Raw genomic sequence first — 50368 nt, 5'->3', positions numbered from 1 at the left:
GAACACCGCGTCCTACCGGATGAGCGTCGACAACCTCGCCGACTGGATCGCCACCCGCGGCTACACCTCCTGACCCGCTACTCGTCCTGACCTCGAACACCGACACGGGCCGCCCCCACCCAGGGGGCGGCCCGATCGTCGGTCACGGGGCGTGCGGCAGGATGGGCGTCATGGCCAAAGACGCATCCCGGCGGTCCTGCCCCTGCGGCACCGGGCTGCCGTACGACGACTGCTGCGGGCCGCTGCACCGGGGCGAGGGTACGGCCCCGACGGCGGAGGCGTTGATGCGGTCCAGGTTCAGCGCCTTCGCCGTCGGCGACCCCGCCTACCTGTTGCGCAGTTGGCACTCCCGCACCCGGCCGGGCGGGCTACGACTCGATCCCGCCCAGCGGTGGACCCGGTTGGAGATCGTGGAACGCACGCGCGGCGGCCTGCTCGACAGCACCGGCACTGTGGCGTTCCGCGCCCACTACCGCGACGCCGGGCAGCCGGGCACCGTGGACGAGCACAGCCGGTTCGTCCGGGAGGACGGCAACTGGGTCTACCTCGACGCGCTGCCGGGCTGATCCCGGCGACGCCGATCGCGCCCGGGCCCGGGAGCCCCGGCGGCGGGCGTCGGCCCCTCGGCAACGGCGCACGTCCGCCGCCGCCCGCTCACCGCCCCGGTGCCGGCTCACGAAACCACCTCCCCCGGCGGGCGGGGCCGCGGCACCGCACCGGACCGCCCCGACACCAGCAACGCGGCGGCGACCAGCAGGTAGGGCCCGGCCGCCGCCGCGAACGCCATCGCGTGCCCGCCCGTCGTGGCGACCAGCGCGTAACCGCCGTAGGCGACGATCATCGCCAGGTCGGTGCCCATCCCGGCGAGCGAGGTAACCGTCGCCCGCCCCGGGCCGGTGATCCGGGCCTGCAACCGGGCGTCGGCGAGCACCGTGGCCAGTTGCAGGGCGCAGAACGCCACGCCGAGCAGCACGAAGCCGCCCGGATGTCGTACGACGGCCCCGCCGGCCAGCGCGACCGCGGCCAGGGCGAGCAGCGCCGCGTACCCCCGGGTGGACAGGCGCTCCACCGTCGGGGCGAGCAGGCCGCCGACGGTCATCCCGAGCCAGACCGGCAGGAGCAGCAGTGGCACCGTGGACGTCGGGACACCGGTGTCCCGGGCCAGCAGCGGGGTGTACTCGTCGAGGATGCCCCAGAGTGCCGTCACCGCCGGGACGAGCAGCACGGCGGCACGTACCCGCCGGTCGGCGCGTGCCTCGGCGAGACCGGTGCGCAGGCTCGCCCACCAGCCCACTTCGGCCTCCGCGCCGTCCGGTGGCCCGGGGACCGGCACGGTCGACGAGCCGGCGGCCGGCGCGGCGGGACGGTGTTCCGGGAACCGGGTGGCCACGGTGGCGGCCAGCACACCGGACAGCACGCTCGCCGCGCCGACCACCGGCCACCCACCGACGGCGAGGACCGGGCCGGCCAGACCGAGCGAGGCGAGCACGCCGAGCACCCCGGCGGTCCGGGCCCGGCCCATCGTGCGGGCGTACCGTCCGGCAGCGCCGAGCCGGTCGAGTTCGGTGTAGACCAACGCCTCGAGGGCGCCGGAGCCGAACGCGCCGGCGGCACCCCAGAGCACGAAGCCGAGCGCGAACGCCCACCACGACGGCACCAGCACCCACAACGTGAAGCAGGCCCCGGTGAGCAGCGGCGCGAGGCAGAGCAGCAGGCGGCGGGAGACGGTGTCGGCCCAGGCCCCGGACGGGACCTCCAGCAGGACAGCCGTCATCGACCAGAGCACGAACAGCCCGGAGATCTGCCCGACGGTGAGGCCGGTGTCGCTGAACAGCAGGACGTACACCGGATAGAGCAGGACAAGGTCGTCGAGGAACAGGTAGCAGTAGAGCGTGGTCGACAGTCGGCGGACACGGGTGTCGGGCACCCGTGTGCAGGTGAGGGTCATCAGGGCCTTTCCACGGGACGGAACGGACGCGGGAGGTACGGCGTCCGCGGCGGCCCGCGGCTTCGGCCTTCAGGGCCGGATCAACATCGCCAGGTCATCCGCCGATGCTAGCCCGTCCCGGCCCTGGGGTGCGGCCCTGCGGGGTGCACACGGCGGCGGGGCGGGACCCTGGTCCGGTCCCGCCCCGCCGCCTGCGCTGTTCAGCCTCGGGGCGTGCCCGGGTCCAGCGGGGGAATGACCATGGTGGCCTCACTGTCGGTGGTGGAGCCGTCCACCGGCCCGGCCTGGCGCGGCACCGCGACGCCTGACGTGTCGGTGACGTCCCGGTCCGCGCCCGGCGCTGCCGGTGGGGTCGGTTCCGGGTCGGCAGGACGGGACACGACCTGGGTCTGCTCCGCCTCGTCGGACCGTGGCAGGACCTGGGTCGCCTCGGCGTCGTCGGGGCGGGTCACCACCTGGGTGCGCTCGGCGTCGTCGTCCAGCGACGTCGGTGGGGTGGGTGTGGCGGCGGTGGGCACCGGCGGGGTGCGCTCGGCCTGCGCGTACGGGCCCAACCGGGCAGCGACGTCCTGCCGGCCCGCCTGGTAGGCACGGGCGTGGGTGGCGATGGTGCGGGACTCCTGCTCGGCACGGGTCAGCCAGGACTCCCAGCGGGCCTGCATGGGACGGATCAGTCCGCCGCCGACCCCGACGACGAGGATTCCGCCGACGGTGGCGAGGACGGCGATCAGCACCGGCGTGGTGACCGCGGTGGCGACACCGATCTGGTTGAGGGCGGCGATCACCCCGAGCCCGAGGATGAACACCGAGGCGATGTTGGCCAGCACCCGGCCGTAGGACAGGCCGCCGAGCGCGCTGCTGATGATGTCCTTGACCGCGTTGGCGATCGCGGCGGCGACCACCACGATGACGATGGCGACGAACGCCCGGGGCAGCCAGGCGATCACCCCGGCGATCAGGTCGGAGATCGGGTTGGGCCCCCAGATGCCGAAGGCGAGTTGGAGGGTCACCAGCAGCACCCCGTAGTAGGCGAGCTTGGCGACGATGTCGCTGGCGTCGTAGCGGGAGCGGGCCAGGGCGGTCTTGATGCCGCCACGCTCGACGGCCCGGTCGAAGTGCACCCGCTCCAGCACCTTGTCGACGATCCTGCGGACGGCCTTCGCGATCAGCCAGCCGGCCACCAGGATCGCCACGAAGGCGACCGCCTTGGGCAGGAACAGCAGCACCGCGCGGAGGGCGTCACCCGCCGCGTCGCCGAAGTTGTCTGTCATCCGTGGTCCTCCACCGTCAGCTCGGTCGACCCCCGAAGCTACCCCCGGCCGGTGCGTTGGAAACTCCGGTCGGACCGGACGGTCAGCCCGACGTGCAGGTGGGCAGCAGTGACACCACCACCGGGCCGGTGGGGGCGGAGGCGTTGCCGGCGTCGTCGACGGCGATCACCTGGACCGGGATCCTGGTGGTCGCCGGGGGCGTCGGCAGGTCGCCGAGGGTGCCCGCGAAGGTGTCCGGGCCGGTCTGGGTCATGGCGACCGTGCGGGTGGCCCCGTCGAGGGTGTAGCGCAACGACACCCGCAGCAGGTCGCCGGCAGCCCCGTCGTCGAGGACCCGGGCGGTGACCGTGGTCGAGGTGGCCACGTCGGGGCAGCCCTTCGGCTCCACCGTGGCCGGGCTGGCGTCCACGGCCGACACCGTCGGCGGGAACACGTCGGGGGGCAGCAGCGGGCTGATCGGCGTGGCCGGTGGTGTGGGACTCGGGGTGCGTACCCGGGTGGTGGCGGCGGTGGCCGACCGGGCCGGGCTGGTGGGCGGTGGGTCCGTCGTGGTCGCCGCCGGGGTGGGGCTGCGGCTCGGCTCCGGCGGCACGACGCTGATGGCCGGGGCGGCGGCGAGCGGCGCGGGGCTGCGGGTGGTGGCGGCGGTCGCTCCCGGCCCGACGGCACCGTCGGCGAGGGTGAACGCCCCGGGCCCGCGGGCGACGTAGCCCAGCCCGACGACGCCGACCAGCAGTGCCGCGGTCAGCCCGACACCGACCAGGGCGTTGCGGGTGCCGCCGCGCCGGGGGCCCGGGTGGGGCCCGGCGGGGTCGACGGCGGCCGGGTCGACGTGCCCGGGGGCACCCTCGGGGAAGGGGAGGCAGGCGGCGAGCAGCGCGACCCGTTGGGCCAGCTGACGCCGCCCCCGTTCCTCCCACTCCCCGCCGTACGAGCGGGCGGCGGTGTGTTCCAGCTCGGTGAGGAAGATCTCGGCGGGCTGGGTCCGGTCGGCGGGGCACCAGGCCAGGCCGTGGCGGAGCAGATCGTGCACCGGGGCGGGGGTCGGGGTGCCGGGGATCGGGGTGGCGCTGTGCTGCGCGCGCAGGGTGGCCAGGTCCCGTCCGTCGTAGGGAGGTCGGCCGGTGAGGCACTCGAAGAAGGTCGCGGTGGCGGCGTAGATGTCACCGGCCGGCTCGGCGGGGGCCCCGGTCCACTGCTCGGGGGCCTGGTAGTGCCGGTTGCCGGTGGGCGGGGTGATGCCGACGTCGGTGAGCGTGGGCCACCCGTCGCGGGTGACGAGCACGTTGTCGGGGCGGTGGTCACCGTGCACCACACCGCGGGCGTGTACAGCGGCGAGCCCGGCGAGGGAGCCCTTGAGGACGCAGAGCGCGGCCTCCGGACCGATGGGGCCGCGCGTGCGCAGCAGCTGACGCAGCGGCACGCCGTTGACCAGCTCCACCACGATCGCCGCGGCGGCGTGCGTCTCGGCGTACTCGAAGAGGCGGCAGACGTGCGGGTCGTCCACCTCGACCAGCAGTCGCGCCTGCTCGCGCAGGGCCATCCGGAAGGCCGGATCGCCGCCGAGGGCCGGGGTCAGGTAGCGGATGGCGACCGGGGTGCCGGTGGCGTCGTGGGTGGCGAGCAGCACCGGGCCGGACGTGCCCGCGCCGAGCTGCCGTACCGGGGTGTAGCCGGACAACCGCCAGTCGCCGGTCACCCGCCGGCCTTTCCGGTCCGCCGGGACTGGTCACAGGTCAGGGCCACACTGATCATTCTTACCCGGCGGGAGCTGCGGTGAATCGGCGCAACGGTTGTTTCCTCGCCTCCGGTCGTCCGGCTGCGAAGATTACTTTCGGTCACCGGGGTGGGGTCGGGGGCTGTCCGCCCGTCGCGGGCGGACGGGCGAACTGCGGGGCGATGTCGGCGATGCGTTGCCGCATCGGCCGCTGCCGCAGCGCGGCCAGCGCCTCGTCGACGAGGCGGCTCAGCGGGTACGCCAGCTCCGCCTCGAACCGGCGGGCGGCGGTGGCGGTGGCGGCGTACTCGGCGTGCAGGACGGGCAGCAGGTGCCGGGCCCGGTCGGTGGGGGTGACGACGCGTTGCCGGGCGTCGACGCCGGGGGTGAGGGTGACCAGCCCGTCGGCCGCCATCCGGGCGACGGTCTGGCTGGCGGCGGAGTGGGTCACCCCGGTCGCCCCGGCCAGGGTACGGATCGACGCCGGCCCGAGGCGGTCCAGCGCGATCAGCACCGGGGTGTAGCGGGGTCGGAAGCCGGGCAGCCCGAGGTCGGCGTAGACGGCGGCGACGTCACCGTCGAGCAGGTCGAGCAGGTGCCGCAGTCGGGTGCCGAGCAGTGCGGGGTCGGACGGTTCGTCGGGCATGCCGTAATGTAACAGCGCTGTTGTATCTCGCGCTCCCGGGGAGGCCACCGATGGACGAGCGGTACCCACCGATCGAGCCCTACGACCAGGGCATGCTCGACGTCGGCGATGGCAACGCGGTCTACTGGGAGGTGTGCGGCAACCCGGCCGGGCGGCCCGCGCTGGTCGTCCACGGTGGACCGGGCTCGGGCTGCGGCCCGTGGGCCCGGCGGTACTTCGACCCCGACCGCTACCGGGTGGTCCTGTTCGACCAGCGCAACTGCGGACGCAGCACCCCGCACGCCGCCGACCCGGCCACCGACCTGCGGCACAACACCACCGCGCACCTGGTCGCCGACATGGAACGGCTGCGCGGGCACCTGGGCGTCGACAGGTGGCTGCTCTACGGCGGCTCGTGGGGCTCGACGCTGCTGCTGGCGTACGCGCAGCGGCACCCGCAGCGGGTGTCGGCGATCGTGATCGGGGCGGTCACCACCACCCGCCGGTCGGAGATCGACTGGCTCTACCGGGGTGTCGGCCGGTACTTCCCCCGCGAGTGGGAACGGTTCCTCGCCGGCGGCGGCGTCGGCCCCGACGACGACGTGGTCGGCGCGTACGCCCGGCTGGTGCAGGACCCGGACCCGGCGGTCCGCGAGCGGGCGGTGCGCGACTGGTGCGCCTGGGAGGACGCGGTGGTCTCCGCCGAGGGGGTGGGCAACCCGTACGGTGACCGCCCGTCGGCCGAGCGGACCGCGATGGTGCGGATCTGCGCGCACTACTTCTCCCAGGGGGCCTGGTTGGCCGAGGGTGAGCTGATCCGGCACGCCGACCGGCTCGCCGGCATCCCGGGGGTGCTGATCCACGGCCGGGTCGACCTGGGCAGCCCGCTGGCGACCGCCTGGGAGCTGCACCGGGCCTGGCCGGGCTCGCGCCTGCACGTGGTCGAGGGGGCGGGGCACTTCGGCACGGCGCAGACCCGGCGGCACCTGCTGGCCGCCCTGGACGACTTCGCCGTCGCCGACTGAGCGGTCGCCCCGGGTCCATCCCCCGACGGCAGGACATTCGGACAGTTCTGCCCGGCACGGCTCGAAGACGGGCAGAATCGATCGATGTCGCCCTCTAGCGCCGACCGCCGGAGTGGCAATATCCTCCATCACACGCGGAGTCACTGGAGCTAGTTTTCGTCGTCAGCGCCGCCGTCGCTCGCCGAGGAGATGCCATGTCCGTCGTACGCCCCGCACTCGACCGTCGTACGCTGCTGCGGGCCGGTCTCGGCGCGGCCACCGTCACGGTCGTCGGGTCCGACCTGGCCCTGCCGGGCGTCGCCGAGGCCGCCCCGGGCGCGGACCTGGACTGGATCATCGACTGCGACGAGTGGGACGCCCGCCCGCCCGCCGACCCGCTGTCGGTCAGCACGATCCCCACCAACAAGATCATCGTGCACCACATGGCCTTCCCGAACGTCACCGACCACTCCCGCGAGCAGGCGGTCACCCTGGCCCACGACTGCCAGGACCTGCACATGGACGGCAACGGCTGGTCCGACACCGGCCAGCACTTCACCGTCAGCCGGGGCGGGTACGTCCTGGAGGGACGGCACGGCAGCCTGGAGCGGCTACGGGCCGGTGACCGGCAGATGGTCTCGGCGCACTGCCCCGGCGAGAACGGCCGGGCCATCGGCATCGAGAACGAGGGCACCTACGTCACCGACACGCCGCCGCAGGCGTTGCTCGACTCCCTGGTCCGGCTCTGCACCACCGTCTGCCGGCAGTACGGCCTGCACGCCCACGACATCTTCGGCCACTGGGACTTCCGCGCCACGCTCTGCCCCGGCGCGCAGTTCTACCGCCTCTTCCCCGGCATCCGCCGGCAGGTCGCGCACCGGCTCGGCACCCGGGCGGGCGAGGCACCGGCCCGCCGCTGGCCCGACCTGTGGCGCTTCGTCAACGCCCCCGGTGTCCAGGTCGCCCAGTACCTGCTGGCCCACCGCGGCTACCCGGTCACCCCGAGCGGCACGTTCGACGCCGCCACCGTCGCCGCGGTCGGCGACTGGCAGGCCCGCAACGGCATCCCGGTCGACGTCGACGCCACCCTGACCGCCCCCACCTGGGAAACCCTCGCGCCCGAACTCGACCGCGACGCCACCGGCCTGCCCGTGCAGGCGGTGCAGTTCATCCTGAACTGGAAGGGCTACGCCGAGGTCACCGTCACCGGCGGTTACGACCCGGCCACCCGCCGCGCCGTGCAGGACCTCCAGGCGCTGCATGGCCTGCCCCGCACCGGCACGGTCTCCACCGAAACCTGGTGCGCCCTGGTCGGCGGCATCGTGCGGCAGTCGCTGCGGCACTGACCACACGCCACACCGGCAGGCTGTTTGGGCGACGGCGGCAGCGGGGAGTGTGGCCGGCATGACGTGGGCCCGCCGCACCGTACCCGTGATCGCCGCCGCCGTAGCCGGCCTCGCCGCCCGGGACGTCCTCCAACGTGACCATGCGCTGCTGCGCAACTTCCCGCTGGTCGGGCGGGCCCGCTACCTGCTGGAGGCGATCGGCCCGGAGCTGCGGCAGTACATCGTCGCCGGCAACGACGAGGAACGCCCGTTCACCCGGGACCAACGGCGGTGGGTCTACGCCTCGGCCAAGCAGGAGAACAACTACTTCGGCTTCGGCACCGACAACGACATCGAACGCAGCCCCGGCTACCCGATCATCAAACACCGCACGTTCGCCCGGACCGTCCCGTCGTCGGTGCCGACCGCCGGGCACGACGTACGGCTGCCGGCGGCCAAGGTGCTCGGCGGGCCACGCGGCCGGGCGAAGGCGTTCCGCCCCGGGTCGGTGGTCAACATCTCCGGGATGAGCTTCGGCTCGCTGTCCGGCAACGCGGTGTCCGCCCTCAACCAGGGGGCGGCGCTGGCCGGCTGCCTGCAGAACACCGGCGAGGGTGGGCTGTCGCCGTACCACCGCCACGGCGGCGAGCTGGTCTTCCAGCTCGGGACGGCGTACTTCGGCTGCCGGGACGCCCGGGGCCGGTTCGACCTCGCCCGGCTGCGCGACCTGGTCGCCGGCGCTCCGGTGCGGGCCCTGGAGATCAAGCTCAGCCAGGGCGCGAAACCCAGCCTGGGCGGGCTGCTGCCCGGGGCGAAGGTGTCCGCCGAGATCGCCGCCACCCGGGGCATCACCCCCGGGCAGGACTGCGTGAGCCCGTCGCGGCACGCCGAGTTCTCCGACTGCGACAGCCTGCTGGACTGGGTGGAGCTGCTGGCCGCCGAGACCGGACTGCCGGTCGGCATCAAGTCCGCCGTCGGCGACCTGGGGTTCTGGGAGGAGCTGACCACGCTGATGCGCGACACCGGGCGGGGCGTCGACTTCGTCACCGTCGACGGCGGCGAGGGCGGCACCGGCGCCGCGCCGCTGATCTTCACCGACTCGGTGTCGCTGCCGTTCCAGCAGGGCTTCGCCCGGGTCTACCGCACCTTCGCCGAGCGGGGACTGCACGAGCAGACCGTCTTCGTCGGCGCGGGCAAGCTCGGCCTGCCGGACAACGCCGTGGTGGCCTTCGCACTCGGCTGCGACCTGGTCAACGTGGGCCGGGAGGCGATGCTGGCGATCGGCTGCATCCAGGCCCAGAAGTGCCACACCGACACCTGTCCCACCGGCGTCGCCACCCAGAACGCCTGGCTGGCCCGAGGGCTGGACCCGGCCCGCAAGTCGGTGCGGGCGGCGAACTACATCGGCACCCTGCGCCGGGATCTGGTCAAGGTCGCCGAGGCGTGCGGGGTGGAGCATCCGGGGCTGATCGACACCGACGCGGTCGAGATCCTCGACGGCCGGACCTCGGCCCGCCCCCTGCGGGAGGTCTACGGCTACCAGCCGCAGTGGGGGTTGCCGTCGGCGGCCGACCGGGCGGAGATCGCCCGGCTGATGGCCGGCGAGGCACCCCGGGGTGGCAGCGCCCTCCCCTCGGCCACCGCCCAGCGCTGACCCGCGACCCGAACCGGGCAGCTCAGCACCATTTTTCGAACATGTGTGCGAACATGGTTCGGTGTCGACCGGAGCCCGCATCCTGCACGCCGACCTGGACGCGTTCTACGCCTCGGTCGAGCAGCGGGACGACCCCCGGCTGCGCGGCCGGCCGGTGATCGTCGGCGGCGGGGTGGTCCTCGCGGCCAGCTACGAGGCGAAGGCGTACGGCGTGCAGAGCGCGATGGGCGGCCGGCAGGCCCGGCGGCTCTGCCCCGGGGCGGTCGTGGTGCCGCCGAGGATGGCCGCGTACACGGCGGCGAGCCGGGCGGTGTTCGCCATCTTCCGGGACACCACCCCCTGGGTGGAGGGGCTCTCCATCGACGAGGCGTTCCTCGACGTGGGGGGCCTGCGCCGGCTCGCCGGATCGCCGGTGCAGATCGCGACCCGGCTGCGTCGGGTGGTGCGCGAGCAGGTCGGGCTGCCCATCACGGTCGGGGTGGCCCGGACGAAGTTCCTCGCCAAGGTCGCCAGCGGGGTGGCCAAGCCGGACGGCCTGTTGGAGGTGCCGCCCGACGGCGAGCTGGCATTCCTGCACCCGCTGCCGGTGGAACGGCTCTGGGGTGTCGGCCCGGTCAGCGCGGCGAAGCTGCGCGCCCGGGGCATCCGGACCGTCGGCCAGGTCGCCCGCCTCGACGTTCCCGCCCTCGAGTCGCTGCTCGGCGTCGGCGCGGGCGGGCACCTGCACGCGCTGGCCCACAACCGCGACCCACGGCCGGTGCAGGTGGGCCGGCGCAGGTCGTCGATGGGCGCGCAGCACGCCCTGGGGGCCGGGCCGCACTCCCCCGCCGACGTCGATGCGACGCTGGCGGGGCTGGTCGACCGGGTGGCCCGCCGGATGCGGGCCGCCGGCCGCACCGGCCGGACGGTGACCCTGCGGCTGCGGTTCGCCGACTACACCTCGGCCACCCGGTCCCGGACGCTGCGCCGGGCCACCGACCGGACGACACCGCTGCTGAACACCGCCCGGTCGCTGCTGCGCGCCGCCCAGCCCGAACTCACCCGACGCGGGGTCACTCTGATCGGGGTGGCGGTGGGCAACCTCGACGACGCCCCGGTGCAGCCCGAACTGCCGTTCGACGCTGACCGGGACATCGAGCTGGACAGCGCCGTCGACGCCGTTCGGGACCGGTTCGGGGCGGCGGCGCTGACCCGGGCCACCCTGCTCGGCCGTCGCCCCGGCCTGGAGATGCCCCGATTGCCCGACTGATCCGTCGGGGCTTCCCCGGCGCCGCCGGCTCGGGCATGCTGGATCGATGGGAGAGGTACTGCCGATGCCCAGCTTCGGTGACCTGTTCACCGACGTACGGAGCGACGAACGGACGATGCGGGTCAGCTACCACCCGGAACGCGGAGCAGTGGTGCTGTCCCTGTGGAGCGGCGTGACGTGTCGGGGTTCGTTCCGGATGGCCCTCGACGACGTGTCCCGGCTGCACGGCCTGCTGGCCGAGATCGGGGCCTCGCTCGCCCCGACCACGGTGCTGCCGGCCGTCCCGCCCGCCGGTGGGCCACCCGGCCCGGTCGACGCCGCCGCCCGGGTCGCACCGAGGTCACCGGTCGTCGACCAGACCGGCGACATCTCGGGCACCACCCACCGGGGCGTGCTGCCGGTCCCCCGGGTCGCCTGACCCCGGAGGCGGCCGTCCCGGGCGCGACCACGGCCCGGCTGCGGGTCGGTCCGCCCACCGCGACCGCCGCTCACCAGGCGCAGGGCGCGTAGTCCTTGAGGAAGCAACCGTAGAGTTCCTCGCCCCGCTCGCCCCGGACGATCGGGTCGTACACCCGGGCGGCCCCGTCGACCAGGTCCAGCGGGGCGTGGAAGCCCTCGTCGGCAAGGCGCATCTTCGTCGGGTGGGGACGCTCGTCGGTGATCCAGCCGGTGTCGACGCTGGTCATCAGGATGCCGTCGGCGCGCATGTCCTCGGCGCTGGTGCGGGTGAGCATGTTCAGCGCCGCCTTGGCCATGTTGGTGTGCGGGTGCCCCGCCCCCTTGTAACCCCGGGCGAACTGCCCCTCCATCGCCGACACGTTCACCACGTACGACCGCCCGGCCGGTGCGGCGGCCAACGCCGGCCGCAGCCGACTGACCAGCACGAACGGGGCCGTGACGTTGCACAGCTGCACCTCGAGCAGCTCGACCGGGTCGACCTCGTGCACCCGCTGCACCCAACTGTTGGTGTCCCCGAGGTCGGGGGCGAGCCCACCGGCGTCGATGGCGGTGGCGGCGGCGATCCGCTCCGGCGTGGCGGACCGGCCGGTCAGCGCCAGCGCGGTGAGGGCATGCGGGGCGATGGCGGCCGCCGGCACGGTCCCGTCCGGCAGCGCCAGGGTGACGCCCCGGCCACCGGTGAAGGTGAGCAGCTCCGGCAGCGGCCCCTCGGGCAGCGCCGCCGACTCGGCGGCGACCAGGTGGGCGTACGCGCCGGGGGTGCGGCGTACCGTCTGCGCGGCGTTGTTGATCAGGATGTCCAGCGGGCCCTGCGCGGCGACCGAGTCGGCCAGCGCCACCACCTGGGCGGGGTCGCGCAGGTCGATGCCGACCACCCGCAGCCGGTGCAGCCAGTCGGCGCTGTCCGGCATGGCGGTGAAGCGGCGGACCGCGTCGTGCGGGAACCGGGTGGTGATCGTGGTGTGCGCGCCGTCGCGCAGCAGGCGCAGCGCGATGTACATGCCGATCTTGGCACGTCCCCCGGTGAGCAGCGCCCGCCGCCCGGTCAGGTCGCACCGTGCGTCGCGGCGCTCCCGGTTGAGGGTGGCGCAGTCGGGGCAGAGCTGGTGGTAGAACGCGTCGACCTGGCGGTAGCGGGTCTTGCAGATGTAGCAGCCGCGCGGGTTGATCAGGGTGCCGGCGGAGTCACCGGCGGTCGGTGAGGCGAGCGGGATGCCCTTGGTCTCGTCGTCGATCCGGCCCGGTGCACCCGTGGCGGTGGCGGCGGTGACCGCGCGGTCGTGGGCCAGGACGCTCTCCCGCCGCTCCTCGCGTCGCCGCTGCTTCACCATCTTGAACAGCCGGGCGGTGGCCCGCTGCACCCGTACCACGTCCGGGTGGTCGCTGGGCAGCGCCTCCAGCGCCGCGAAGACCCGCAGCGCGACCGCCAACTCGTCCTGGTCGACACCCGGGGTGCCGGCGTCGCGCCCCCGGCTGCCGGCGTTGCCCGATTGTCCGACGTTGTCCACCGTCATGTCCGCTATCGTCCCGCCCTGCCATCCGGGGCCGACCGCCGGCCCGACCCGGGAACTCTACGCACCCGGGGCGGACCGGCGCGACGCGCGGGGCTCGGCGTCGGCGGCGAGCTGGGCCACGGCCCCCGTCCGGGGCCGCAGCCGGAGCCCGCCGGTCAGGGCAGCCTGATGCTCCTGGTGTTCGGGAAGCTGTAGGGGCAGGACGCCGAGGACCCGGTGCCGACCACGACATAGCCGGCCGGGATCGGCGAGGCCGAGCAGATGGTGGTGATGCCCGTGGTGGACGGGGTGGTGATGGTCCAGGTGTTGGGGAAGCTGTACGGGCAGGACGCCGACGACCCCTGCGCGATGATCACGAAACCGGACGGCAGGGTGGACGCCTTGCACATCACGCTCGCCGAGCCGGTCGGCGGGATCTTGATGGTCCAGGTGTTGGGGAAGCTGTACGGGCAGGACGCCGACGAGCCCTCGGCCAGGATCACGTAGCCGGTCGGCACGGCGGAGGCCTTGCACATCACGGTGGTCGAGGTGGTGGAGGGCGTGGTGATCGTCCACGTGTTGGGGAAGCTGTACGGGCAGGACGCCGACGAGCCCTCCGCGATGATCACGTAGCCGGCGGGGATCGGCGAGCTCTTGCAGATCGTGGTGGTCGCGGCGCTGGCCGGCGTCGCGACGGCGAGCGTGGCGGCGACCCCCGCGACCAGCACGGCGAGCAGGGCCAGGACGGCACGCAGCGGGGTGGTCGTCCCCGGGCCCCGCCGCCGCAGCAGTGGGCTGATCCGCTCGGTCCAGTTCATGCAGAGGTCCCTTCGTTCAGACGCGTGACTACCGAGGGCATCGTCTCCGGCACGCGCTGTGAGCATAATGGACGGTGTGGCACCCCCGGACAACCCCCGGATCGTCGCGCCCCAGTCGGGAAGCCGACTCGACACCCCGGGTCGCGGCCGTCCGCCGAGACCGGCTCCGACGGGACACTGCCTTGCGTAACCGGTTGGTACGGTATCGGTGACCACGGTCCGCCGTTGACCGAGGCGTCCCGGCCAGGCCGGGCCGGCGTCGGTGACTGTCCCCCGGGGAGGGTGGAATGTGGGCGGATGAGGCTGCCCTGGACGCGGCGACCCGCCGGCTCGACGGGTGGGAGGCATCGTTCACCGACCGGGCGGAGCGGGCGCAGCGCCTCGCCGCACAGGTGCAGACCCTGACCGGCACCGCCCGCAGCCCGGACCGGACCGTCGAGGTCACCGTCGACCCCACCGGTCTGCTGGTCGACCTGCGGCTCGACGAACAGACCCGGCGACACTCCGCAGCCCACACCGCCCGGCAGATCATGGCCACCGCCCACGCCGCGCGCACCGACCTGCTGCGGCAGCTCACCGAGGCCACCACCCGGGTCCTCGGTGCCGACGACCCGACCGCCCAGGCGATCATCGCGTCGCACCGGCAGCGGCTCGACCCCGGCCAGGACACCCCGGATGCTCACCGGTGACGGCATCCGGGTCGATCCGGACGACCTGACCACGCACGCCGCCCACCTCGACCGCTGCGCCGACAGCCTGGACACCGCCCGACAGGCCGGCGACCACGTCCGGCTCGACGCCGATGCGTACGGGCAGCTCTGCGCGATCATGCCGACGCTGCTCGGCGGCCTCCAACGGACCCTGGTCGACGGCGTCGACACCGCCGCCGGATCGGTCCGCGACACCGCCGGCAAGCTCCGCCGCAGCGCCGAGAGCTACCGGGCCGCCGACACCCGCGCCGCCCGACAACTCGACCAGATACGGAACCGTCGGTGACCGGCAACCCGCTGGTCGCCACCGCGTCGGACGCCGGCCCCAGCGCATGGGCCGGGATCTGGATCTGCGAGGACATCGAACTCATCGCCCAGGGCGTCCGCACCGGCAGCTGGATCGACGGCAGCCTCGGCGTGGTCAGCGCCGGCCTGGACGCCCTCGCCCTCGTCTCCGACCCGGTCGGCGCGCTGCTCCAGTACGGCATCGCCTGGCTCATCGAACACGTCAAACCCCTCAGCGAGGCCCTCGACTGGCTCGCCGGTGACCCCGCCCAGATCACCGCCCACGCCCAGACCTGGCGCAACGTCGCCGCCGCCCTACGCGCCGACGCCGTCGAGTTGACCCACGCGGTGCGTACCGAGGTCGCCGGCTGGGGCGGCGACGCCGGCACCGCCTACCGGGCCTGGGCCGCCGGGCAGCACCAGGCGATCACCGGCCTCGCCCGGGGCGCCGACACCCTCGCCGCCGCCACCGAGGGCGCCGCCGGCCTCGTCGCCGCCGTCCGGCTCCTCGTCCGCGACGCCATCGCCGCCTGCGTCTCCCGCCTCATCGTGTACGCGGGCGAACTACTCGCCACCGGCGGACTCGCCACGCCGTGGGTGGTGGAGCAGGTGACCACGCTGGTGGGCTCGTGGGCGGCGCGGATCGCCCGGCTGCTGCGCGGGTTGCTGGCGAGCCTGCGACGGTTGCTGCCGGAACTGCGCCGCCTCGGCGACCTCATCGAGAAACTCAAGCAGGCGCTGGGCCGGCTACGGAACGGCGGTTCCCGTGGGGAAGGGCCGTTGCCAGCAGAGAAGGGAGCAGCCTCTCCAGCACACGGGCATGGCCCTGACTTCGACCCGGGAACCCACAAGGGGCCCCTCGGAGCAGCCTTCCGCCCCGGTGTCGAGGATCCCCGTGGCCTGTTCGACCCGAAAGAACGAGATATCGCCGACCGGGTCGCCGAGCAGGGCGATATGGTGCACCCGAGGGAACGGATAGATGACATTCGTGGAAGCAAGAACCCTGATGCGATGATCCGGTCAAGCCCTACAGACCCCGGCGTGGTGACCGAGTTCAAGACCCTCGACAGGCCCAGCAGCGAGGCGGTCCGCCGCAACATCTTGGCCGCAGGTAAACAGGTCGCACAGACGGACGGAGGCGATCTGATCATTGACGGACGCGCAGTCGGGCTGACCGAGGAGGACGCGCGACGAGGTTTCGCACGAGCGCTCGGGCAGCATCGACAGCATGGAAGCGTCCTGCCTGATCAGGTTCGTATCGTTCTCGGTGACAATCGAATCCTCACCCTCCCTGAATAGCCATTGGTGCGAAAATGTCGACGCTGGAACATGTTTTCATCCACACCCAGGATCCCCCGGAGGTTGCCGCCGCCCGCATCTCGTCCGCAGTCGGCATGAAGATCTCGACCGGCCCCGACAACGGCATCTACCTCAGCCGCCCTGCTCGCGCCGATCCGACCAAGGAGGTGGGAGGTGAGGTCGCCCGCAACTTCCTCGCGTATCCGTCGGACATCCCGGAGGAGCAGTCCCTCCTGGACGGATATGAGATTCTCTGGGACTTCGCGTACACCGGGCGGAACCGCGATGTCCAACTGGAGGAGGCCCGCCGTGCCTTCGAGCAGCTCACCACCGCTCAGTTGTGGCCGGCGGCTCTGGTGGCGGGGCTCGACACCCTTGTCGCAGCCTGGAACCCTGTCCTCGGGCTCACGTGGTTTCCGCCCGACACCTCGCCCGACGCGGATGACTATGCCGCCTGGAGCGGCTACCTCACCCAGCTACGCGCCTGACTTCCGGGAGTTCAGTGGCGACACCCGGCGACCGGCTGAGGACGTCCGCCCCGCTTCCGCCGCCCCGGGTACCACGGCGCTGGGACGGGGGAAGGCGCGATCCCTCGACGCACTGGCGGGCAGCACCGCCGAGGCATCTCGGGTTGCCGATCGGCAATCAGGAGGCCGCCGATGAAGAGAGCGGGCTTCTTCCGAGAACTCGGCCCGGACCCGGTCGAGGTCTACACCGAGAGCATCCGCACCCACCTGGCGCATGAGCCGCTCCCCGACGCCGATCTCGTGATCCTGCGCGACGGACACGGCCTGATCGATGTGATGGGCGCCGAGTTGGACATCCTCGGCAGGGGCCGACACCTGGTCGGCGGTGCTGCCGTGTTGACGGACGGCGAGTGGCTCTGGCGCGACGACCTGCGGTTCTACGTGGCTACCTACCACGTGCGCCTTCCGGAGAGCTTCCTGGCGGCCATCCGGATGAACAGCCATCACGTTCCTGAACTACGGATCAAAGATCTTCAGACGGCAGGGAAGGAAGCGATGCGGATCCTCGGCTACCACCGACCTCTCACCCGTTCAGTCCACTGACCCCAAGATGGGCGACAGGGGACCGTGAGCCCTGTCAGGAACTCGGCCCGTGGACCGGTACGATGCGTTTCATGAGTTCGGAGGCGGTTGGCAGGTACATGCCCGCTGTCGTGACGCTTGACGATCTCACCGCGATGATGGCTGCGGACGAACACCACAGGTACGAGAGCACTCCCGAGGGTGCCCTCTCGATCATGCCGCCGCCGGGATACACCCATGCCGTCATCGCGACCCGCCTCATGGTGTGGCTCGCCCAGGGCGGCATCCCGGCGGACCGGCTTGCCCAGGCGGTGGGGCTACGCATCCCAGGACGGCACGGTGGGGTCGGCGGACGCATCCCGGACCTGGTGGTGTGGAGCAAGGAACAGTCCGATGGCGTCTGGTTGCCGGTGGCCGACGTGCTACTCGTCGTCGAGATCGTCTCACCCGGTTCCGAGGGCGTGGACACCGTCACGAAGCGCAGCGAGTACTCCGCCGCAGGAATCCCCCAGTACTGGATGGTCGACCAGGACCAGGCGCAGACGGTGACGATGCACCATCTGGACGGCGACCGCTACGCCGTGCGGGCCAGCATGCCGCTCGCCTGGGTGCTCAACACCGACCCGGCAGAGCACGACCTCGGCTGACCGCACCGCCCGCACCTCAGGATGGCGGGGCCTCCTCACGCCCTGCGCCAGCAGCGTTCGTGAACCGGCTGGTCACGTCGATTCCGTCACGCAGGTAGTCGCCGAGCCTGATCCGTACTCCGTTCCGGACCACTTCGGTGCCCGCGCCGAACGACTCCGGCATCCGCCGGGTACGCCACCAGCGCAACGACTCCCCCGCGGCCCGTTTCTGCCGCTTGAGGACCGCCTCCGCCTCGATGACGTCCGCGTGCCGACCCTCGACGACCTCCACCAGTTGGGCACCCGCCCGCAGGTGTTGACGTACCCGGCTCGCCCCGCCGACGCCGAACTTCAGCAAGCCGCGGTGCCGCACCAGATACAGCAGGTACGGCGTGTCCCGCAGCGCGGCGAAGGTCCGGTCGTCGGGCTCAGGTGGGCACTGGGCGCAGGTGCGGTCACGCAGCCGTTGCCACGAGTCGCAGCGCAGGTGCAGGCCCCAGATCCCGTGCGAGTAGGGTGCCTGCCGTTCGCCGTACCACGGTAGGCCGTGGACGTCGCCGGCCAGGTCGATCCAGCCGTCGCGGCGGTGCCGGTCGAGTTCCTCGCCGAGGGCGATCGCGGCCTGGAACTCGGCGGCGGCCCGGGTGGGGATGGTGTCGGTGTCGGCCAGGCCGGCGAAGTGGCGTACCTGGTCGGCGAGTCCGGGTTCGTCCGGTAGCCGGGCCAGCAGGCGGTTGCCGGCGGCCAGGCTCAGCCCGGCGGACCGCTCGTCCAGGCAGATGTGGCACCGGGTCCGCCAGCCGGTACGGCAGACCCGGAGGCTGCCGCAGCTGCGGCACTGATAGACGTCGACGCCCCCGCCCGGCAGCAGGCCGAGCGGTTGCATCTGGTCGGCGATCAGATCCGCGCAGGGTCGGCAGTGGGCGAACCAGGCGGTGTCCGGGCCGCGCTGACGGGTGTTCGCCCGCCCGTGCACCACCTCACCGCAGTTGACGCAGATGCACTCCGTGGGTCGGCTGGCCCTAGGCCGTCGCGTCGTCATCCGCCGGTGCCGGCGGAGCGCCGGTTGCGGGACCGATGGGCACGGGCCGCCTTGGCCTGTGGGGTCCCGCCCCGGCCGCCTTCTGTCCAGGACACCTTGCTGTAGTCGTCCCAGCGGGCGTCGAGTGCAGCCGCCTTCACATGCCCGTCCGGGGTGACGGTGAAGTCGCAGCCGACCGCCTGCATCTGCAACCACACCGCGTTGACGATGTCGGCGTACCGGCCCGGTCCCACGCCCCGGAGGCGTACGGTGAACTCCCGCTCGTCCTGGCTCATGGCCGGCGGATTCCCGCGCAGTGGTTGCTGCTGTGCTCGTGGCGGTGCCGCATCCAGAACACCACGTCGAGGACGCGGAGCATACTCACCGCCTCGGGCAGGACCGCCTTCTCGTGCAGTGCCCGAAGCCGCTGCCCCAATACGCCCTCCTCCTCACGGAGCATGCCGTGCAGCCACTCCCAGAAGCCGGTGCCGGTGCGGTAGGCGCAGGACACCACCGTGTCGTACACCGGCACCAGCTTCGGACGCTTGCGGGCGAGCACCTTGCCGGCGATGACCCATCCGATGCCGTTCGTGTCACGCAGCGCCCGCCACGCAGCGTCCGCGGCACCGCCCGCCACCACCAGTGGGTACGCCTCATCGGTGCCCAGCGCGACGTCGACCGGAATCCTTGCCAGGTCGGCGGCGATCCGTTCACCGGGCTGCCCCTGCAACAGGTCGAGTGCCTGCCGTGGGGGCACCCGTACACCGAGCAGTTCCACCGCGACGAGGTCTTCGGCGGTGATGGTGCCGGCCGTCTCGGGGCGGCTACCGCCACCACCGAGTTGGTCGAACTGTCCGCCGGTGAACGCCGCGTCGCCGGTGGCCAGGTAGTAACTGTGCAGGTCGGAGACCGACCGGGGATCGTCGAGCACGGCCAGCATCTCGGCGAGAGTCAGGGGTTGCGGCACGTTTCTCCTTCGAGGGCTCGTGCTCACCAGCAGCGAACGACAGGTACGAGAGTCGGCAACACAACCAGATCGACGACCGGTGGGGCAACACCACGGCAGGGCACCGCCCTCGCTCGTGAACGGCCGAGGAGAACGCCGCCGCAGTCCTCGCTCACCTGCGCTTTCGTACCGTCAGCGAGACCGGGGAGCGGGCGCACATCGCCATCCGCGTCGATGGCGACCGCCGCCGCGTCAGAAACACGACAACCAGCGGGGCGGGGATCACGCGGCTCGTTGCCACCTCCGGCGATGGTCGAGCAGCCCTACCGGATGCCCGCACGAACGGACGATGCAGGTCCGGCTCTCGTGGGCGTGCTCCCGGCGAGCGGTTCGACCTACCGGGCCCGACTCGGTTCGACCGACGTGAGCGAGCGGGACGGGCCGGAGCAGATCGGGGCTGACCGGGCGACGGGTGGTTTGAGGTACCTGGGCGGCCACGAACGATGCGACGATCAGCACGACCGCGCGGGGCTCGTCGCCGCCGTCAGCGGAGCCCTCCGGCGAACGGCATAGACCGCCACTGGTCGAGCATGCCGCCGAGGGCGTCCGCCAGCATCGGCAACTGGGGGGCCAGGGTGAGACAGGCGACGCCCCGCAGCATCCCCACCGCCGTCACGAGGCGCAGCACGCCCTCGTCGAGCTGCCGCATGTCCCGAAGCTGCGCCGCACTCCGGTAGGCGGCTTCCCCCTCCGGACCGACGCCGACGACGTCCCACTCGACGGGTCCCAGCGTCACCATCTCGAAGTCGGCGTAGCGGTACCCGTCCACCCCGGCGACCATGTTCACGACCGGGGAGTCCCCGTGGACGGGTTGGAGGTCGACCCCGGGAAAGGTCTTCTCGAACAGTTCGCGGGAGCGTACGAGTGGTGCCAGCACCTGCCATTCGCGGCGGGCGCGGTCCAGGTCGGCCGGGTCGATGAGCTCGGGCTGGCCGTCGAGCGCGACGAGGCCGTCCTCGACGAACTGCGGTTCGGCGGCGGACAGGAACGACAACTCACCCGGGTAGTGGCGCAGCGCGGCGTGCAGTTCGGGGACGAGGCCGCAGTTCGCCACGTAGTCGGGTTCCCCGGCCGGGGCCAGCTCGATCAGCTGCCAGAACGTCATCGAGAAACCGTCGTGTCGGACGGGTTCGCGGGGCACGAGGGGGCTGGGCGGGATGACCGGCACGCCCCGCTCGGTGAGCCATGCCGTCACGTCCAGTTCCGCCCGCTGCCGACCGGCCACACTGTCGAGGTCCGCATAAGCGGGCAGGACCGTGGGCACCCGGGCCACGACCGGCGACGGCGCGAGGTGCACGACCACGGAGAAGGCTTCGTAGAGCACGCGGGCGTCGGTCACGTCGAGCCCCCGGGCGCGTCCGGCGTGGACGGCCGCGTCGACCGCACGCCGGGTCCGCTGGGCGATCTGCTCCGGGGTCAGGAAGCTCTGCATACCCCCATCCTTCCTCACGCACCCGACGGGTCGGGGTCTCCGTCGGGTGCGCCGACGACACGAATGCCGGTGTGCCTCACCGGCACGATCCTCGTCAAGGCTCCACGGTCATCGGGGCCGGTCAGCCGGGGTGCAGCTCCTCGCCGATCTTGACGATCAGCCGGCGTGACTCCTCCTCGTCCAGGGCCACCCCGTCCAGGCCCGCCCAGACCTGCTCGTAGGCGGCCCACTCCGCCGGCCGGTCGAGGTAGAGCGCCCCGGTCAACGACTCCTGGTAGACCACCGGCGGGTCGGGGTCGGCGCGCAGGCCGAGCGGGAATTCCAGCAGGACGAACGAGCCGGTGAGCGCCCCGTCGTGCGCCCCGGCGGCCAGCGGCAGCACCCGGATCGACACCTGCGGCAACCGGCTCACCTTCGCCAGGTGCCGGAGCTGTCCGGCCATGGCCGCCGCGCCGCCCACCTCCCGCAACAGCACCGCCTCGCAGAGCAGCACCTCGTAGCGCGGCGGTCGGGGCAGTCGCCGTCGGAGCAGGTCCTGCCGCCGCAGCCGCGCCTCGACCGGCCGTTCCCGCTCGTCGTCGGTCGCGCCGGGCCGGTGCGGGCAGGTCGCGGCGGCGTACGCCCGGGTCTGCAACAGGGCGGGGACGAGCGCCCCGGCGTGCTCGCGGAGCCGGCACGCGGCGGACTCCAGGCCGCCGTAGAGGTCGAACCATTCGGGTACGGGGTCCCCGTACGCGTGCCACCAGCCCCTTCCCCGCGTCTCGCCGGCCAGCGCGACCAGTGCGGCGGTCAGCGCGCGCCGCGCCCCATACAGCTCGCACATGGCCCGCACGTCGACCCCGCGCACCATGCCGAGGCCGCTTTCGATGCGCCACATCTTGTGCCGGCTGCACTCCAGCGCCTCGGCCGCCGCGTCCAGCGTCATGCACGCCTCGGTGCGCAACTCCCGCAGCACCCGTCCGAGGTGCCGACGCGGCACCGACGAGCCCGTGACCTCAACCATCGGAACCCTCCCGACGCCGCTGGCGGGGCAACCGTGCCCGGTAGCGGTCCGCGCGCTGGTTGGGCACGTCCCCCGCCCGCCGCCGCGCCGGCCACTCGTAGACGGTCGCGCCATCGCACCGCGACGTCGCCACCCCATCGGGTACGACGCCCTCGACCGTCCTGCGCCGCCAGCGCCCCGGATCGTCCCCGTCGGGCACCACCTGCGCGGTCAGGTCCACCGCGACCGTCCCCGACCGCAGAAACCACTTCCACCGCCTACCCATGCCGCCTCCCCTTCATGACCCACGCAAGTTTACAACCAAACAAGCTATTCAAGCCATAGACTTTAAACAAGGCATAGGTTGCACCACGTCAAGTCGGCCGTGATGGAGTCGGCGCATGGTGCCGTACGTGCCGCTGTGGCGAAGGATCCGGCAGGACATCCTGGACCGGATCAGCGCCGGGATCCTCAAGCCCGGCGACAAGCTGCCGACGACCAGGGAGCTCGCCGACCAGTACGACACCTCGGGCGTGACCGTCCGGAAGGCGATCGACATCCTGATCGAGTCGGGCGTCTTAGAGGGCAGGCAGGGCATCGGTGTCTTCGTCGCCGGTTCGCCGCAGCAGACCTCGTAGCCCGCTGCGGCGCGAATCCGCATGTCAGGGGCTCGTGCTGCCGTCTCCGAGGCGGTCGAGGTTGGCGAGGAGCGCTTCGATCTCGGCGGCGGCCGGTGCCTGCGCGCCGTACCGCCCGCGCACGTCGCCGAGCAGGTCTTCGAGCTGCCGCCTGGCGTCGGCCACGGCACCGATGCCGGCGGCGAGCGCAGCGATCTGCTGACGGAGCTCGAACAGGTCCGCCGGGTCCGCCACCGCCTGCCGTTGCTCTGCGAGCAGGGAGCGCAACTCGGTCAGCGCCGCCGTAGCCTCGCCCAGCTCGACCTGACACACCGCCGCCTGTTGCCGGCATCCCCAGATCAGCTCCTGGTCCGGTACGGGACGCTGCCGTAGGTCGCCGACGAGCCGCTGGAACTCGGGCAACGCCTGGCGGTAGGCACCGGCGAGGACGTGGAGGTTGGCCAGGTTCAACCGCAGTTCGAGGATTCTCGGCAGCTTGACCTGCCCCTTCGGAACGTTCCGCAAGGCCGTTTCGAGCAGCTCGGCAGCCTGGGTGAAGCGCTCCTGCTCGGCCAGTTCCCAGGCCCGGTCCTGCGCCTCGGCAAGCTCCTCGAACGAGGGTGGCTGGACGCGGTCCACCGGCACCGGCCGGGGCACGACGTCCCGCCGGGCCGGCGGCAGCGGTTCCTGTTGCGGCACCGGGCCGAAGGGGTAGCGGTAGGGCAGGGTCGGGTCCACCACCTGCCCGTCGGCGACGGTGACTGCCAGGTCGGCCGCGATCTCCGGCGCGACGCTGCCGAAGGGCATCAGGATCTCGTACACCTCGGCGGCTGACGCCGGCCGGTGCTGTGGGTCCTTGGCCAGCAGGTGGGTCACGAGTCGCACCAGCCCGTCGGGCACGCCGGCCCGGTGCTCGGCGACCGACGGGACCGGGTCGTTCAGGTGCCGGTGCAGCATGCCGAGGGGACTGTCGGCCCGGTAGGGCGGGCTGCCGGTCAGCAGCTCGAAGAGCACGCAGCCGAGCGCGTACAGGTCGGCGCGCGGGCCGACCACGCTGCTCAGGGCCTGCTCGGGAGCCATGTAGGTGGGTGTGCCCAGGGTGTGCCCGGTGGCGGTGAGCCGGGGGCCGTCGGTGGGGCCGAGCAGCGCGGCCACCCCGAAGTCGAGCACCTTCACCGTGCCGGTCGGAGTGACCATCAGGTTCTGCGGCTTGAGATCCCGGTGCACGAGGGACGCCACGTGGGCGGCGGCCAGCACCGAGCAGATCTGGGCACCGATCGCGGCGGACCACGGCACCGACAGCGGGCCACGTTCGGCGATCAGGTCGGCCAGCACCATCCCCGGCACGAGTTGCATGACGAGGTAGATGTCGTCACCGTGGTAGCCGACGTCGTGGACGCTCGGCACCCCCGGATGGTCGAGCCGGGCGGTGACCCGGGCCTCCCGCATGAAGCGTTCGACCGCGTTCTCCCGCTCGCCTTCGGGGACGGTGAGCTGCCGGAGGAACTTGATCGCCACCGGCCGGTCAAGCTTCTCGTCGAACCCGGCCCACACCTCCCCCATGCCGCCGTGGCCTACCGGATAGGTCAGCTCGTACCGGTCCGCCACCCGCTCCTGCGCCCGCATCAGCATCCCACCGTCGTCACGGTCGCCGCTGCTCGTCGTCGGTGGGCTCGGCTCCGCCGTCGTACAGCTCGGCCAGTTCCCGGTACGCCTCCTGGCCCGCGACCAGGGCGTCCTGGTCGTGTTCGGCGTTCTCGCCGGCGACGGCCGCGAGTTCGAGGGCGGTCTGTAGCCGGCCCAGTTCGCTGCTGACCTGCGCCCATCGGCCCCTGGCCACCTCGCGCTGCGCGGACAGGGCGTCGGCGGCGCGGCCCGTCGCGGGTATCGGCTGCTGCTGGCTGCGGGGTGCCGGCGGTCGCAGGTGGTCCCGACGACTGAGCACGTCGGCCCCCACCCAGAGTGCTTCGGCGAGTGACTGGCCGCCTTCCACCGGATCGACCACGTCGGACAGTGCGGGCAGCGTACGCCCGGCACGTTCGGCCAGTTCGACGAGACCGAAGAACGCATGGCGCGACTCGATCGAGGCGATGGTCCGGTGGATCTGCGGGAACTTCGCGATCTCGGGTGCAACCACCCGGGCCGGTGCGGGTTTCGACAGCACCACGGTCAGCCCGATGCCCACCGTCAACGCGATCAGGAAGAAGATCACCATGAACGGTGCCTGCCACAGGCACAGCCCGAGGGTGAAGAGGAAGACCAGTGCGGCGAGCACCACGAGTCCGACGACGTTCGTGCCGGCGGATGCCACCGGCACGGCCCTCAGGTCGGTGACGTTCCCCCACTCGCGCCGCAGCGACGCGCCGGAGAGTTTGAGCGGGGCGAGAGCCACCACGGTCTGCGTGTCGTCCGTGGCGATCCAGACCTGGAAGGGGTGGTCGGACGGGGGCACCCGTCCTCCTTTCACAGACGCGGTCAGGCGATGCCCTTGCGGCGGCGGATCATCTGGTACGCCTGCCGGCGGGCGAACTGGTTGAGCTGGGAGCGCAGGCTCTCGTCGTCGAGGTAGCGCTGCATGAGCTTGCCGTTGTCGTCGTGCCGGGACAGGATCACGTCCTCGATCCGCCGGTCGCAGACCACGCCGAAGTTGCTCTCGTCGTTGACCATGGCGGCGGCTTCGAGGGTGCCGTCCTCGGCCAGGGCGACGATCTGCTGCTCGACCCAGACCTTGTCGGCCTCCCCCAGCCCGATGCCGAACCGGTCGTTGAACGCGTCGATCAGCTCGGAGAGTGCCACCCGGTCGGGGTCGTTCTGCGTGCCGACCGCCCCGCCGAGGAAGCCGGGCAGCATCTGCTCACCTTCCGGCGACAGGGACGCGTCGTGCTCACCGGTCTTGCTGACCCGCAGGTGGGTCAGCTGCACCTCACCGATGTCGACGGACGGGTCCTGCTGGCGGGGCAGCCGGTTGAGCAACGCCCGGCCGTACAGGTAGAGCCGTTCCAGGTCCTCGTCGTGGTAGGGCACGACCTGGCTGAGGAACGCGTACATCCGGGTGTAGTCGCGCAGCGCGGACCGGAAGCCGGTTGCGGCCTCCGGGTCCTGCTCGGCCAGGGCCTTGAAGCGGTCGACGGCCGGTTCGGTGAAGCGGTAGAGCGCGGCGTGTGCCCGTTGCAGGCCGGTGTCGGTGGTGGCCTTGGCCTCGGCGGCGAGCAGCGCCTCGGCGTACGCCTGCATCTCCGACTCGACGAGCACCGGGTATCCGGTCACCGCATGCTGCGCGGTGTAGAGCAGGTTGGGGTCGGTCGGGGTGGTGGCGGCGGTTTCGAAGTACGGCCGGAAGTGCGCGGCGACGTCGCCGGCCTCGTTGACGAAGTCGAGCACGAACACGTCGCCCTGGGTCTTGAGCGGGTGGATGCGGTTGAGCCGGGACAGGGTCTGCACGGCGGCCACGTTCTTGAGCAGCTTGTCGACGTACATCGTGGTCAGCAGCGGCTGATCGAAGCCGGTCTGGTATTTCTCGGCCACCACCAGGATCCGGTATTCCACCGCCTGCTTGGCCTTCGGCGTGCCGGCGTGCTTGTCGTCGGCGGCGGTGTAGGCGAAGCGGTCGGTCAGCTCGCCCTCGCCGAAGCCGTTGACCCGGGCCTCGGTGTATTCGACGCCGTCGACCTCCAGCTCACCGGAGAACGCGACGAGGGAGTCACAGCCGGGGTACCTGTGCAGGTCGACGTACTTCCTGATGGCGGTGTGCAGGCGGACGGCGCCCTCGCGGGAGGCGGTGACTACCATGGCCTTCGCGCGCCCGCCGAGGCGCGACGCGGTGTGCTTGCGGAAGTGCTCGACGATGATCTCGGCCTTCTGCGCCTGCATGGTGGGGTGCAGGCTGGCGAAGCGGGCGAGCTGCGCGCCGGCCTTCTTGGGGTCGACCTCCGGGTCGTCGGGGTTGGCGTTGGCCAGCTTCCAGTACGACTTGTAGGTCAGGTAGTTGCGCAGCACGTCGAGGATGAAGCCCTCCTCGATGGCCTGCCGCATCGAGTAGGTGTGGAACGGCTGCGCGTCCCCGGTGACCGGGTGCGGGGTGCCGAACAGCTCAAGCGTCTTCGCCTTGGGGGTGGCGGTGAACGCGAAGTACGACAGCGTCTGGTGCCGCCCCCGGGCCAACGCGGACGCGGTGAGCAGGTCGCCCGTCTCGTCCACGTCGTCGCTGCCGAGCCGGAGCAGCACCTTCTTCAACGCGGCGGCCGAGTCACCGGACTGCGACGAGTGCGCCTCGTCGACGATGACGGCGAACCGCTTGCCGCGCAGCCCCTGCACCTGGTTGAGGATGTAGGGGAACTTCTGCATGGTGGTGATGACGACCTTGGCGGTCTCGCCCTGGAGGGCGGCGGCGAGCTGGGCGGAGTCCTTGTCGATCCGCTGCACCACGCCCGGCACGTGCTCGAACTGGAACACCGTGTCCTGGAGCTGCCGGTCGAGCACCACCCGGTCGGTGATGATGATGACCTTGTCGAAGACCGGTTCGTCGGGGCGCAGCCCTGTGGCGCGGGTGCCCTCGTCGAGGGTGTGCGCGGTGTGCAGGCTGGACAGCCGGTGCGCCAGCCAGGCGATGGTGTTCGACTTGCCCGACCCGGCCGAGTGCATAACGAGATAGTTGTGGCCGGAGCCGTGCCGGGCCGCGTGCGCGGTCAGCCGGGTCACCGCGTCCCACTGGTGGTAACGCGGGAAGATCAGCGCCTGGGACTCGCGGTCGGTGTGCAGGAACCGGCGGATCAGGTCCAGCCAGGTGTCCGGGTGCCAGATCTGCTCCCACAGGTAGGAGCTGCGGTAGCCGCTCGCCCCGACGGGCGGGTTTCCGGCACCACCGGACGCCCCCGGCCCGTTGGACCCGGTGTTGAACGGCAGGAACCGCGTCTTCTCCCCCGCCAGCTTCGTCGTGACGAAGACCAGGTCGGGATCCACCGCAAAATGCACGAGGGTACGCCGGGCGAAGAGCAGTTCCTTCGGGTCGCGGGTCCTGCGGTACTGCTCCTTGGCGTCCTCGACGGTCTGCCCGGTCAGCGGGTTCTTCAGCTCGGCGGTCGCCAGCGGGATGCCGTTGACGAAGAGCACCAGGTCGAGGGTGTTGTTGTTGCTTGTCGAGTACGCGAGTTGCCGGGTGACGGTGAGCCGGTTCGCCCGGTAGAGGGTGAGCGCGTCGTCGGTGATGGCATGCGCCGGCTTGAAGTAGGCCAGCCGGATCAGCACGCCCTTGTCCTTGACGCCTCGGCGGAGGACGTCGAGCGGGCCACGCTCGTCGAGCTGCCTCGCGAGGTACTGCGCGAACTCCCGCCGCGCCACATCCGGATCGTTCCCGTGGTACGCCAGCAACCGCGCCCAATCCTCCGGCTGGGTCGCCCCGATGAAGGCGGATAGCTCGGCGGTGTCGAGGCCGAGTTGCCGGTCATAGTTGCTAGCCAACCCACGCAGCCAAGCCTTGGCAAGGAGATCACCCTCGATCGCCTCTTCAAATGTCTGCTCCTGATGCACAGGGCTCATGCGTCCATCCCCGAGGCTGTTGTCACGTCGATGGCACCAGTGACCGCAGCAGTGATGACGGCCTGCCTACGTTCAGTAAACAGATCGACCTGACCGGCAAGCGAACATGCCGTCTTCTTCGACCACTCTGCCGCCTCCTGCAATTGGAGCACTAGTCGGTCTTGCATCTTTCGCTCGGGGAAAGGGAAGCGATGTTCTCGTAATTGCTCGCCTGTGAGGTGACCAATGGTCGTACTGTTTCCCTCGGCCGAAAAAACGTCCACAGCAGTTGCAGCCCGAAGACAATAGAAGAGCCACCAAACGGAACTCCGACCACGGGACCGCGCCCGGTGTAGAGCCTTCTGGTAATAAATCTCCTTGACGGCACCATCCCATACAGCACAGCGACCAGGCTGACCTCCCTCGCAGATCAACAAATCCCCCGCCCTCACCTCATAGCGCGACCGCTCGTGAGGCGGGAAGTCCATGCATAGCAGATCTTCCGTTTCGATGTGATCCCACTGCACATTAGAATTTCGCAGATAAGGCCGCAGGTGCTTGCCTCGCACCCGATCTTGATTAAGCATTTTACCTAGCAAAACCTCATACTGACTCGAAACGGTCAGCACGGGCCAGTCAACTGGCACATCCTTTATCCATCTAAGTCCACTGATTTTCCTCGGCCCCGGTTCCTCCGAACCGGAAACGGCATTGAATACCCGACTTAGTTCACGCTCCTCAATAAGCTTCAATTGGCGCTTTCGCGCCCCAACGAGCCGTCCAATCCGGGCAGTCTCGACGTCAAGAAAATTAGCAATGCGACGCTGTTCATCGAGCGATGGGACAGGGAGAGCAAGCTCACCAATCAGCGAGGCGCTCAAATTTTGAAGACCAGTTGATGTAGAACTAAGCAGTTTGACCTGATTTTTGACCAGCGAGCTGTTCAGGAAATACCACACGAAACGAGATTCAAATGACGCACTAACGCGAAGCCTTTGCAGGAAGTTGGAATAGCCGAAGCCTCCCGCTGCGACCTCCGCCGTAACAAGCCCAGCCTTACCTAAATGCGCGTCACTTCCACTTGACTTGACTACAACGAGGTCACCAACCCTCAAGCGAGTAACAGCAAGATCTCTCGGCGCCAGGTCTCGCAGAGCGGCGTTTCGCGGGTCAATGACACCGTTAATATCGATATCAGTTGACCTTAAAATGGGTACGCCACGCTCGGGAGTGGGCTCGTCGCCCCATACCCCAGCAGCACTTGCAACAAGAGCTCTCTTTAATTTCATGCTCGCAAAAGTCACCGGGCGACCTCGGCAAGGAGCACCTGAATTTCCGCCTCAATTTTCTTGATCTCGGCGTCAATCGCTGGAAGCTGACGCAGCGGCGTGTAGAGGTGAAAATGCCGAGTGAACGGGATCTCGTAGCCGGTCTTGGTCTTTGACTCGTCGATCCAGGCATCCGGGACGTGGGGTAGGACCTCGCGTTTGAGGTAGGCGTGGATGTCCTCGTCGAGCGGCACGTTCTCGTTGTCGCGCAGGTCCGTGTCCGGCAGCGGCCTGCCCTTGCGGTCGGTCTGCACCTCCCCCTCTGGGTCGCTGACCGAGAACGCCTCCCACACCGCCTTCTCCACCGCCGCCGGCAGCTTCCCCAGCCCGTTCAGCCGCATCGCGAATTCGGCGCGCGTCGCGGACGACGTACCGATGAGGGACCTGGCCCCGGCGAGCAGCGACTCGCGGTCGGCGTACTTGAGGACGGCCCGCGCCTCGGCGAGCAGGGCGACCGTCTCGTCGGTGACCTCGAAGCGCAGCCGCAGCGGGCGTTCGACGGTGATCCGCTGGTAGCCGAAGTCGGTGGTGGCGAAGACCTTCACCTTGGCGTGCTGCGGGTGCTCCGGATCGTCGGCGATGGTCAGCGCGTCCACGTAGGCCCGGGTCAGCTCGGCGATGTGGTCGTCGGTAAGCATCTTGCGTTTGTCGCCGAGGCTCTTGCGCATCTTGGTCCAGTGGTCGCGGCCGTCGAGCAGCACCACCTTGCGGCGGCGGGACGCGTCCTTGCGGTTGGTGAGGATCCAGAAGTACGTGGAGATGCCGGTGTTGTAGAAGAGCTGGTCGGGCAGGGCCACGATGCCTTCGAGCAGGTCGTTCTCCAGGATCCAGCGGCGGATCTCCGACTCCCCCGACCCGGCCGCACCGGTGAACAACGGCGAACCGTTGAACACGATCGCCAGGCGGCTACCGCCGTCCTCGGGGCGCTTCATCTTCGAGATCATGTGCTGGAGGAACAGCAACGAACCGTCGTTGATCCGGGGCAGCCCGGCACCGAAGCGACCCGCGTGACCCCGGGCGTGCTCGGCCTTGACGTAGTTCTCGACCTTCTTCCACTCCACCCCGAACGGCGGGTTGGCCAGCATGTAGTCGAAGCGCTCGCCGTCGTGGCCGTCCTGGCTGAACGAGTTGCCGAACGCGATCTTCGTCGGGTCGCCACCCTTGAGCATCATGTCCGAACGGCAGATCGCGTACGTCTCCCCGTTCAGCTCCTGCCCGTACACCTCGACCGTGGCGTGCGCGTTGTGCGCCTCGATGTGCTCCTGCGCCTCGCTGAGCATCCCACCGGTGCCACACGCCGGGTCGTAGACCTTGCGGACGATGCCCGGGGTGACCAGGTCGTCCTCGTCGGGGGCCAGCAGCAGGTTCACCATCAACCGGATGACCTCGCGGGGGGTGAAGTGCTCACCGGCGGTCTCGTTGCTGATCTCGGAGAACCGGCGCACCAGCTCCTCGAAGACGTAACCCATCTGGTGGTTGGACACCACGTCCGGGTGCAGGTCGATGTCGGCGAACTTCGCCACCACCTGATAGAGCAGCCCCGCCTCGGCCAGCCGGCCGATCTGGGTGTCGAAGCCGTACTTCTCCAACACGTCCACCGCACCGGGCGAGAACCCACCGATGTAGGCGCGCAGGTTCAACGCCACATGGTCCTGGTCACCGAGCAACCGACGGAACGACATCTCACTGGTGTTGTAGAACGACAACCCCGCCGCCCGCCGCAACACCGGATCCACGTTCTGCACACCCGACGCCCTGAGCTGCCGGTGCCGGTCGAGCACCGCGTCCTTCGTCGGCGCCAACACGCAGTCGAGCCGACGCAGCACGGTCAACGGCAGGATCACCCGACCGTACTCGGACTGCTTGTAGTCGCCCCGCAGCAGATCCGCCACCGACCAGATGAAGTTCGCCAACTCTTGGTGCTTGGTGCTCACCAGGTTCCTTTCGATTGCTCTGAGTCAAGAATTATGGCTGTCGGGCTCACCCGACGTGCTCCCCCACCCGGTGACGATGATCAACCAGGCGTCATCGGGCGATGACCGACGGGTGGCCGACCTTCGTCCGGATCGTCGGGATGGGGTGGCGTGTGCCGATCTCCACCCCTGCTGAGGGGGTTGCCCGGTGCGATCCGCCTGATCTGCCAGGTTCGCGCCGGAGACCCCGACCCGCTGAACCGGGGTCGGATATCCGACGGCGCGTCGCCCGCAGCGGCGGCCGCCCCGCCCCGGGGAGCCTGGCCATCCTCGCTCCCCGTCACGATCCACATCCTCCGCACCCGCGCAGCGCTCAGCAGCCTTCGCGCATCGTAGCCGTTGACAGGGTTCACAGAGGATGCTGGCCACGGACGTCGCCCTCCCTCCGGTCGTGATGACGTATGCGCAGGTGAATGCCCTGATCAAATAGTCGGCTGTCCATGATTGGACAGCTTCAACCCTGGCCTGACCTGGTTCGGGCTGCCTACCGTTTAGCTCATAAAGGGGCATTGATCAGATTCAACCGGCAAGTTGCTTCTGATCACCAAATTTACCCCTTTACCACCACGCTGCCGCATCGCTGCGGCGCCACCCGAAGGAGGCACCATGTCCACCGAGTCCGCCAAGAAAGCCGACCAGCCCGCCCCGAGCGACAGTGACATCGCCGAGGCCGCCGCGCTCCTGGTCCCCGCCACCACAGCCGGCATGCCGCCGACCGCGCAGCTCTTCTGGGCTGTGGTCGCGGCCAACGGGGTCCTGAACCGTGGCTTCGGGGTGGTCTCGTCCACCCGCGTCGCCGTGGGGCAGTACCAGGTGGTCTTCAGCCACGACGTGACCCGCTCCGCGTACGTGGGGAGCATCGGCCTGACCGGTTCCGTCGGGGCCTCGCCCAGCGGCGAGATCGCGGTGGTCGGCCGGTTCGGCGTGCCGAACGGCGTGTTCGTCCAGACGTTCACCTCGGCGGGAGTGGCCGCCGACCGGGCGTTCCACCTGACGATCTCGTCGTGACGCCAGCGCAACCAGGTCCCCGTCACCTCCGGGTGGCGGGGACCGCTCACGTCGGTCGGATCGCACCCCGGGCCAGCCCGTCGGCGGTGAGCTGCACCAGTTCCGCCCCCAGCGTCGCCGCCAGCCGCAGCGCCCGCTCGAAGTCGTCCAGCCGCCGGGCCGCCTCGCCGTATGCCTGCTGCTCCGGCAGACCCAGCCGACGCACCGACGCCCGCCGGATGTCGAACCGCAGTGTCCCGGACAGGCTCGACGCCTGCTTCTCGTTGGCCGACGTGCGCAACTGCCCGGCCAGGAACCACGGGTCCAGCGCCCCCGGATCGGGCCGCAACAGATAGAGGTTGCGCCCCAGCAGCGTCCCCGTCGTGGTGATCACCCGCGCGGTGAGCTGCTGGGCGACCACCGGCACCACCACGTCCCCCACCTCGATGGGGATCTGCTGGCCGTACCGGTCGTCGATCCGGCCGGAGGCCTGCGCACCGGCGAGCACGTCCCCGACGGTGAGCACGGGCGGCCCGTCCGGGGCCGGCTCCGACACACCGGCCCGCACCGGTCCGAGCAGGTGCAGCGCGCCGGCCCGGAGCAGCTCCCCGACGGTGAGGAACTGCCCGGCCGTCCCGTCCGGTGCGGGGGTGGCCGGCGGCATCAGCGCCGGCAGTGCGGCGACGACGGCGGCCAGCCGCTCCCGGGTGCGTGTCAACTGCTCCCCCGAAACCTCGCTGCCGACGGCCGGTTGCCGGCGCGCGGGCGTCAGGTCCACCTCGTCGTCGAGCAGCTCGATCACCGGGATCGTGCGGGCGAAACCGGCCTGGTCGACCTCGGCGTCCGGCATGGCGTCGAAGGCCCGCCACACGCCCAGCACCCGGGGCGCGGTCCCGGCGAGGTCGCCGCCGGCCGCGTCAACCAGCAGCATCCGGGCCGGGGGTGGCGCGTCCGTCGCGGCCCGCCGCAGCACCCACAGGTGCAGCGGTACGCCGTGCGACCCGGCCGCCCCCGGCGGGAGCGCGATCACCGCACGTAGGTGGCCTCGGCGCAGGAGTTCGCTACGGATGCGTTTGCCGGCCCGGCGGCTGGCCACCGTGGGCGGCATCAACAGCACCGCGTGCCCGCCGACCCGCAGGTGCGCCAGGGCGTGCTGCACCCAGGCCAGCTCCGGTTCGGTACGCGGGGTAGTGCCGACGATCCAGCGAGGGTCGTGGCCCAGCTCGTCGTCGCCCCAGTTGGTGGCCCCGAACGGGGGGTGGCAGACGACGGCGTCGACCGGCTGGCCGGCGAACGCGTCGGCGCGCAGCGAGTCGCCGGTGCGCACCTCTCCGGGCACGTCCCGCAGGGCCAACCACAGTCCGGCGAGCGCGGCGAGGTCCGCGTCGATCTCCTGCCCGTAGGCGGCGGCACAGCCGGCACGGGCGGCGGCCCGCAGGGTGGCCCCGGAGCCGACGGCCGGGTCGAGGACACTGCCGCCACCCACGGCGGCGAGCCCGACCATCAGGTCGGCCAGGTCGTCCGGGGTGGCGAGGGGCCGGCCGGGGCCGGGGCCGGAGAACCGCTGCCACAGCTCGTCGAAGGCGTCCGGTGCGCCCCGGTCGTCAGCGAGGGCGTCGAGGTCGGCCAGCAGCGCGGCAGGAAGCGAGTCCGCGGACGGTAGGGCAGCGGACCAAGGGCCGGCGGGCGGCACCGCATCGGGCTGCGGGTCGATGGGAGGCGGGGTGGTCTCCCGGGGAGGGCGGTGGCGGGCGAGCAGTCTCGCGCCGACGGCGGCGAGGGCGGCGGCCGGGGAGTCGCCGGCCGCCGCGAGGTGTCGCCAGAGCCGCTCGGCGGTGTCGAGTTCGGGCAGCTTGCCCTGGCCGCGCAGCCACTGCTCGACCTCGATCAGGTCGAACTCGGGGCTGGCCGCGGAGCCACCCACCGGGGCGGGGAAGTCGGGGTGCCGCTTGCGCCAGTTGCTGACGGCGGCCCGGCCGACCCCGGCGAGCCGGGCGATCTCCGCTGCCGTCACGGTCGGTGTCTCTTGCATCTTCGCATGATGCCACAGCCGTCAAGCATCTTGTCCGTTGACAGTGTTCACGGATAATGTGAACATGTTCCCGCAACACCCCGCACCACGAGGAGGAGTTCGAAGATGCGTCACGCCCAGCACCACCGGATGACCGGACCGACCACCCGCCCCGGTGCCCGGGACGACTCCCGCCGACCCGGCAACACCCAGCCTCCCCTCTTCGCGCACCCGGTGCCCGCACCACCGCCGGGGACCTACCTGACGACCGTCTACCGACTCCGGGTCGACCCGACCGCCGCCGGCCTGACCCGGGCGCTCAACCGTCAGTACCTGGTGGACAGCGGCTTCCCGGTCAACACCCGGCAGGTCGCCGGAGCGCCCGCCCTGCTGGTGCACGGCACCGTGCCCCGACCCCGCGCCGACTGGTGCGACGTCCTCACCGCACTCACCGGCCGCGAGGTCGACCTCGGCCACAGCAGCGGGGGCGGGTTGCTCCTGCTGGCCGTCGACGACCGGGCGTACGCCCTCGCCTACGGCACGCTGGGCCGGCACATGATCGACCAGGGCGTGGTCGACCCGACGTTCGGCGTCTCCTTCGCCGTCCGGGCGCTGCTGCCCAGCGAGATCCGCCAGGTCCGGCGGCGGATGATCGGCACCAGCGGACGGGTGGACCGTAGCCTCGTCCCGGCCGGCCAGCCCATCCGCAAGTTCGGCATCGACAAGTGGGGCGAGATCGTCGGCCAGCTCAGCGGACCGGCCCACAACCCGAACCTGACCGTGTGCCGCCGCACCGGCCGGCCCACCCGGATCGAGGGCGGCGACGCGCTGCGCATCCACCTCGCCGTGCAGCCCACCCGGCTGCTCGCCGACCTGCGGGAGATCGACCGGGTCTGCCGGCAGGAGTTCCCGCTGGCCGACCTGGCCTTCGTCACCCAGATCCGGCCGGTCTCCTCCCGGGACCCCCGGCTGCCCGCGCTCGCCGCCGAGCTGGACGCGCGGCTCGGCCAGCCGGATCCGGCGCAGCTCGGGGTGGCCGTCCCCGGCGGTCTCGTCGACGACATCGAGGCGGTGCGGTCCTACCGGATCCAGGTCCCGAGGTCCGGCCGGCGGACCTCGCTCGTGGCCGAGCTGAACCTGCCGGCCCTGCTGGCCCACACCCGTCGGGTACCCGCCGGTGACCGGTGGTCCGGGCTCCAGCGGGGACGGATCACCCTGCACACCGACGCGGGCGGCGCCGGGGAACCGCTCTCCACGCCGGCCTCCCGCTGGATCACCGCCGAGGTGACGGTCGGCACGAGTCACCTGCTGCTGCACGAGGGCGGCTGGTACGAGATCGGCGACCGGCACCGCGAGTTCCTGCACCAGGAGATCGCCGAGATCCTGGCCCGCCCCTGCGGCATCGCCCTACCAGCGTGGACGCCTGACCTGCCCGACGAGGACGCCTACAACCGGGCCGCCGCCGACCGCGACCCCCGCCTGGTCCTGCTGGACAAGAAGCTGCTCCGCACGGCTCAGCACCGGCGCGGCATCGAGGCCTGCGACCTGCTCGGCCCGGACGGCGAGCTGATCCACGTCAAGCGCGCCTCCGGCAGCTCCCCGCTGAGCCACCTCTTCGCCCAGGGTGCCGCCTCGGTGGACGCCCTGCGTTACGAGACGGACGCCCGGGAGCGGCTGGCCGAGCTGGTCCGCCGGCAGCCCAACGGTCGGGAGATCGGCGGGGACTTCCGCCCCCGCAAAGTGATCTACGCGATCGCCCTGGGCAGCGGCCGGCCAGTCACCGTCGGAACGCTGTTCACCTTCGCCCAGGTGGCGCTCTACCGGGCGGTAAAGGCGCTGCGCACCGAGGACGTCGACGTCGAGGTCGTCGGCATCCCCGCCGCCTGATCCACCTCCCACCTCAAGCCGATCTCACTCAGGAGGCGCGTGATGGGTTCCGACGGCTCTCCCCCCGCTCCGCCGGGTCTCCCCCCGAAGATCATCGGGCCTGGTCCCGGCCTCACCCCGCCGACCGCCGACCCGGGCGAGCTCGACCTACGCGACCGGTGCAGGCGGGGGTCCACACCTACCGGCCGGCGGCACGCCACACGGTGCCGCGTCGCTCGTAGGCGAAGAGGGTCTCCACGGCGTGCGCGACCCGGGGGCCGAACTCCCGTTCCAGGATGTGCAGGCCGAGGTCCAGGCCGGAGCTGACGCCGCCCGAGGTGACGAGGTCGCCGTCGTCGACGACCCGCGCCGGCACCGCGTGCACGCCGGTGGCGTCGAGCGCGTCCATGCCGAGGTGGTGGGTCACCGCGTGGCGGCCCTCGATCAGGCCGGCCATGGCCAGGGCGAGCGACCCGCCGCAGACGGCCGCCACCGTCACGTCGGGGTTGTCGAGGGCGGCGCGCAGCGGTACGGCCGCCGAGTCGGCGAACCGGGACAGCAGCACGGGAATCGTCGCCACGCCCTCGTCGGGGTCGCCGGTGGTGGGTCCGCTGGCACCGGGCACCACGACGTAGCCGGGCCGGGCCGGGTCCAGCCGGGCGGTCGCTCGCAGCGTCAGGCCGCGGGTGCCACCGACCACCTCCCGGGGGCCCTCGACCGAGACGAGTTCCACCGTCAGGGCACTCCCGGCGGCATCGGCGCCGGCGGCCAGGACCTCGAAGGGCGCGATGACATCGAGCGGGTCGAACCCGTCGAACAACACGATCTGGATCGGCATGTCCACGATCCTCGGCCTCGCCGCAGCCGCCGGCCAGTGGCAGGATTGCCATTGCCCGACGGCTTCTTGCCATCCCGCACGTTGCGGGGTGCCCGCCGTCGATCCGAAGGAGGTGCCGCTGTGCACACCGTGCTGGTCCTGGCGCTCCCGGGCACCATCGCGTTCGACCTGGCCACCCCGATCGAGGTGCTGGGCCGGGTGCGGTTGCCGGGCGGCCGGGCCGGCTATCGGGTGCTGGTCTGCGGCAGCGAGCCGGTCGTCGACGCCGGCCCGCTGCGGCTGGCCGTCGACCACGGCCTCGACGCGCTCGCCGACGCCGACACCGTCATCGTGCCGGGCCGCTACGACCCGGCCGCGCCACTGCCCGCTGCGGTGCTGGACGCGCTGCGGGCGGCCGCTGCCGCCGGCGTCCGGATCGCCTCGATCTGCGTGGGCGCGTTCACCCTGGCCGCCGCCGGGTTGCTCGACGGTCGGCGGGCCACCACGCACTGGGCCGCCGCCGAGCGGTTCCAGGCGATGTTCCCGGCCGTCCGGGTGGACCCGGCGGTGCTGTACGTCGACACCGGCCAGTTCGTCACCTCCGCCGGGGCGACCGCAGGCGTGGACATGTGCCTGCACCTGGTCCGCCGTGACCACGGGGCGGCGGTCGCCGCCGACGCGTCCCGGCAGGCCGTGGCCCCGCTGCACCGCGACGGCGGACAGGCGCAGTTCATCGTGCGCCCCGGTGCGGACCCCGCCGGGGTGGGTCTCGGCCCGGTCCTGGAGTGGTTGGAGTCGCACGCGGACGAGCGGCTGACCCTGGCCGACGTGGCCGCCCGGGCCGGGCTCAGTGTGCGGACGCTCAACCGCCGTTTCCACGAGGAGACCGGCCTCACCCCGATGCAGTGGGTCGCGGCCGTGCGTGTCCGCCGGGCGCAGGAGTTGCTGGAACGCACCGACCACGGCGTCGACCGGATCGCCCACCTCGTCGGTTTCGCCTCACCGGCGCACTTCCGGGTCCAGTTCAAGCGGCGCAGTGGAGTGTCACCGCAGGCGTACCGCAGGACTTTCGTCGCCGGGTCGGTGCCCGGCTGAACGGGCGTTCCGCCGGGGACGGCAGGTGGTGCACCGTCGCCGCCGGGAGTGACCGGCCCCGGTACACCCGATGCTGTGCCAGCGGCTGGACGGCGGTTACGCCGTGTTCGTCGCCAGGCCGGACCGCCCACCAGTCCCGACCGGTACCACGACGCGCCCGCCCATCCTCGGGTCCGGTCAGTACAGCGCGGCGCCGGCGGCGGCCCGGACCGCCGCCGTCAGCGCTGTCAGCGCCGTGGATTCCAGCCGCCAGCACTGCCAGTAGAGCGGCACGTCGAGGTGCCGGCCGGCGGCCAGGTCGACGAGGCGACCGGCGGCGAGGTCAGGTCGGGCGACGGCCTCGGGGAGCAGTCCCCAGCCGAGGCCGAGCCGGATCGCCTCGGTGAAGGCGGCCGTCCCCGGCACGAAGTGTGTCGGCGGGTCGACGTCGCGGCGGGTGAGCGTACGGGCGAAGCGGTGTTGCAGGGTGTCCTTGCGGTCGAAGCGGATCATCGGCGCGGTCGGGAACGCGGTGGCGGGCTCACGGTCGGCGAAGTGCGCCGAGTGGGCGGCGGGTGTGGCGACGGCGAGGTAGCGCAGCGCGCCGAGGCGCAGGACCCGGCAGCCCTGCACGGCGGTGCGTTCGGTGGTGACGGCCGCCATCACGGTGCCGTCGCGCAGCAGTTGCGCGGTGTGCGCCTCGTCGTCGGTGCGCAGGTCGACCAGCACGTCGGGGACGGCGGTCAGGGCCGGTAGGAACCAGCCGGCGAGGGAGTCGGCGTTGACCACGACGGTGACCCGGGTGTGGTCGCGCAGGGCGCCGCGCGCGGCGTCGAGGGCTTCCTGTTCGAGCAGCGCCACCTGCCCGCCGAGGCGGATCAGGGGCGCTCCGGCCTCCGTCGGCACACACGGCCGGGTGCGGCGCACGAGGACCTGCCCGACGGCGCGTTCGAGGGCCTTGATGCGCTGGCTGACCGCTGAGGGGGTGACGCGCAGCGCCTGCGCGGCGGCGTCGAAGCTGCCGTGGGTGACGACCGCCCGGAAGGTCGTCAGCTGGACCGGGTCGAGTGACATGAGCAATTCTAATGCTACTGAAGAATCTTTAGCTGGAGTGTGGGAGTAGCCCGCCCTAGCCTGGCCGCCATGGGTTCCGTGCTCGCCGGTTTCGGCTTCTCCCTCGCGCTGATCGTCGCCATCGGGGCGCAGAACGCCTTCGTGCTGCGCCAGGGGCTGCGCCGGGAGCACGTACTCCCGGTGGTGGCGATCTGCGTGGCCGGCGACGCCACACTGATGGCCGCCGGCATCGCCGGCCTGGGGGCGTTGCTCACCGGGACGCCCGCCGTCCTGGCCGCGGTCCGGTGGGGCGGGGTCGCCTTCCTGCTCGGGTACGCGGTGCTGGCCGCCCGCCGCGCCCTGCGCCCGACCACTCTCACCCCGCTGGACCGTCCGCCGGCCACGCTGCGCGCGACACTGCTGGCCTGCCTCGCGTTCACCTTCCTCAACCCGCACGTCTACCTGGACACGGTGGTGCTGCTCGGCACGGTCGCCCATCAGGACCCGAACCGGTGGGCGTTCGGTGCCGGAGCGGTGACGGCGAGCCTGGCCTGGTTCGCCGGGTTGGGGCTCGGTGCCCGCCGGCTGGGTCCGGTGCTCGCCCATCCGGCGGCCTGGCGGGTCATCGACGGGGTGATCGCCGTGATCATGGTGGTCGTCGCCGTCTCGGTCGCCGTCGGCTGAGCGGCGCGGACCCTCCGGACGGGGTTCGGGACCGTAGGATCGACATCCTTCAACCCCACACTCCACTTTGGAGGGAACCGCGCATGACGGGTCCACTCACCCGACTCCTCGCCACCGCCCGGCTGACGCTCGCGACCGCCGGCGTCGCCGTGCTCGCGCTCGCGGGCACCGCCGCCGTCGTGACCACCCCGGCCCAGGCCGCCGGCCCCCGACCGAACTTCCAGATGCCGGTGCCCTGCGGCGAGACCTGGCGGATGGCCACCTACTACGGTCACGACGACTACGACATCGACCTGACCTTCACCGGCGGGGCCAGCAACGGCCGCCCGATCCTCGCCTCCGCCAGCGGCACGGTCTCCTTCGCCGGCTGGGGCAGCAGCGGCGGCTGGTACGTGGTCATCGAACACGGCGACGGCTGGCGGACGCTCTACCTGCACATGATCGAGACCCCGATGGTCGGCGCCGGGCAGTGGGTGTCGACCGGCCAGCAGCTCGGCCGGGTGGGTAGCACCGGCAACTCCACCGGCCCGCACCTGCACTACGAGCAGGTGCGCGACGGCGTCAAGACCGAGTCGTACTTCAACGGCGTGCCCTCCGGCATCACCTCCGACGGCAGCCCGTCCACCGGCCCGCTCTACGTCTCCGGCCCCACCTCGCCGGCCCGGAACATGACCAGCCAGAACTGCGGTCAGGCCGCCAACCGCCAGGTGTACGAGTCCGGCAGCCACAGCGGCTGGCAGATGCTGCCGGTCAACAGCATCACCGGCTCGGCCACCGCGGCCATGGTCATGGGCACCAACAAGCTGCTCTACACGGTCAACGACGGCCGGGTGTACGAGGCGTCCAGCGACACCGGCTGGCGCAACCTGTGGACCGGCATCTCCGGCGTCAGCAACAACGCCCTCGCCGTGATCAACGTGGGCGGCGTCAAGTACATCTACACCGTGGTCGGCGGCTGGGTGCACGAGGCGTCCAGCGCCAACGGCTGGAAGAACCTGAACACCGGCATCTCCGGGGTCAGCAACAACGCCCTCGCCGCCATCAACCACAACGGCGTGAAGATCATCTACACCGTGGTCGGTGGCCTGGTGCACGAGGCGGCCAGCAACAACGGCTGGCGCAACCTGTGGACCGGCATCTCCGGCGTCAGCAACAACGCCCTGGCCGTGATCAGTATGGACGGCGTCAAATACATCTACACGGTCGTCAACGGCCTGGTGCACGAGGCGAACAGCATCAACGGCTGGCGCAACCTGTGGACCGGCATCTCCGGGGTCAGCTCCGACGCCCTCGCCGCGATCAGCTTCAACGGCGTGAAGATCATCTACACCGTGGTCGGCGGCCTGGTGCACGAGGCCGCCAGCAACAACGGCTGGCGCAACCTCAACTCCAACGTCCGGGGCACCGCCGTCTCGGCGACCACCGTCAGCGGCGTGAAGGTCCTCTACACCGTCTGACGACACCTCGGCCCGCGACGCAGCCGGGCCACCGACGCCGACCGGGTCGTGGCACGGCCGGCGTACTCCCGCACGGCTCCGCGCGTCGCCCGACCGGCGACGCGCGGAGTCGGCGTGCCCGGGTGGTCAGCACCGACCACGTCGCCCGCAGGGGGCCGGGATCGGGGCAGCCACCCCGGCACGGCGCTGACCGCCCCGGAGGTGTCCACCTGCGCCGCCCCGCAGGTGATGCCGTATTCACGATTTCAAACTCCGCCATTGTCACGAGTTTCCGCCCGGAATCTCACCGCTGGTCGATGACGCATCGCACTGTGCCCGACGGCCCACTGATCGCAGGATTGACATCAACCGATCAGGGGATGGGAGGCAGCCGAGATGGACGACAGATACGACGCGTACTGCGCGGTCGACCCGCTCTTCTACGACTCGTTGTCCAGCGCGAGCGCCACCGCCACCGGCATCGGCTACGCCGCGGACCGCCCGCAGCCGGCGGGCTGGGAGTCCGAGGTCAAGGACGACTGGCTGATCCACGCGCCGGTCGGCGGCACCCTGCCCGCCCAGGGCTGGAAGATCCACGTCTCGGCCCGGTTGGACAACGCCGAGCGGGTGCTGACCCAGGTGATGGACTACTGCCAGCCGCGCGGCATCCCCTTCAAGCACCTGCGCGGCCCCCGGATGCTGCTGATGCGCAACAGCAAGTACGCCCGCCGCGGCGGCAGCGGCAAGTTCGTCACCGTCTACCCCCGCGACGACGCCGAGCTGGAGCTGACCGCCAAGGAGTTGTCGGCGCTGCTCGACGGCGAGCAGGGGCCCTACATCCTCAGCGACCTGCGCTACGGCGACGGCCCGGTCTACCTGCGCTACGGCGGTTTCGCCGCCCGCTACTGCCTCTCACCCGAGGGTCAGGTGGTGCCGGCGATCGCCGACGCCACGGGGACCCTGGTCCCCGACCGCCGCGACCCGGTGTTCCACCTGCCCGACTGGGTGACCCTGCCGGACTTCCTCGCCCCGCACCTGGCCGCCCGCAACGCCGCCAGCACCACCGAGCTGCCCTACCGGATCGAGAAGGTCGTCCACTTCTCCAACGGCGGCGGCCTGTACGAGGCCCGGGACACCCGGACCGACACCCGGGTGGTGCTGAAGGAGGCCCGCCCGCACGCCGGCCTCGACGCCACCGGGGCGGACGCGGTGACCCGGCTGCGCCGGGAGGCCGAGGTGCTGCGCCAACTCGCCGACGTCCCGCACCTGGTCCGGGTGCACGACGAGTTCAGCTTCGGCGGGCACGAGTTCCTGGCCCTGGAGTTCGTCGAGGGCCGCCCGCTCAACCAGGAGGTGGTGCAGCGCTACCCGCTGGTGCACCCCGACGCCGACCGGGCCGGCTACACCCGCTGGGCGCTGGACGTGCACCGGCAGGTCGCCGAGGCGGTCGAGGCCATCCACGCGCACGGCATCGTCTACGGCGACCTGCACATGTTCAACATCATGGTCGGCGACGACGGGGCGGTCACCCTGATCGACTTCGAGGTCGCCGCACCCGCCGCCGAGGCGAGCCGCCCGGCGCTGCGCAACCAGGCGTTCGCCGCGCCCCGCGACCGGGTCGGCCCCGACGTCGACCGGTACGCCCTGGCCTGCCTGCGGCTAGCCCTGTTCCTGCCGCTGACCGCGATGCTGCGGCTGGCCCCGACGAAGGCGGCGCACCTGGCCGACGTGGTGGCCGAGCACTTCCCGGTCGACCGGGCGGTGCTCGACGAAACCGTCGCGGTGATCGTCGGCGACCCACCGACCACCGGCACACCCGACGCGGCGACCCCTCCCGACACGGCCACCCGGGCCCGGCTGGACCCGGACGTGGTGCGCATCGACCCGGACGACTGGCCGGGCCTGCGCGACCGGCTGGTCCGGGCGATCACCGCCAGCGCCACGCCCCAGCGCGACGACCGGCTCTTCCCCGGCGACATCCGGCAGTTCAGCGGCAACGACGGCGGGCTGAACCTCGCCCACGGCGCGGCCGGGGTGCTCTGGGCGCTGCACGCCACCGGCGCCCCCGTCGACCCCCGCCACGTCCGGTGGCTGATCGACCGGGTCCGGGAACCCGCCTCCGGCAGCCGACTCGGCTTCTTCGACGGGCTGCACGGGGTGGCGTACGTGCTGGACCTGCTCGGGCACCGCGACGAGGCCCGCCGGCTGCTCGACCGCTGCCTCGACGAACCGTGGCCGGAACTCGGCAACGACCTGGTCGGTGGGCTGCCCGGCATCGCGCTGAACCTGACCCACTTCGCCGGCCTGACCGGGGAGGAACGCTACGAAGCCGCCGCCCGGCACGCCGTCGACCTGGTCGTCGACCGGCTCGGCGACGTCGACTCGGTGGCCGAGGTCAGCGGCGGCCGGCACCCGTACGCGGGACTGATGCGCGGCGGGGCGGGGGTGGCGCTGATGCTGCTGGGCCGGCACGAACGGGAACCCGACGAGCGGCTACTCGACCACGCCGCCACCGCGCTACGGCAGGACCTGCGCCGGTGCGTCCGCCGCGACGACGGGCACCTCGAGGTCAACGAGGGCTGGCGGACCATGCCGTACCTCGCCGAGGGCAGCGTCGGGGTGGGACTGGTGCTCGACCGCTACCTGCGTCACCGGCCCGACGAGGGCCTCGCCGAGCAGGCCGAGGCGATCCGCCGCTGCGCCGACTTCCCGTTCTACGCCCAGTCCGGACTGTTCGCCGGACGCGCCGGCATCGTGGCCTACCTGGCCGGCCGGGGCGAGCACGAGGTGGCCCACGCCCAAGCCCGGCTGCTGGGTTGGCACGCCCTGCCGTACGCCGACGGCACCGCCTTCCCCGGCGACCAGTTGCTGCGGCTCTCCATGGACCTGGCCACCGGCACCGCCGGCGTGCTGGCCGCCGTCGCGGCCAGCCGGCCCACCGACCCGGTGCGGTTGCCGCTGCTGGGCCCGACCGACACCACCCCGGCCGACTGACGGCCCACCCGCTCCCCGGGGGTCACCCCGGGGCCACCCGACCCGACACCTGTGGAAAGGAGGAAAGACATGGCCCTGCTCGACCTTCAGGGGATGGAGCTGCCGGCCGCCGAGCGTACCGGCGGCGGAAGCCGGGCGAGTCTGCTGCTCTGCGGCGACAGCTCGCTCAGCGTCACCACCTGCAACTGAGCCGACGGTCGTCGACCCAACGACCCGACGAGGCTCACCACCAGGCACGTCCAATGACGACAGAAAGAGGTAAGACCATGGCTCTGCTCGACCTCCAGGCGATGGAACTGCCGGCCACCGAGCGTACCGGCGGCGGCAGCCAGGCCAGCCTGCTGCTCTGCGGCGACAGCTCGCTCAGCGTCACCACCTGCAACTGATCGACCGGTATCGCATGGCCCCGGACCGGCACCTGCCGGTCCGGGGCCGCGCGGCGTGGGAAGGGGCGCGATGACACCGGACGACCGGCTCCTGCTGCGGGCCGTGCGCGCCGCCGGCTGGTGGACCCCGACGCTTGCCGTGGTCACCGTGGCCGGCACCGCAGCCGAACTGGCCCTGCCGGCCGTGCTGGGACGGGCCGTCGACGCCGCCGTCGGAGCCGCCCCGCAGTCCTCCCCCGGCCGTTGGCTGGCCGCCGTCGCCGCCCTGGTCGCCCTGCTGGTCGTCGTCGGCGTCATCCGCGACTACGGCACCGGCGCGGCCACCGCCCGGTCGGTGGCGCACCTGCGGCACACCCTGGTCCGGCACCTGTTCGCCCTCGACCCGCGCACCGCCGCCCGCCGCCCGGTGGGTGACCTGGCCGGCCGGGTGGTGGGGCAGGTGGCCGACGCCGGGCAGGCCGCGCCCACGGTCGTCACGGCCGCCACCGTGGCGTTGCCGCCGGTGGGCAGCCTGGTGGCGCTCACCCTGATCGACCCGTGGCTCGGCGTCACCTTCGTGCTGGGCCTGCTGCTGCTCGCCCTGCTGCTGCGCGGCTTCGTCGCCGACGCCTCCGCCGCCGTCGCCGGCTACCAGCAGGCCCAGGGCGACCTCGCCGGCCGGCTGGTGGAGACCCTCGCCGGGGCGCGCACCATCGCCGCCGCCGGCACCGGCGAACGGGAGGTCGACCGGGTGCTGACCCCCCTCGCCGCGCTGCACCGGCACGGCGCGCGCACCTGGACGGTGCTGGCCGGGGCGGCGACCCGGGGTGCCGTGCTCAACCCGCTGCTCCAGGTCGCGATCGTCGCCGTCGGCGGGTTGTCGCTGACCGCCGGCCGGCTGACACCCGGAGAACTGCTGGCCGCCATCCAGTACGCCGCGCTCGGTGCCGGCCTCGGCACCGTGGTCGCCGCCCTGAACACCGCCGTCCGGGTACGCGCCGGCTGCCGCCGGGCCGCCGAGGTGCTCGCCGAACCCGCCCGGCCGTACGGCACCCGGGCCCTGCCACCCGGGCCGGGCACCCTGGAACTGCGCGGTGTCACCGTGTGCGACGCCGAGGGCCGGGCCCTGCTCGACCGGGTGGACCTGCGGGTGCCCGGTGGCACCCTGCTGGCCGTCGTGGGTGCCTCGGGTGCGGGCAAGTCCCTGCTCGCCGCCGTCGCCGGCCGGCTGCGCGACCCCGACGACGGCGTGGTGCTCCTGGACGGCGTACCGCTGCCGGAGCTGGCCCCGGCAGCCCTGCACGCCGCGGTGGGTTACGGGTTCGAACGGCCGGTGCTGGTCGGCGACACGGTGGGCGCCGCCGTCGGGGTCGGCGTGGACCCGGTGCCGCTGGCCAGGGCCGCCGCCATCCACGACTTCGTCGAACGGCTGCCCGACCGGTACGGCACCCCGCTGGCCGAGGTCGCCATGTCCGGCGGTGAACGGCAGCGGCTCGGGCTGGCCCGCGCGTTGCGCGCCGAACGGCTGCTCATCCTCGACGACGCCACGTCCAGCCTGGACACCGCCACCGAATACCAGGTGACCCGGGCGCTGACCGGCCCCGGTGACCGGCGTACCCGGGTGGTGGTCAGTCACCGGCTCGGCATGGCCGCCCGCGCGGACCTGGTGGCGTGGGTGGCGGGCGGTCGGGTCCGGGCGGTCGGCCCGCACCCGACACTGTGGGCCGACCCCGACTACCGGGAGGTGTTCCGGTCGTGAGCACCGTCGTCGGGGTGACCCGGGCCGCGCTGCGGGCCCGCCGGGCGCAGCTGTGGCGGTTGGCCGGCTGGTCGGCGGCGGAGGTGCTCCCGGCGGCCCTGTCCGGGCTGCTGACCGCCCGTGCCGTCGACAGCGGCTTCCTGGCCGGCCGGCCGGAGGTCGGGCTGGCCTGGCTGGCCCTGCTGGGGCTGGCGGTGCTGGTCGGCGCGGCCGGCACCCACCGGTCGTACGCGCTGCTCGGGGCCGTGGTCGAGCCGTTCCGCGACGACCTGCTCCGCCGGGTGGTACGCGGCGCGGTCGCCGCTGCGGCCGGCGGCCGGGCCGACAACGCGGCGGTCGCCCGCCTCACCCACCAGGTGGAGCTGGTCCGGGACACCTACGCCGGTCTCCTGATGGTGGTACGCGGTTTCCTGTTCGCGCTCGGCGCCGCCGTGCTCGGTCTGTTCTCGCTGGCCGCCCCGGTGGCCCTGGTGGTGGCGGTGCCGGTGCTGGCCGGTCTCGTCCTGTTCGCCGTGGCACTGCCGGTGATGGTGACCCGGCAACGGGAGTACGTGCAGGCCGACGAGCAGTTGGGCCGGGCCGTGGTGACCGCGGTGACCGGCCACCGTGACGTCGCCGCCAGCGGCGCACGGGACCAGGTCACCGGCTGGGTCGGCGGGTCCGTCGACGCCCAGGCCCGGGTGGAGCGGCGGCTGGCCACCATGGCGGCGACGCGCGGTCTGAGCCTGGCACTGGGCGGCTGGCTGCCCGTTCCGGTGCTGCTGCTGGCCACGCCCTGGCTGGTCCGCCAGGGCCTGGGGCCGGGTGCCGTGCTCGGCGCGCTGGTCTACGTGACGCGCGGGGTGCAGCCGGCGCTGCACAGCCTGGTGCAGGGGGTGGCTGCCGGTGGCCTCCGGTTCGCGGTCACCCTGGACCGGCTGCTACGTACCGCCGCACCGGCGGACACCACACCCCCCGGCACCACCGGCGGCCGGCCCGCCGCGCCACGGCCCGCCGGCCCGGCCGCTGCCGCACCTGCTGTCCCCCCTGACGACTGCCGGCCCGCCGCCGGCCCGCCCGGATGGTCGCCCCCCGGAGCGCGGCGGGCCGCGACGGCGTTGTCGCTGCGTGCGGTGACCTTCCGGTACGGCCCCCACGCCGACCCGGTGCTCGACCACCTCGACCTCGACGTGCCCGTCGGGGACCACCTGGTGATCGTCGGGGCCAGCGGGATCGGCAAGTCGACCCTGGCGGGTCTGATCGCCGGGGTGCTGTATCCGCAGTCCGGCACCATCCACGTCGCAGGGTTGCCGGTGACCGGCGCGTCACCGGGAGAGCTGGCCGACCGGCGGGTGCTCATCCCCCAGGAGGCGTATGTCTTCACCGGCACGCTGCGCGACAACCTCGGCTACCTGGCGCCCGGCCTGCCGGACGAGGCGGTCGACCGGGCGGCGGCCCGGCTCGGCCTGACCGGGCTGCTGGCCCGGCTCGGCGGCCACGACGCGCTGCTGTGCCCGGGGAAACTGTCCGCAGGGGAACGCCAGCAGGTCGCGCTGCTGCGGGCCTGGCTCTCCCCCGCCCCGCTGATCATCCTCGACGAGGCCACCTGCCACCTCGACCCGGCGACCGAGGCCCGACTGGAGAGCGTCTTCGCCACCCGCCCGGGCACCCTGGTGGTCATCGCACACCGGGTCAGTTCGGCCCTGCGGGCCCGGCGGGTCCTGCTGCTGGACGGACGGACCGCGCTGCTGGACACCCACGAAGGGTTGCTCACCCGCTCGGCGGCCTACCGCGCCCTGGTCGGCTACGGCGAGACGCAGGACGAGCCGCCGGCGATCGCCACCTGCTGGACGACACCGGACGGCGAGGCGGGGACCGGCCCGGCGTCGAAGCCAGGGACGGAACCGGCCGTAGGGACGGACAGGACGCCCCGCACCGGGACGGTCCGGGGCGCGAGGGTGGCGACGGCTCGGGCCGGGTCGGATGCGACAGCCCGGACCGCAACGGGGTCGACGACCGGAGCGGGGGGTGCCGCGTAGGCCGCCGGTGCCGGGTCGTCACCGGGGGTTGCACCACGCGACGAGGCGGGGCGGGCAACGAGGTAGGGCGGACGGGTCACAGCCAGCCCGACTCGCGGGCGATACGCACCGCCTCCCAACGGGTCCGGGCCCCGGTCTTCGCCATGATCCGCGACAGGTGGTTGCGCACCGTCCCGGTCGACAGCACCAGTCGATCAGCGATCTCCTGGACCGGATGCCCCTCGGCGACCACGTCGAGCACCTCACGCTCCCGATTGGTCAACGGGCTGGCGGCGACCTCCAGGGCGGCGACCACCAGATCCGGATCGAGGACGACCCGGCCCTCGGCGAGCTGGCGCACCCCATCGACGATTCGCCCGGGTGGAACGTCCCGACTGAGGAAGCCGATCCGGTTCCCGTACTCGGCGAGCACCGACCCGAGCCGCCCGGCCCGCCGCTGCTCCACCAGGACCAGCAGGGACCCTACGGGGGTGACCGGAGAAGCAGTGCGTTGCCGCAGGGACGCAGCACCGGCGATGTCCGTGGCCACCGGACCACAACCCGCCGTCACGGTGTCGGCCCGGCCGATGGCCCCCGCTCCGGGACCGGCCATGGGGTCGGCACCGGGGTCGGCAGTCGCCAGGTGGATCAGTTCCGCCACGGTCAGCATGTCGAACTCGATCACGGCCACGTCGGGGCGTTCGGCCCGGACCGCAGCGCGTAGGTGGTGCGGGCTGTCCACCTCGCCGACGATCTGGATGTCGTGCTCGGCCGAGAGCACCTGAGCGAGGGCGCCACGAAGCAGCCCGCCCTGGAGAGCGAGCAGTGTGCGGACCATAAGCAACTCCCGAGATCAAGCAGGTGTTGACGAAATGTGCGCAACCCATGACGCACGGTTGGGAATCTTATTGAACTCGTAACTGAACCGACACCCCTTCTCACGGTTGGTCAGATCCAGCCTGCGTCCTGGGCGCGCAGGACAGCTTCCCAACGATTGCGGGCACCGGTCTTGCCCAGCACCGCCGACAGGTGATTGCGGACGGTGCCGGGGGCCAGATGCAGGTGGGCGGCGATCTCCTTGGTCGACAGACCGCGTGCAGCTGCGGCGGTCACCTGCCGTTCCCGCTCGTTCAACGGGTTGACCGCGGCGTCGAGCGCGGCCAGCGCGGTCACCGGGTCGATCATCCGGTTGCCCTCGGCGACCAGCCGCAGTTGAGCCAGTAGTTCCTGCGGCGGGACGTCCTTGGCGATGATGCCCCGCACCCGCGCCCCGAGCGCCCGCCGCAGCACCCGCGCGGTCCGCCGGGACGTCAACACCACCACGGCGCACTCCGGCACCCTGGCGTGCCACCGTCCGGTGAGGACGGCCGGGTCGTCGATCCCGTCCAGGTCGACCAGGACCACGTGCGGACGACGGGTGACGACCCGATCGGTGACCTGGTGGTCGGGGTCACTCTCCCCCGCCAGCTCGAACCCGGGGGCGGCGGCCAACACCGCTGCCAGCGCGGTACGCAACAGGCCCGGTGGACCCACCACGACGACCCGGATCGTCGACGATTCGGCTTCTGCTGGCCGGCCCGGACCCGACGACGACTGCTTCCGGTTGGTCAGTTCGTCCATCCACTACATCTTCCCGAGACAACGGAAAAAGAGTCATGAATGTCAGAATGACGACGCAATAAAGGTCAACAAAAATGGGGGCGATCTGCATTCGTCGATACGGTCGCAGTATCGTCGGGGCTGCGCAGGCCTGGGCGGATCGCAGAACGCCAGGAACCGCGACTGCTGTTGCCGACCGAAATCGGCAGCAGAGCGGACGGGGCGGCCCGGTGGCGTGTTCGGGGCGTGAAAACAGTTGAGGCCGACCCCGAAGGGTCGGCCTCAACCAAAGATTGTCCGGCGGTGTCCTACTCTCCCACA

At 72.0% G+C, this 50368-nt stretch carries 44 protein-coding genes and 1 pseudogene; 23 read left to right on the top strand and 22 right to left on the bottom strand.

Annotated elements, in window-relative coordinates:
* Positions 1–170 precede the first annotated feature (170 nt).
* Complete coding sequence (locus tag AB0C22_RS30485; RefSeq protein WP_208570799.1) at positions 171–566, top strand: YchJ family metal-binding protein; 396 nt, start codon at positions 171–173, stop codon at positions 564–566.
* Between the two features lie 107 nt (positions 567–673).
* Here the strand turns inward: AB0C22_RS30485 and AB0C22_RS30480 are convergent, their stop codons facing one another.
* From AB0C22_RS30480 to AB0C22_RS30465, 4 genes and pseudogenes are all read right to left on the bottom strand, one after another.
* Positions 674–1948 carry an MFS transporter gene (locus tag AB0C22_RS30480; protein ID WP_357538404.1) on the bottom strand — a complete coding sequence of 425 codons (1275 nt, stop codon included), beginning with the start codon at positions 1946–1948 and terminating at the stop codon, positions 674–676.
* 551 nt (positions 1949–2499) lie between these two features.
* A pseudogene (locus AB0C22_RS30475) lies at positions 2500–3219 on the bottom strand (hypothetical protein); the annotation flags it as partial.
* Positions 3220–3301: 82 nt separating this feature from the next.
* The gene (locus AB0C22_RS30470) at positions 3302–4918 is read right to left on the bottom strand and encodes a serine/threonine-protein kinase (RefSeq protein WP_219462135.1); all 1617 of its coding nucleotides are present in this window, start codon (positions 4916–4918) and stop codon (positions 3302–3304) included.
* A 139-nt stretch (positions 4919–5057) separates the two neighbouring features.
* Positions 5058–5582 carry a MarR family transcriptional regulator gene (locus AB0C22_RS30465; RefSeq protein WP_219462137.1) on the bottom strand — a complete coding sequence of 175 codons (525 nt, stop codon included), beginning with the start codon at positions 5580–5582 and terminating at the stop codon, positions 5058–5060.
* Between the two features lie 50 nt (positions 5583–5632).
* Here AB0C22_RS30465 and pip point away from each other — a divergent pair, with 50 nt between their 5' ends.
* From pip to AB0C22_RS30440, 5 genes are all read left to right on the top strand, one after another.
* The gene (gene pip, locus AB0C22_RS30460; protein ID WP_357538401.1) at positions 5633–6586 is read left to right on the top strand and encodes a prolyl aminopeptidase; all 954 of its coding nucleotides are present in this window, start codon (positions 5633–5635) and stop codon (positions 6584–6586) included.
* Positions 6587–6780: 194 nt separating this feature from the next.
* Positions 6781–7911: an N-acetylmuramoyl-L-alanine amidase gene (locus tag AB0C22_RS30455; protein ID WP_219462140.1), complete on the top strand. Its 1131-nt coding sequence runs from the start codon at positions 6781–6783 to the stop codon at positions 7909–7911.
* Between the two features lie 58 nt (positions 7912–7969).
* Positions 7970–9544 carry an FMN-binding glutamate synthase family protein gene (locus AB0C22_RS30450; protein ID WP_357538399.1) on the top strand — a complete coding sequence of 525 codons (1575 nt, stop codon included), beginning with the start codon at positions 7970–7972 and terminating at the stop codon, positions 9542–9544.
* A 61-nt stretch (positions 9545–9605) separates the two neighbouring features.
* On the top strand, positions 9606–10793 hold the full coding sequence (dinB, locus tag AB0C22_RS30445; protein WP_357538397.1) for a DNA polymerase IV: 1188 nt from the start codon (positions 9606–9608) through the stop codon (positions 10791–10793).
* Between the two features lie 46 nt (positions 10794–10839).
* Entirely contained in the window at positions 10840–11211 is a 372-nt protein-coding gene (locus AB0C22_RS30440; RefSeq protein WP_219462142.1) for a hypothetical protein, read from the top strand.
* A 70-nt stretch (positions 11212–11281) separates the two neighbouring features.
* On the opposite strand, the gene AB0C22_RS30435 is transcribed toward AB0C22_RS30440, so the two are convergent.
* The gene (locus AB0C22_RS30435) at positions 11282–12766 is read right to left on the bottom strand and encodes an SDR family NAD(P)-dependent oxidoreductase (RefSeq protein ID WP_357538395.1); all 1485 of its coding nucleotides are present in this window, start codon (positions 12764–12766) and stop codon (positions 11282–11284) included.
* A gap of 155 nt (positions 12767–12921) precedes the next feature.
* Positions 12922–13563 (bottom strand): hypothetical protein, encoded by a 642-nt coding sequence (locus AB0C22_RS30430; RefSeq protein ID WP_219462152.1) that lies wholly within the window; start codon positions 13561–13563, stop codon positions 12922–12924.
* Between the two features lie 287 nt (positions 13564–13850).
* Between AB0C22_RS30430 and AB0C22_RS30425 the strand changes: the two genes are divergently transcribed.
* The 6 genes from AB0C22_RS30425 (at position 13851) to AB0C22_RS30400 (ending at position 17553) form a co-directional block, all read left to right on the top strand.
* Positions 13851–14252 (top strand): YbaB/EbfC family nucleoid-associated protein, encoded by a 402-nt coding sequence (locus AB0C22_RS30425; protein ID WP_219462154.1) that lies wholly within the window; start codon positions 13851–13853, stop codon positions 14250–14252.
* Positions 14239–14559, top strand: a complete 321-nt coding sequence (locus AB0C22_RS30420; protein WP_357538392.1) for a type VII secretion target — start codon at positions 14239–14241, stop codon at positions 14557–14559. The genes AB0C22_RS30425 and AB0C22_RS30420 overlap by 14 nt, the downstream gene beginning before the upstream one ends.
* Positions 14556–15857, top strand: coding sequence for a WXG100 family type VII secretion target (locus tag AB0C22_RS30415; protein WP_357538390.1), 1302 nt, complete (start codon positions 14556–14558; stop codon positions 15855–15857). The genes AB0C22_RS30420 and AB0C22_RS30415 overlap by 4 nt, the downstream gene beginning before the upstream one ends.
* A 14-nt stretch (positions 15858–15871) precedes the next feature.
* A complete protein-coding gene (locus tag AB0C22_RS30410) occupies positions 15872–16345 on the top strand; it encodes a hypothetical protein (protein ID WP_357538389.1) in 474 nt (157 codons plus the stop codon).
* A 171-nt stretch (positions 16346–16516) separates the two neighbouring features.
* A complete protein-coding gene (locus AB0C22_RS30405) occupies positions 16517–16927 on the top strand; it encodes a hypothetical protein (protein WP_357538387.1) in 411 nt (136 codons plus the stop codon).
* A gap of 71 nt (positions 16928–16998) precedes the next feature.
* Complete coding sequence (locus AB0C22_RS30400; protein WP_357538385.1) at positions 16999–17553, top strand: Uma2 family endonuclease; 555 nt, start codon at positions 16999–17001, stop codon at positions 17551–17553.
* Between the two features lie 16 nt (positions 17554–17569).
* Here the strand turns inward: AB0C22_RS30400 and AB0C22_RS30395 are convergent, their stop codons facing one another.
* The 6 genes from AB0C22_RS30395 to AB0C22_RS30370 form a co-directional block, all read right to left on the bottom strand.
* Entirely contained in the window at positions 17570–18574 is a 1005-nt protein-coding gene (locus AB0C22_RS30395; protein WP_357538383.1) for a hypothetical protein, read from the bottom strand.
* Positions 18571–18849, bottom strand: coding sequence for a hypothetical protein (locus AB0C22_RS30390; RefSeq protein ID WP_357538381.1), 279 nt, complete (start codon positions 18847–18849; stop codon positions 18571–18573). Before AB0C22_RS30390 ends, AB0C22_RS30395 begins: the two co-directional genes overlap by 4 nt.
* A complete protein-coding gene (locus AB0C22_RS30385) occupies positions 18846–19520 on the bottom strand; it encodes a DUF6308 family protein (RefSeq protein WP_357538379.1) in 675 nt (224 codons plus the stop codon). The genes AB0C22_RS30390 and AB0C22_RS30385 overlap by 4 nt, the downstream gene beginning before the upstream one ends.
* 523 nt (positions 19521–20043) lie before the next feature.
* Entirely contained in the window at positions 20044–20991 is a 948-nt protein-coding gene (locus AB0C22_RS30380; protein ID WP_357538377.1) for a hypothetical protein, read from the bottom strand.
* 121 nt (positions 20992–21112) lie between these two features.
* Positions 21113–21994, bottom strand: coding sequence for a helix-turn-helix transcriptional regulator (locus AB0C22_RS30375; protein ID WP_219462166.1), 882 nt, complete (start codon positions 21992–21994; stop codon positions 21113–21115).
* On the bottom strand, positions 21987–22259 hold the full coding sequence (locus AB0C22_RS30370; RefSeq protein WP_357538374.1) for a hypothetical protein: 273 nt from the start codon (positions 22257–22259) through the stop codon (positions 21987–21989). The genes AB0C22_RS30375 and AB0C22_RS30370 overlap by 8 nt, the downstream gene beginning before the upstream one ends.
* Positions 22260–22374: 115 nt before the next feature.
* Between AB0C22_RS30370 and AB0C22_RS30365 the strand changes: the two genes are divergently transcribed.
* On the top strand, positions 22375–22611 hold the full coding sequence (locus AB0C22_RS30365) for a GntR family transcriptional regulator (RefSeq protein WP_357538372.1): 237 nt from the start codon (positions 22375–22377) through the stop codon (positions 22609–22611).
* A gap of 24 nt (positions 22612–22635) precedes the next feature.
* Here the strand turns inward: AB0C22_RS30365 and AB0C22_RS30360 are convergent, their stop codons facing one another.
* Genes AB0C22_RS30360 through AB0C22_RS30340 form a run of 5 tightly spaced genes read right to left on the bottom strand, consistent with a single transcriptional unit; the run spans position 22636 to position 31366 of the window.
* A complete protein-coding gene (locus AB0C22_RS30360; RefSeq protein ID WP_357538370.1) occupies positions 22636–24216 on the bottom strand; it encodes a serine/threonine-protein kinase in 1581 nt (526 codons plus the stop codon).
* Positions 24217–24232: 16 nt separating this feature from the next.
* A complete protein-coding gene (locus tag AB0C22_RS30355) occupies positions 24233–25042 on the bottom strand; it encodes a hypothetical protein (protein WP_357538368.1) in 810 nt (269 codons plus the stop codon).
* 23 nt (positions 25043–25065) lie between these two features.
* Positions 25066–28125: a type I restriction endonuclease gene (locus AB0C22_RS30350; RefSeq protein WP_357538366.1), complete on the bottom strand. Its 3060-nt coding sequence runs from the start codon at positions 28123–28125 to the stop codon at positions 25066–25068.
* Positions 28122–29408, bottom strand: a complete 1287-nt coding sequence (locus AB0C22_RS30345) for a restriction endonuclease subunit S (RefSeq protein ID WP_357538364.1) — start codon at positions 29406–29408, stop codon at positions 28122–28124. The genes AB0C22_RS30350 and AB0C22_RS30345 overlap by 4 nt, the downstream gene beginning before the upstream one ends.
* Positions 29405–31366 (bottom strand): class I SAM-dependent DNA methyltransferase, encoded by a 1962-nt coding sequence (locus AB0C22_RS30340; RefSeq protein WP_357538362.1) that lies wholly within the window; start codon positions 31364–31366, stop codon positions 29405–29407. Before AB0C22_RS30340 ends, AB0C22_RS30345 begins: the two co-directional genes overlap by 4 nt.
* 645 nt (positions 31367–32011) lie before the next feature.
* Between AB0C22_RS30340 and AB0C22_RS30335 the strand changes: the two genes are divergently transcribed.
* Complete coding sequence (locus AB0C22_RS30335; protein ID WP_219462177.1) at positions 32012–32413, top strand: hypothetical protein; 402 nt, start codon at positions 32012–32014, stop codon at positions 32411–32413.
* Positions 32414–32459: 46 nt separating this feature from the next.
* On the opposite strand, the gene AB0C22_RS30330 is transcribed toward AB0C22_RS30335, so the two are convergent.
* Positions 32460–34424 carry an N-6 DNA methylase gene (locus AB0C22_RS30330; RefSeq protein ID WP_357538360.1) on the bottom strand — a complete coding sequence of 655 codons (1965 nt, stop codon included), beginning with the start codon at positions 34422–34424 and terminating at the stop codon, positions 32460–32462.
* A 105-nt stretch (positions 34425–34529) separates the two neighbouring features.
* On the opposite strand from AB0C22_RS30330, the gene AB0C22_RS30325 reads away from it, so the two are divergent.
* Positions 34530–36290: a DUF6119 family protein gene (locus AB0C22_RS30325; protein ID WP_357538358.1), complete on the top strand. Its 1761-nt coding sequence runs from the start codon at positions 34530–34532 to the stop codon at positions 36288–36290.
* Between the two features lie 178 nt (positions 36291–36468).
* Here the strand turns inward: AB0C22_RS30325 and AB0C22_RS30320 are convergent, their stop codons facing one another.
* The gene (locus AB0C22_RS30320) at positions 36469–37107 is read right to left on the bottom strand and encodes a DJ-1/PfpI family protein (RefSeq protein ID WP_357538357.1); all 639 of its coding nucleotides are present in this window, start codon (positions 37105–37107) and stop codon (positions 36469–36471) included.
* 120 nt (positions 37108–37227) lie between these two features.
* Here AB0C22_RS30320 and AB0C22_RS30315 point away from each other — a divergent pair, with 120 nt between their 5' ends.
* Positions 37228–38181: a helix-turn-helix domain-containing protein gene (locus AB0C22_RS30315; protein ID WP_357538355.1), complete on the top strand. Its 954-nt coding sequence runs from the start codon at positions 37228–37230 to the stop codon at positions 38179–38181.
* 177 nt (positions 38182–38358) lie between these two features.
* On the opposite strand, the gene AB0C22_RS30310 is transcribed toward AB0C22_RS30315, so the two are convergent.
* On the bottom strand, positions 38359–39234 hold the full coding sequence (locus tag AB0C22_RS30310) for a LysR family transcriptional regulator ArgP (protein ID WP_357538353.1): 876 nt from the start codon (positions 39232–39234) through the stop codon (positions 38359–38361).
* Between the two features lie 69 nt (positions 39235–39303).
* On the opposite strand from AB0C22_RS30310, the gene AB0C22_RS30305 reads away from it, so the two are divergent.
* The 7 genes from AB0C22_RS30305 to AB0C22_RS30275 all read left to right on the top strand — a co-directional run bounded on the left by AB0C22_RS30305 (position 39304) and on the right by AB0C22_RS30275 (position 48469).
* Positions 39304–39897: a LysE/ArgO family amino acid transporter gene (locus AB0C22_RS30305; protein WP_357538351.1), complete on the top strand. Its 594-nt coding sequence runs from the start codon at positions 39304–39306 to the stop codon at positions 39895–39897.
* An 83-nt stretch (positions 39898–39980) separates the two neighbouring features.
* Positions 39981–41354: a M23 family metallopeptidase gene (locus AB0C22_RS30300; protein ID WP_357538349.1), complete on the top strand. Its 1374-nt coding sequence runs from the start codon at positions 39981–39983 to the stop codon at positions 41352–41354.
* 375 nt (positions 41355–41729) lie between these two features.
* The gene (gene lanKC, locus AB0C22_RS30295) at positions 41730–44327 is read left to right on the top strand and encodes a class III lanthionine synthetase LanKC (protein ID WP_357538347.1); all 2598 of its coding nucleotides are present in this window, start codon (positions 41730–41732) and stop codon (positions 44325–44327) included.
* A 69-nt stretch (positions 44328–44396) separates the two neighbouring features.
* Positions 44397–44516, top strand: a complete 120-nt coding sequence (locus AB0C22_RS30290) for a SapB/AmfS family lanthipeptide (protein ID WP_088647629.1) — start codon at positions 44397–44399, stop codon at positions 44514–44516.
* 77 nt (positions 44517–44593) lie between these two features.
* A complete protein-coding gene (locus AB0C22_RS30285; RefSeq protein WP_067312693.1) occupies positions 44594–44713 on the top strand; it encodes a SapB/AmfS family lanthipeptide in 120 nt (39 codons plus the stop codon).
* A gap of 70 nt (positions 44714–44783) precedes the next feature.
* Complete coding sequence (locus AB0C22_RS30280) at positions 44784–46451, top strand: ABC transporter ATP-binding protein (protein WP_357538345.1); 1668 nt, start codon at positions 44784–44786, stop codon at positions 46449–46451.
* Positions 46448–48469 (top strand): ABC transporter ATP-binding protein, encoded by a 2022-nt coding sequence (locus AB0C22_RS30275; protein WP_357538343.1) that lies wholly within the window; start codon positions 46448–46450, stop codon positions 48467–48469. The genes AB0C22_RS30280 and AB0C22_RS30275 overlap by 4 nt, the downstream gene beginning before the upstream one ends.
* A 76-nt stretch (positions 48470–48545) precedes the next feature.
* Here AB0C22_RS30275 and AB0C22_RS30270 read toward each other — a convergent pair whose 3' ends face one another.
* Positions 48546–49286, bottom strand: a complete 741-nt coding sequence (locus AB0C22_RS30270) for a response regulator transcription factor (protein WP_255597586.1) — start codon at positions 49284–49286, stop codon at positions 48546–48548.
* 110 nt (positions 49287–49396) lie between these two features.
* Positions 49397–50068 carry a response regulator transcription factor gene (locus tag AB0C22_RS30265; protein ID WP_357538340.1) on the bottom strand — a complete coding sequence of 224 codons (672 nt, stop codon included), beginning with the start codon at positions 50066–50068 and terminating at the stop codon, positions 49397–49399.
* Between the last annotated feature and the right edge of the window lie 300 nt (positions 50069–50368).

Source organism: Micromonospora sp. NPDC048894 (genome assembly GCF_040649765.1).
Classification (GTDB): domain Bacteria; phylum Actinomycetota; class Actinomycetes; order Mycobacteriales; family Micromonosporaceae; genus Micromonospora; species Micromonospora antibiotica.
This window is presented reverse-complemented; position numbering and strand designations above follow the sequence as displayed.

Excerpts from the sequence above, each read along its gene's own strand:
- AB0C22_RS30390 (WP_357538381.1), bottom strand. The coding sequence starts at position 18,849 with ATGAGCCAGGACGAGCGGGAGTTCACCGTACGCCTCCGGGGCGTGGGA.
- AB0C22_RS30455 (WP_219462140.1), top strand. The coding sequence starts at position 6,781 with ATGTCCGTCGTACGCCCCGCACTCGACCGTCGTACGCTGCTGCGGGCC.
- AB0C22_RS30325 (WP_357538358.1), top strand. The coding sequence starts at position 34,530 with ATGCGTCACGCCCAGCACCACCGGATGACCGGACCGACCACCCGCCCC.
- AB0C22_RS30370 (WP_357538374.1), bottom strand. The coding sequence starts at position 22,259 with ATGGGTAGGCGGTGGAAGTGGTTTCTGCGGTCGGGGACGGTCGCGGTG.
- AB0C22_RS30430 (WP_219462152.1), bottom strand. The coding sequence starts at position 13,563 with ATGAACTGGACCGAGCGGATCAGCCCACTGCTGCGGCGGCGGGGCCCG.
- AB0C22_RS30380 (WP_357538377.1), bottom strand. The coding sequence starts at position 20,991 with ATGCAGAGCTTCCTGACCCCGGAGCAGATCGCCCAGCGGACCCGGCGT.
- AB0C22_RS30300 (WP_357538349.1), top strand. The coding sequence starts at position 39,981 with ATGACGGGTCCACTCACCCGACTCCTCGCCACCGCCCGGCTGACGCTC.
- AB0C22_RS30365 (WP_357538372.1), top strand. The coding sequence starts at position 22,375 with ATGGTGCCGTACGTGCCGCTGTGGCGAAGGATCCGGCAGGACATCCTG.
- AB0C22_RS30395 (WP_357538383.1), bottom strand. The coding sequence starts at position 18,574 with ATGACGACGCGACGGCCTAGGGCCAGCCGACCCACGGAGTGCATCTGC.
- AB0C22_RS30485 (WP_208570799.1), top strand. The coding sequence starts at position 171 with ATGGCCAAAGACGCATCCCGGCGGTCCTGCCCCTGCGGCACCGGGCTG.
- AB0C22_RS30265 (WP_357538340.1), bottom strand. The coding sequence starts at position 50,068 with ATGGACGAACTGACCAACCGGAAGCAGTCGTCGTCGGGTCCGGGCCGG.
- AB0C22_RS30405 (WP_357538387.1), top strand. The coding sequence starts at position 16,517 with ATGAAGAGAGCGGGCTTCTTCCGAGAACTCGGCCCGGACCCGGTCGAG.
- AB0C22_RS30465 (WP_219462137.1), bottom strand. The coding sequence starts at position 5,582 with ATGCCCGACGAACCGTCCGACCCCGCACTGCTCGGCACCCGACTGCGG.
- AB0C22_RS30330 (WP_357538360.1), bottom strand. The coding sequence starts at position 34,424 with ATGCAAGAGACACCGACCGTGACGGCAGCGGAGATCGCCCGGCTCGCC.
- AB0C22_RS30450 (WP_357538399.1), top strand. The coding sequence starts at position 7,970 with ATGACGTGGGCCCGCCGCACCGTACCCGTGATCGCCGCCGCCGTAGCC.
- AB0C22_RS30375 (WP_219462166.1), bottom strand. The coding sequence starts at position 21,994 with ATGGTTGAGGTCACGGGCTCGTCGGTGCCGCGTCGGCACCTCGGACGG.
- AB0C22_RS30360 (WP_357538370.1), bottom strand. The coding sequence starts at position 24,216 with ATGCGGGCGCAGGAGCGGGTGGCGGACCGGTACGAGCTGACCTATCCG.
- AB0C22_RS30350 (WP_357538366.1), bottom strand. The coding sequence starts at position 28,125 with ATGAGCCCTGTGCATCAGGAGCAGACATTTGAAGAGGCGATCGAGGGT.
- AB0C22_RS30410 (WP_357538389.1), top strand. The coding sequence starts at position 15,872 with ATGTCGACGCTGGAACATGTTTTCATCCACACCCAGGATCCCCCGGAG.
- AB0C22_RS30420 (WP_357538392.1), top strand. The coding sequence starts at position 14,239 with ATGCTCACCGGTGACGGCATCCGGGTCGATCCGGACGACCTGACCACG.
- AB0C22_RS30480 (WP_357538404.1), bottom strand. The coding sequence starts at position 1,948 with ATGACCCTCACCTGCACACGGGTGCCCGACACCCGTGTCCGCCGACTG.
- lanKC (WP_357538347.1), top strand. The coding sequence starts at position 41,730 with ATGGACGACAGATACGACGCGTACTGCGCGGTCGACCCGCTCTTCTAC.
- AB0C22_RS30435 (WP_357538395.1), bottom strand. The coding sequence starts at position 12,766 with ATGACGGTGGACAACGTCGGACAATCGGGCAACGCCGGCAGCCGGGGG.
- pip (WP_357538401.1), top strand. The coding sequence starts at position 5,633 with ATGGACGAGCGGTACCCACCGATCGAGCCCTACGACCAGGGCATGCTC.
- AB0C22_RS30290 (WP_088647629.1), top strand. The coding sequence starts at position 44,397 with ATGGCCCTGCTCGACCTTCAGGGGATGGAGCTGCCGGCCGCCGAGCGT.
- AB0C22_RS30280 (WP_357538345.1), top strand. The coding sequence starts at position 44,784 with ATGACACCGGACGACCGGCTCCTGCTGCGGGCCGTGCGCGCCGCCGGC.
- AB0C22_RS30285 (WP_067312693.1), top strand. The coding sequence starts at position 44,594 with ATGGCTCTGCTCGACCTCCAGGCGATGGAACTGCCGGCCACCGAGCGT.
- AB0C22_RS30310 (WP_357538353.1), bottom strand. The coding sequence starts at position 39,234 with ATGTCACTCGACCCGGTCCAGCTGACGACCTTCCGGGCGGTCGTCACC.
- AB0C22_RS30400 (WP_357538385.1), top strand. The coding sequence starts at position 16,999 with ATGAGTTCGGAGGCGGTTGGCAGGTACATGCCCGCTGTCGTGACGCTT.
- AB0C22_RS30335 (WP_219462177.1), top strand. The coding sequence starts at position 32,012 with ATGTCCACCGAGTCCGCCAAGAAAGCCGACCAGCCCGCCCCGAGCGAC.
- AB0C22_RS30305 (WP_357538351.1), top strand. The coding sequence starts at position 39,304 with ATGGGTTCCGTGCTCGCCGGTTTCGGCTTCTCCCTCGCGCTGATCGTC.
- AB0C22_RS30320 (WP_357538357.1), bottom strand. The coding sequence starts at position 37,107 with ATGCCGATCCAGATCGTGTTGTTCGACGGGTTCGACCCGCTCGATGTC.
- AB0C22_RS30425 (WP_219462154.1), top strand. The coding sequence starts at position 13,851 with ATGTGGGCGGATGAGGCTGCCCTGGACGCGGCGACCCGCCGGCTCGAC.
- AB0C22_RS30440 (WP_219462142.1), top strand. The coding sequence starts at position 10,840 with ATGGGAGAGGTACTGCCGATGCCCAGCTTCGGTGACCTGTTCACCGAC.
- AB0C22_RS30270 (WP_255597586.1), bottom strand. The coding sequence starts at position 49,286 with ATGGTCCGCACACTGCTCGCTCTCCAGGGCGGGCTGCTTCGTGGCGCC.